The sequence below is a fragment of the Flavobacterium bizetiae genome (genome assembly GCF_024271895.1).
GTDB lineage: Bacteria > Bacteroidota > Bacteroidia > Flavobacteriales > Flavobacteriaceae > Flavobacterium > Flavobacterium bizetiae.
On record NZ_CP091861.1, the window covers coordinates 3,942,130 to 3,999,800 of the forward strand.

49 protein-coding genes and 2 tRNA genes (2 of these 51 only partly in view) are annotated in these 57,671 nt (G+C 32.7%); 27 read left to right on the top strand and 24 right to left on the bottom strand.

Annotation, left to right across the window (positions count from 1 at the left end; genetic code table 11):
* On the top strand, positions 1 to 1,083 hold the 3' portion of the coding sequence (locus L0669_RS16765) for a serine hydrolase (RefSeq protein ID WP_263758926.1). It extends 480 nt beyond the left edge of the window; the window shows 1,083 of its 1,563 coding nt (coding positions 481-1,563); the start codon falls outside the window, past its left edge; the stop codon is at positions 1,081 to 1,083.
* 73 nt (positions 1,084 to 1,156) lie between these two features.
* On the opposite strand, the gene L0669_RS16770 is transcribed toward L0669_RS16765, so the two are convergent.
* Positions 1,157 to 2,032, bottom strand: coding sequence for a cupin-like domain-containing protein (locus L0669_RS16770; protein ID WP_263758928.1), 876 nt, complete (start codon positions 2,030 to 2,032; stop codon positions 1,157 to 1,159).
* A gap of 560 nt (positions 2,033 to 2,592) precedes the next feature.
* On the opposite strand from L0669_RS16770, the gene L0669_RS16775 reads away from it, so the two are divergent.
* Complete coding sequence (locus tag L0669_RS16775) at positions 2,593 to 2,850, top strand: hypothetical protein (RefSeq protein WP_263758929.1); 258 nt, start codon at positions 2,593 to 2,595, stop codon at positions 2,848 to 2,850.
* Between the two features lie 63 nt (positions 2,851 to 2,913).
* On the opposite strand, the gene lepB is transcribed toward L0669_RS16775, so the two are convergent.
* Positions 2,914 to 4,521 carry a signal peptidase I gene (gene lepB / locus L0669_RS16780; RefSeq protein ID WP_263758930.1) on the bottom strand — a complete coding sequence of 536 codons (1,608 nt, stop codon included), beginning with the start codon at positions 4,519 to 4,521 and terminating at the stop codon, positions 2,914 to 2,916.
* A 233-nt stretch (positions 4,522 to 4,754) separates the two neighbouring features.
* Here lepB and L0669_RS16785 point away from each other — a divergent pair, with 233 nt between their 5' ends.
* The 4 genes from L0669_RS16785 to L0669_RS16800 all read left to right on the top strand — a co-directional run bounded on the left by L0669_RS16785 (position 4,755) and on the right by L0669_RS16800 (position 8,374).
* Complete coding sequence (locus L0669_RS16785) at positions 4,755 to 5,786, top strand: helix-turn-helix domain-containing protein (protein ID WP_263758931.1); 1,032 nt, start codon at positions 4,755 to 4,757, stop codon at positions 5,784 to 5,786.
* A 103-nt stretch (positions 5,787 to 5,889) separates the two neighbouring features.
* Positions 5,890 to 6,351 (top strand): nuclear transport factor 2 family protein, encoded by a 462-nt coding sequence (locus L0669_RS16790; protein ID WP_263758933.1) that lies wholly within the window; start codon positions 5,890 to 5,892, stop codon positions 6,349 to 6,351.
* A 43-nt stretch (positions 6,352 to 6,394) separates the two neighbouring features.
* Complete coding sequence (locus L0669_RS16795) at positions 6,395 to 7,531, top strand: nuclear transport factor 2 family protein (protein ID WP_263758934.1); 1,137 nt, start codon at positions 6,395 to 6,397, stop codon at positions 7,529 to 7,531.
* Between the two features lie 156 nt (positions 7,532 to 7,687).
* Positions 7,688 to 8,374, top strand: coding sequence for a hypothetical protein (locus L0669_RS16800; RefSeq protein WP_263758936.1), 687 nt, complete (start codon positions 7,688 to 7,690; stop codon positions 8,372 to 8,374).
* Positions 8,375 to 8,544: 170 nt separating this feature from the next.
* On the opposite strand, the gene L0669_RS16805 is transcribed toward L0669_RS16800, so the two are convergent.
* Both L0669_RS16805 and L0669_RS16810 read right to left on the bottom strand, forming a co-directional pair.
* Positions 8,545 to 10,941 (bottom strand): arylsulfatase, encoded by a 2,397-nt coding sequence (locus L0669_RS16805; RefSeq protein WP_263758938.1) that lies wholly within the window; start codon positions 10,939 to 10,941, stop codon positions 8,545 to 8,547.
* 146 nt (positions 10,942 to 11,087) lie between these two features.
* Positions 11,088 to 12,131, bottom strand: a complete 1,044-nt coding sequence (locus L0669_RS16810) for a ligand-binding sensor domain-containing protein (RefSeq protein ID WP_263758939.1) — start codon at positions 12,129 to 12,131, stop codon at positions 11,088 to 11,090.
* A gap of 285 nt (positions 12,132 to 12,416) precedes the next feature.
* Here L0669_RS16810 and L0669_RS16815 point away from each other — a divergent pair, with 285 nt between their 5' ends.
* Entirely contained in the window at positions 12,417 to 12,911 is a 495-nt protein-coding gene (locus L0669_RS16815; RefSeq protein WP_263758940.1) for a hypothetical protein, read from the top strand.
* Positions 12,912 to 13,115: 204 nt separating this feature from the next.
* On the opposite strand, the gene L0669_RS16820 is transcribed toward L0669_RS16815, so the two are convergent.
* From L0669_RS16820 to L0669_RS16835, 4 genes are all read right to left on the bottom strand, one after another.
* Positions 13,116 to 13,193, bottom strand: a tRNA-Val gene (locus L0669_RS16820).
* Positions 13,194 to 13,423: 230 nt separating this feature from the next.
* Positions 13,424 to 14,539, bottom strand: coding sequence for a nuclear transport factor 2 family protein (locus L0669_RS16825; RefSeq protein ID WP_263758941.1), 1,116 nt, complete (start codon positions 14,537 to 14,539; stop codon positions 13,424 to 13,426).
* Between the two features lie 112 nt (positions 14,540 to 14,651).
* Positions 14,652 to 15,680, bottom strand: coding sequence for a helix-turn-helix domain-containing protein (locus L0669_RS16830; protein ID WP_263758942.1), 1,029 nt, complete (start codon positions 15,678 to 15,680; stop codon positions 14,652 to 14,654).
* Between the two features lie 652 nt (positions 15,681 to 16,332).
* Complete coding sequence (locus L0669_RS16835; protein ID WP_263758943.1) at positions 16,333 to 17,169, bottom strand: carboxypeptidase-like regulatory domain-containing protein; 837 nt, start codon at positions 17,167 to 17,169, stop codon at positions 16,333 to 16,335.
* A gap of 425 nt (positions 17,170 to 17,594) precedes the next feature.
* Here L0669_RS16835 and L0669_RS16840 point away from each other — a divergent pair, with 425 nt between their 5' ends.
* On the top strand, positions 17,595 to 18,209 hold the full coding sequence (locus L0669_RS16840; RefSeq protein WP_263758944.1) for a hypothetical protein: 615 nt from the start codon (positions 17,595 to 17,597) through the stop codon (positions 18,207 to 18,209).
* Positions 18,210 to 18,239: 30 nt separating this feature from the next.
* Here the strand turns inward: L0669_RS16840 and L0669_RS16845 are convergent.
* Positions 18,240 to 18,317, bottom strand: a tRNA-Val gene (locus tag L0669_RS16845).
* Between the two features lie 262 nt (positions 18,318 to 18,579).
* On the opposite strand from L0669_RS16845, the gene L0669_RS16850 reads away from it, so the two are divergent.
* Together L0669_RS16850 and L0669_RS16855 are read left to right on the top strand one after the other, a co-directional pair.
* Positions 18,580 to 20,367 (top strand): ABC transporter ATP-binding protein, encoded by a 1,788-nt coding sequence (locus tag L0669_RS16850; protein ID WP_263758945.1) that lies wholly within the window; start codon positions 18,580 to 18,582, stop codon positions 20,365 to 20,367.
* Positions 20,368 to 20,405: 38 nt separating this feature from the next.
* On the top strand, positions 20,406 to 21,722 hold the full coding sequence (locus tag L0669_RS16855; protein WP_263758946.1) for a porin family protein: 1,317 nt from the start codon (positions 20,406 to 20,408) through the stop codon (positions 21,720 to 21,722).
* A 105-nt stretch (positions 21,723 to 21,827) separates the two neighbouring features.
* On the opposite strand, the gene L0669_RS16860 is transcribed toward L0669_RS16855, so the two are convergent.
* Positions 21,828 to 22,997 (bottom strand): proline dehydrogenase family protein, encoded by a 1,170-nt coding sequence (locus L0669_RS16860; protein ID WP_263758947.1) that lies wholly within the window; start codon positions 22,995 to 22,997, stop codon positions 21,828 to 21,830.
* A 330-nt stretch (positions 22,998 to 23,327) separates the two neighbouring features.
* Between L0669_RS16860 and L0669_RS16865 the strand changes: the two genes are divergently transcribed.
* The 6 genes from L0669_RS16865 (at position 23,328) to recQ (ending at position 32,346) form a co-directional block, all read left to right on the top strand.
* Complete coding sequence (locus L0669_RS16865; RefSeq protein ID WP_263758949.1) at positions 23,328 to 25,634, top strand: O-antigen ligase family protein; 2,307 nt, start codon at positions 23,328 to 23,330, stop codon at positions 25,632 to 25,634.
* Between the two features lie 198 nt (positions 25,635 to 25,832).
* The gene (aroB, locus tag L0669_RS16870; RefSeq protein WP_173972973.1) at positions 25,833 to 26,900 is read left to right on the top strand and encodes a 3-dehydroquinate synthase; all 1,068 of its coding nucleotides are present in this window, start codon (positions 25,833 to 25,835) and stop codon (positions 26,898 to 26,900) included.
* A gap of 299 nt (positions 26,901 to 27,199) precedes the next feature.
* Entirely contained in the window at positions 27,200 to 28,603 is a 1,404-nt protein-coding gene (locus L0669_RS16875) for a type III PLP-dependent enzyme domain-containing protein (protein ID WP_055092150.1), read from the top strand.
* 109 nt (positions 28,604 to 28,712) lie between these two features.
* On the top strand, positions 28,713 to 29,681 hold the full coding sequence (locus tag L0669_RS16880) for a deoxyhypusine synthase family protein (protein WP_007811609.1): 969 nt from the start codon (positions 28,713 to 28,715) through the stop codon (positions 29,679 to 29,681).
* A 7-nt stretch (positions 29,682 to 29,688) separates the two neighbouring features.
* Positions 29,689 to 30,096 carry a DNA primase gene (locus L0669_RS16885; RefSeq protein ID WP_065450201.1) on the top strand — a complete coding sequence of 136 codons (408 nt, stop codon included), beginning with the start codon at positions 29,689 to 29,691 and terminating at the stop codon, positions 30,094 to 30,096.
* Positions 30,097 to 30,237: 141 nt separating this feature from the next.
* A complete protein-coding gene (recQ, locus tag L0669_RS16890; protein ID WP_263758950.1) occupies positions 30,238 to 32,346 on the top strand; it encodes a DNA helicase RecQ in 2,109 nt (702 codons plus the stop codon).
* A gap of 361 nt (positions 32,347 to 32,707) precedes the next feature.
* Here recQ and L0669_RS16895 read toward each other — a convergent pair whose 3' ends face one another.
* From L0669_RS16895 to L0669_RS16910, 4 genes are all read right to left on the bottom strand, one after another.
* Positions 32,708 to 33,223 carry a DinB family protein gene (locus L0669_RS16895; RefSeq protein ID WP_173972971.1) on the bottom strand — a complete coding sequence of 172 codons (516 nt, stop codon included), beginning with the start codon at positions 33,221 to 33,223 and terminating at the stop codon, positions 32,708 to 32,710.
* A gap of 32 nt (positions 33,224 to 33,255) precedes the next feature.
* On the bottom strand, positions 33,256 to 35,841 hold the full coding sequence (locus L0669_RS16900; RefSeq protein ID WP_263758951.1) for a phosphoenolpyruvate carboxylase: 2,586 nt from the start codon (positions 35,839 to 35,841) through the stop codon (positions 33,256 to 33,258).
* Between the two features lie 87 nt (positions 35,842 to 35,928).
* Positions 35,929 to 36,408 (bottom strand): Lrp/AsnC family transcriptional regulator, encoded by a 480-nt coding sequence (locus L0669_RS16905; RefSeq protein WP_008468989.1) that lies wholly within the window; start codon positions 36,406 to 36,408, stop codon positions 35,929 to 35,931.
* Positions 36,409 to 36,485: 77 nt separating this feature from the next.
* A complete protein-coding gene (locus tag L0669_RS16910) occupies positions 36,486 to 37,640 on the bottom strand; it encodes a M14 family metallopeptidase (protein WP_263758952.1) in 1,155 nt (384 codons plus the stop codon).
* A 312-nt stretch (positions 37,641 to 37,952) separates the two neighbouring features.
* Between L0669_RS16910 and L0669_RS16915 the strand changes: the two genes are divergently transcribed.
* Positions 37,953 to 38,405: a helix-turn-helix domain-containing protein gene (locus L0669_RS16915; RefSeq protein ID WP_263758953.1), complete on the top strand. Its 453-nt coding sequence runs from the start codon at positions 37,953 to 37,955 to the stop codon at positions 38,403 to 38,405.
* 81 nt (positions 38,406 to 38,486) lie between these two features.
* Here L0669_RS16915 and L0669_RS16920 read toward each other — a convergent pair whose 3' ends face one another.
* The gene (locus tag L0669_RS16920) at positions 38,487 to 39,038 is read right to left on the bottom strand and encodes a 1-acyl-sn-glycerol-3-phosphate acyltransferase (protein WP_263758955.1); all 552 of its coding nucleotides are present in this window, start codon (positions 39,036 to 39,038) and stop codon (positions 38,487 to 38,489) included.
* A gap of 65 nt (positions 39,039 to 39,103) precedes the next feature.
* Here L0669_RS16920 and L0669_RS16925 point away from each other — a divergent pair, with 65 nt between their 5' ends.
* The 6 genes from L0669_RS16925 (at position 39,104) to L0669_RS16950 (ending at position 43,872) form a co-directional block, all read left to right on the top strand.
* On the top strand, positions 39,104 to 39,769 hold the full coding sequence (locus L0669_RS16925) for a spermidine synthase (protein WP_263758956.1): 666 nt from the start codon (positions 39,104 to 39,106) through the stop codon (positions 39,767 to 39,769).
* Between the two features lie 12 nt (positions 39,770 to 39,781).
* Positions 39,782 to 40,459 (top strand): peptidoglycan DD-metalloendopeptidase family protein, encoded by a 678-nt coding sequence (locus L0669_RS16930; RefSeq protein WP_263758957.1) that lies wholly within the window; start codon positions 39,782 to 39,784, stop codon positions 40,457 to 40,459.
* Positions 40,460 to 40,465: 6 nt separating this feature from the next.
* Positions 40,466 to 40,942, top strand: coding sequence for a hypothetical protein (locus L0669_RS16935; protein WP_173972952.1), 477 nt, complete (start codon positions 40,466 to 40,468; stop codon positions 40,940 to 40,942).
* A 9-nt stretch (positions 40,943 to 40,951) separates the two neighbouring features.
* Complete coding sequence (locus L0669_RS16940) at positions 40,952 to 41,476, top strand: hypothetical protein (RefSeq protein ID WP_263758958.1); 525 nt, start codon at positions 40,952 to 40,954, stop codon at positions 41,474 to 41,476.
* Between the two features lie 52 nt (positions 41,477 to 41,528).
* On the top strand, positions 41,529 to 41,999 hold the full coding sequence (locus L0669_RS16945; RefSeq protein WP_263758959.1) for a nuclear transport factor 2 family protein: 471 nt from the start codon (positions 41,529 to 41,531) through the stop codon (positions 41,997 to 41,999).
* A 130-nt stretch (positions 42,000 to 42,129) separates the two neighbouring features.
* Positions 42,130 to 43,872, top strand: coding sequence for an APC family permease (locus L0669_RS16950; RefSeq protein ID WP_263758960.1), 1,743 nt, complete (start codon positions 42,130 to 42,132; stop codon positions 43,870 to 43,872).
* Between the two features lie 523 nt (positions 43,873 to 44,395).
* On the opposite strand, the gene L0669_RS16955 is transcribed toward L0669_RS16950, so the two are convergent.
* Positions 44,396 to 45,883, bottom strand: coding sequence for an aminotransferase class V-fold PLP-dependent enzyme (locus L0669_RS16955; RefSeq protein ID WP_263758961.1), 1,488 nt, complete (start codon positions 45,881 to 45,883; stop codon positions 44,396 to 44,398).
* A gap of 179 nt (positions 45,884 to 46,062) precedes the next feature.
* Between L0669_RS16955 and msrA the strand changes: the two genes are divergently transcribed.
* Positions 46,063 to 46,596 carry a peptide-methionine (S)-S-oxide reductase MsrA gene (gene msrA, locus L0669_RS16960; protein WP_263758962.1) on the top strand — a complete coding sequence of 178 codons (534 nt, stop codon included), beginning with the start codon at positions 46,063 to 46,065 and terminating at the stop codon, positions 46,594 to 46,596.
* A gap of 122 nt (positions 46,597 to 46,718) precedes the next feature.
* Positions 46,719 to 48,287 (top strand): protein adenylyltransferase SelO, encoded by a 1,569-nt coding sequence (locus tag L0669_RS16965; protein ID WP_263758963.1) that lies wholly within the window; start codon positions 46,719 to 46,721, stop codon positions 48,285 to 48,287.
* A 98-nt stretch (positions 48,288 to 48,385) separates the two neighbouring features.
* Here L0669_RS16965 and L0669_RS16970 read toward each other — a convergent pair whose 3' ends face one another.
* Together L0669_RS16970 and L0669_RS16975 are read right to left on the bottom strand one after the other, a co-directional pair.
* The gene (locus L0669_RS16970; protein WP_263758964.1) at positions 48,386 to 49,354 is read right to left on the bottom strand and encodes a YpdA family putative bacillithiol disulfide reductase; all 969 of its coding nucleotides are present in this window, start codon (positions 49,352 to 49,354) and stop codon (positions 48,386 to 48,388) included.
* A gap of 4 nt (positions 49,355 to 49,358) precedes the next feature.
* Entirely contained in the window at positions 49,359 to 49,835 is a 477-nt protein-coding gene (locus tag L0669_RS16975; RefSeq protein WP_263758966.1) for a CYTH domain-containing protein, read from the bottom strand.
* A gap of 199 nt (positions 49,836 to 50,034) precedes the next feature.
* On the opposite strand from L0669_RS16975, the gene L0669_RS16980 reads away from it, so the two are divergent.
* Together L0669_RS16980 and L0669_RS16985 are read left to right on the top strand one after the other, a co-directional pair.
* Positions 50,035 to 50,949, top strand: coding sequence for an OmpA family protein (locus tag L0669_RS16980; protein WP_263758968.1), 915 nt, complete (start codon positions 50,035 to 50,037; stop codon positions 50,947 to 50,949).
* A gap of 20 nt (positions 50,950 to 50,969) precedes the next feature.
* Positions 50,970 to 51,518, top strand: coding sequence for a hypothetical protein (locus L0669_RS16985; RefSeq protein ID WP_173972962.1), 549 nt, complete (start codon positions 50,970 to 50,972; stop codon positions 51,516 to 51,518).
* Between the two features lie 285 nt (positions 51,519 to 51,803).
* Here L0669_RS16985 and L0669_RS16990 read toward each other — a convergent pair whose 3' ends face one another.
* The 6 genes from L0669_RS16990 to menA all read right to left on the bottom strand — a co-directional run.
* Complete coding sequence (locus L0669_RS16990) at positions 51,804 to 52,838, bottom strand: o-succinylbenzoate synthase (protein ID WP_263758969.1); 1,035 nt, start codon at positions 52,836 to 52,838, stop codon at positions 51,804 to 51,806.
* 94 nt (positions 52,839 to 52,932) lie between these two features.
* A complete protein-coding gene (locus L0669_RS16995; RefSeq protein ID WP_263758971.1) occupies positions 52,933 to 54,135 on the bottom strand; it encodes a tetratricopeptide repeat protein in 1,203 nt (400 codons plus the stop codon).
* Positions 54,136 to 54,159: 24 nt separating this feature from the next.
* Entirely contained in the window at positions 54,160 to 55,611 is a 1,452-nt protein-coding gene (locus L0669_RS17000) for a S41 family peptidase (protein ID WP_263758972.1), read from the bottom strand.
* Positions 55,612 to 55,652: 41 nt separating this feature from the next.
* Positions 55,653 to 56,162, bottom strand: a complete 510-nt coding sequence (locus L0669_RS17005; RefSeq protein ID WP_263758974.1) for a DUF2199 domain-containing protein — start codon at positions 56,160 to 56,162, stop codon at positions 55,653 to 55,655.
* A gap of 215 nt (positions 56,163 to 56,377) precedes the next feature.
* Complete coding sequence (locus tag L0669_RS17010; RefSeq protein WP_173972967.1) at positions 56,378 to 57,055, bottom strand: metal-dependent hydrolase; 678 nt, start codon at positions 57,053 to 57,055, stop codon at positions 56,378 to 56,380.
* 30 nt (positions 57,056 to 57,085) lie between these two features.
* Positions 57,086 to 57,671 carry the 3' portion of a 1,4-dihydroxy-2-naphthoate octaprenyltransferase gene (menA, locus tag L0669_RS17015; protein ID WP_263758975.1) on the bottom strand. It continues 377 nt past the right edge of the window, so the window shows 586 of its 963 coding nt (coding positions 378-963); its start codon lies beyond the right edge, outside the window — the gene reads right to left on this strand; it ends in the stop codon at positions 57,086 to 57,088.

Consider the following 57,671-nt stretch of genomic DNA (forward strand, 5'->3'; position numbering starts at 1 on the left):
ACTAGTTTTCAGTATTTTAAACCTGTTTCGGCTTTTAGAACTCAATTTGATTATGACAATTTACTTTATATCGTTGCCGGAGAGGTAATTGCAAAGGTGAGCGGTATGACTTACGAGCAGTTTGTACAGCAAAGAATTATAACTCCTTTGCAGATGAATCGCACTTTTGTAGGGAGTTTGTTAAAAGACAAAAGCAATCTTGCAATCCCTCACTCTTCAACATCCGGAACGATCAAAAGTATCGATTTTTATAATATAGCAATGGGAAGTGCCGCTGGAGGTATTTATTCGAATGTTGCCGATATGTCGAAATGGATGATTACACGCCTTAACAAAGGTCAATATGGTGAGGATCTAAAATCGTCGTTGTTCTCTTTAAAAAATCACGACGAAATGTGGCGCATACATACTGTTATGGCTGCAGATCCTAATCCGAGATACAATTCTCATTTTAACGGCTATGGTTTAGGCTGGGGAATATCTGATGCAAAAGGAAACCTAAAAGTAGAACATACGGGCGGTTTGCCGGGAATGTTGTCTATAGTCACTTTGTTTCCTGATCAGAACTTAGGGATTGTAATTTTAACCAATACGCAAGATGGTGGTGCCGGTCTTTTTATGGCGATGTCAAATACTATTGCAGACAGTTATTTAGGTTTGGATGATTTTGGCTGGACAGATAAAATGGCTCAATGGATGAATCAGGATAAAAATACAAGTGATGATGTCACCATAGATACATGGAAAAAAGTGGCTTCGGTAAAAAATACCAAAGTAAAAAATGAAGATTTTATTGGTGTTTACGAAGATCGCTGGTTTGGAAAAGCAGAGGTGTTTTTAAAGGGAAAGCAATTGTGGATCAAATGTCTGCGTTCGCCAAAATTAAGCGGACCTCTCGCTTTTTATGATGCTAATACTTTCGCTGTAAAATGGGAATACCAGGCGATGAATTGTGATGCTTTTGCAACGTTTTCTGTTGATGAAAAAGGTAAAGTTCAATCTATCAAGATGAAAGGAATATCTCCAAATATCGATTTTAGTTTTGACTTTCAGGATTTAGATTTTAAAAGAGTAGCAAAATAAAGCCTCTTAAACAAAAAAGCTCCATTAGAAATAATGGAGCTTTTTGTTTATAATAATGTTAAGATTTAAATAATTATTCTGCCGCCTCAAATTCTGCATTTGTTCTTCGAATAGATTCAGCATCTTTATAATCAAGCCATTCCTGGCCTTTTCTTCTTCGCATCCAGTTATCGTAATACCGAATGATTGCTACGTTTGCAAAACCTTTCCATAAGTTCGAAGGTCTTCCCGGAAGCGACCGTAGACTAAGCGAAAAACCGGGCGTAAGGTATTTCATGTAATGCCACCAGCCTTCGGGCATGTAAAGCATCTCGCCGTGACTAAGATTGGTAATATAAGGTTTAACTTTTTTGAGTGCCGGAAAACGCTCAAAATCAGGATTATCAAAATCAATATCTTCATTGCACAACCAGGAATATGGTAATCTGTACATGTATTTTGTTTCTTTAGGATCTACCAAAACACATTGTTTCTGACCTTCAAAATGCACATGAAAAATATTCGGGAAATCAATATCATAATGCATGAAAACTTTAGCATCCTGACCTCCAAAAAAAACAAGCGGCATACTTTTAAGTAATCTTAGCCCTAAACGTGGCCATTTCATATCAGACTTCATAGAAGGAGCGTCTTTCATCAAGTTGTATAAAAAAATACGCAGATCAGTTGGGCCTTTTTCAAGGATGTCAATATATTCAGACATGGTCATTTTAAAGTCCGGCTCGTTGACTTTTTTGGTATGATCCGTTTTGCGGCTATCATATAAGGGCACTATCTTGTCACCTGCTACCTTTCTGATAAAATCAAAATTCCATTTTGTAAAAGCCGGCCAGTCTTCTATTTGATTGGTAATTATAACAGGCTTTTGTGGCTTGTAGTAATTCTCGATAAATTCTTTTTTGGTAAGTCTTTCAACCCTTTCTATCTGTATATAATGATCAAATGCCATGCGTAATAGGTTTTAAAATTATATGTTGATACAATAAATAAGTAATAAATTGATAGTGAGTATTGTAAATTTATTATAGAACTTTCATAGTAAAGATAAACATTCTTAATTAAAACTTAACCTACATTTTCTTGTTCTAAAAGGTCTTTTTTTTTAGTTTATCTTCAATAATAATATCCTGCAGAATTTATAAAAGATTCCTTCTTCATTAAACAAGATTTTTAAAGAAATATTGCTTTTTTCAATCGTAATTATTGTGAAGATTTATAAGTTATGTTTTCTTTAAAAAAAGGTTTACTGGCCTTTAATTAGCGACTTAAAGGAAAAAATAAAATGAAACAGAAATAGTGAAAAATTTCCAAATCAAATTCAAATAAGTTGATAAAATAGTACGAAAAATATTTATTATATTAGCCACAAAGAAAGTGACTTGTTATTTTAAGCCGTCTTAAATGAGTTTTATTAAGATCTGTTTATGAATGATTTAATTTTAATTCAAAACAAAAAAACTGAAAGAATATAACTAAATTTCCAAACCAAATTAACCCAAACCAATTTTTATGAAGAAAAATATTTACGAAGAATTAACCAACGAAAAATTATTAAAGAAGAGAGATTTATTTAAAGGTGTTTCGATAGGCTTTGGCGTTATTTTTTTATTAGCCATTGCTGCAATTATCTATATTTTTAGTGTAAAAGGCATTAAAAATGTTTCTATCGCAACGCTTATTCCGGTTTTTACATTACCTGTCGTTTTTATGCCAATACTTATCAATTTAAGTTTATTGAATAAAGAAATTAAATCAAGAAATCTGTAATTTTTCTGAAGACAGAATCCATAAAAAAACTCCAAAATCAGCTGACTTTGGAGTTTTTTAAATTTATGCTTTACGCTTTTTCTTTATTATTTTACTGCCAATGATATAAAGTGCTATAAGTACTAAAAAATGTATTAAATAAGACTTAGGTTCGCCGTCTCCGTTTGCTACAGAGAAAACGCGATTCCATCGTACTTTATTGATTCCTTTGCCGTCTTTATCCCAACTGAACCAAATAAAAACCGGTTTACCTATCACATGATCAAAAGGAACATATCCCCAAAATCTGGCATCTAAAGAATTTTGACGGTTATCCCCCATCATCCAGTAATAATCTTGTTTAAAAGTATAAGTGTTACTAACTTTTCCGTTTATAATGATCTCGTTACCATGAACTTTCAAGGTGTTTTTTTCGTATTCTTCTATAATTCGCTTGTAAAAAGGAAGTGATTTCAAATCTAATTTTACAGTTTTTCCTTTCTGAGGAATATAAATTGGACCAAAGTTGTCTATATTCCATCCCAATGAAGGAATGTGCGGAAAAACACCTCCATCCTCTCCTTTTGGCGATAAATTTTTAGTAACTCCTTTTACAACCGGATTATTGGCAATGGCGGCAGCTTCTTTATCTGTTAAAGTCAGGAAATATTGTCCTGTGTTGGTAAGCGCAAAATCTCCGTTTTCGTATTTCATCCCTTCTCTGGCGCCATATCTGTGCACAAGAGCATCCTGACTAATAGTTTGTCCTTTTGTGTCTACCAGGAAATTGTATTGTGCTTTTGCACTTTCAGGCAGTTTGTCTAGTTTACCGTTGATGTAAATATTTCCGTCACGAATTTCTAAAGAATCGCCAGGCATTCCCACACATCGTTTTACCAAATTTGTTTTTTTGTCAATTGGCTTGTAGTAATTTCGATCCGGTTTAAAATTGTCCATATCACGCAGCGTGTCTGCAGGCTGATTGAAAACCACAATTTCATTGCGTTTGATTTTTTCTAATGATGGAAACCTAAAATACGGTAATTGAAGCTTATTAATTAATGACGTTTCTTTTTGGGTAAAATCGTCATTGAATAAATATGATTTAAAACCCGTAAGTGGAATTGAGTCATGTACCATAGGCAATGCCACTGTAGTCATAGGAGTTCTTGCACCAAAATTGATCTTGCTAACAAACAAAAAATCTCCGGTGTACAATGTTTTTTCTAATGATGAAGACGGAATCGTAAAGGGCTGTATCACATAGGTATGCACCAATGTAGCGACGATAATAGCGAATAAAAGAGAACCAATAGTATCTTCTGTATTTGATTTTGGCTGTAAATCTCTGTTCTCAATATAAGTTAGTTTCTCAGAAGTGTAATTTAAATAAGTAATATAAAATCCTAATGTTATCAAAACTAAAACAATATCCAATCTTGAACTTTTTCCGAAACTTTTGATAGTTTCAATCCAGACTATCGGAATCATCAATAGATTTATAATAGGCACAAAAAGCAAGAAAACCCACCAGCGCGGTCGATTTATAATTTTCATTAAAATAATTAAGTTATAAATTGGAATAAAGGATTCTAACGGCTTTCTCCCTGCTTTCGCGTAAAGTTTCCAGGTAGATAATCCGTGAATAATCTGCATGATTAAAATAAAAATGAGCCATTCTGATACATTCATACTTTGAGTTTTATTAATTGTTTTTTCTTAACTGATATGATATAAGTAGTCTTTTGCTTAAATTGTTACATAATCTATTTATAAATAATAAATAAAGTTTTAGAGCAAGAGCATTTTAATTACAAAATGCAAAAGATTTATTTCTGACTGAATCAGAAGAAAGTTAATAAAACGTAGTAAAAATATTTCTTATATTCGCCTGAGATCAGGTCAAAAATTAATGAAACAAAATAATGATAGAGTCAAACCAGTTGCTTTTCTTTTTTAGTGCTTTAGGAGCTTTTAATGGTTTTATACTTTCGATTTATTTTGCTATAAATGCAAAAAAGAAAAATTTTACGAATTATTTTTTATCCCTGCTCCTACTGGTTTTAAGTATTAGAATTTTAAAATCAGTATTCTTCTTTTTTAATCCGCATTTGTCGAATATTTTTATTCAAATTGGACTTTCTGCCTGTGTTCTTATTGGTCCTTTTCTTTTTTTATATCTAAAATCATATCAAAAAGAAGAAAAATTAAACTGGAAAAAACATGTTATTCCTTATTTTGTAACTATAACTATTTTGGGATATTTTTATCCATATGTTGAACATCGTGAAATCTGGAGCACTCGAATTGTGTGTGTTATCTATACGCAATGGTTCATTTACATTATTTTGTCTTTAAAATACCTTCGTCCTGTTTTTCGAAAAATCAAAGAAAAAGAATCCTTAAAAAGATTAGAAGTTTGGTTTCTTGGTATTTATTTTGGCGTTGCATTTATATGGCTGGCCTATGTTATGACGCCTTATACCTCTTATATTGTGGGCGCTTTATCATTTACATTTATTTTGTATCTCATTATTGTGCTTTTAATTTTTAAAACCAACAGCGAGTCTACTTTTTTTAATGAAAAAGAAAAATACAAGAACAAGGAAATCGACAAGGAAACTTTAAATAATATCGATCAGAAATTATCTGTAATAATTGAAAAAGAACTCTTCCTTAATCCGAATTTTAGCCTTGAAGAAGCTGCAAAAGAACTCAAAGTAACAAAACATATCTTATCACAATATGTCAACGAAGTATTGGGTAAATCCTTCTCCAGCCTGATTAAGGAATACAGAATCGAGAAAGCTAAAAAGTTATTAGAAAGTCATAATAATTATACTATCGAAAATTTAGGTTACGACAGTGGTTTTAATTCAAAATCGGCCTTCTTTACTGCCTTTAAAAAAACAACCGGCTTAACTCCTGCCGAATACCAAAAAACCTGCCTGAAATAAGTTTATTTTTATAAAATCAGAGTTCTGATTTATAAATTAAAACCTGCAAAGTATTCATATCCTGCATATTTGCACTCATTATTAATTATCTAAAATTTTAAAAATGAGAAAAGTGTTTTTATTTATTTCCGTTATTGTTTTGTGTTTAAATGTCAATGCGCAGATCAACGAGACTTCGAATGATTTGGCTTTGATTGAAAAAACGATCAATTTATACATAGAAGGACAAGCCACAGGAGATTCTACTATGGTGGGTTCGTCATTTCATAATACCTGGCAATTGAAATATTTTGCCGATAACGAAATTAACGTTGTAACCAAATCAAAGTACATCACTGGCTTTAAAAAACACGACAGACCTAAAAACTGGTCGGCACGTACTGTATTTGTGGATATAACGAACAATGTGGCCATTGCAAAAGTAGAAATCAGTACAGCAACACTGTTATTTGTAGATTATTTTCATTTTATGAAAACCAATCAGGGTTGGTTAATTGTCGATAAAATTTCGGCAAGAACACCTCATAAATTGGTTGAACCGGCGGCACCAAAAGCTAAGTCATAGATAACTCTTCTTTCAATTCAAAAAAACTTATAATTTTCAGTAAATGAATAAAATTATCTTTTTATTACTAGTTCTTACATGTTTGCAGCCTCTTGGCGTAAATGCGCAGAATAAAATCTTATTTGTAACATCAAATCAGGATTATTACGGAAATACCAAAATTACTGCGGCCAATCATTTTGAAGAAATTATTGTTCCTTATGATATTTTTATAAAAGCCGGATACACAGTCGATTTTGTAAGTCCAAAAGGTGGCGCGATTCCGGTTGGCTACATTAATACCTCTGATCTTTTGCAAAAAAAATACCTGTACGATGGCTGGTTTATGGACAAGCTGGAACATACCATGAAGCCAACAGAAATTATTGCCAGCGATTATTCGGCAATTTTTTACAGCGGTGGCGGTGCGGTCATGTTTGGCGTTGCAGAAGATATTGCGATTCAGAATATTGCCAGAACTATTTACAATAAAAACGGTGTAGTTTCGGCAATTTGTCACGGTACTGCCGGGCTTGCTTATTTAAAAGATGAAAATCAAAAATCGCTTTATGCAGGAAGAAAAATCACGGGATATCCGGATCTTTTTGAAAATAAGAATGCCGAATATTACAAAACATTTCCGTTTGCGATCGACAAAGCTATTACCAATAATCAAGGAAAATTTGTGTATTCTGATAAAGGCGGAGACGCTTTTTATGCTGTTGATGGCAGGTTTGTAACCGGACAGGATCCAAGTTCAGCTTCTCGTGTAGCAAATGAAGTGATAGCCATTTTAAAACCTGATTCTAAAAAGAATAATAAAATTGTACTCAGCGATTTAGACCAAATTACAGAAATATTACTCGATTATATTGAAGGTACGGCGAATGGTGAACCGGAGAGATTACGCAAGGCTTTTCATCCTGATTTTAATTTGTATACGGTTGCAAAAGACACTTTATGGATACGTTCAGGCAAACAATACATTGCTAATATAAAACCTGGTGAAAAAACGAATCGAATTGGAAGCATTGTTTCTATTGATATTGAGAAAGATACAGCCGTAGCGAAAGCAGTAATTGTAATACCGAATCAGCGCACTTTTACAGATTATTTTTTAATAGTAAAATATCAGGGCGCCTGGAAAATTGTGCACAAAAGCTATTCCTGGAAAGAATTACCCAAAACCGAAAAAGCATAAAAAGAGTAATAACCAAAACCAAACCTTTGAAAAGCTCCTTAATTTTTTTAGGGAGTTTTTTGTTTTTTCTAAAATATTCTTATTTATTTCGATTAGCTTAGAGGGGAATTTTAAGTAATTTTCTAATAATTGTATTTCTTCTTTAAACCTTAAAAAATGAGATTCAAAAAAAGCATTTATCTGTTTGTATTGCTTGTACTTATTGTCAGTTGTAATGAAAATAAGAAGAAAATCATCAGTACTCCTGTTTCTGATACGATAAGTAATCATATTGTATTTCATAAACTAGAAAAACGATCTGTAATTGGGGACTTTGATGGCGACGGAAAACAGGATACTATTTTTGAGCACAATTATTCGAAAGAAAACAAAACTGAAATTTTAGAATCTCCCGATCCTTACGAAAATGATTGGGAAATAGTAGAAAATTGGTTTTACACACAGAAAGCAGATTTGTATCTGACTATAAACAAAAAGAATCAGGATATTTTGCATTTAGGTACCGCACAAGGGCTTTATTGCTTAATAAATATTGGCGACAATAATAATGATGGAAAAGACGAAATTGCTCTGGTAATCGACAAATTAGATCTTAGCAGAATCAATAGTTGTAAAATATATTCGCTATGTAATAAAAAATGGACAACATTGAAAGAGTTTGGAATTCATGAAGATTCATTTGATTTTACTACTGATAAAATGCCCGTTTTTAACGAAATAAAAGGTTACCTGGAAAAGCGAAATGGTAAATGGTTTTACAATGATTATTTGCAAAATAGCTATGATACTCAAGAAGAAGTTGGAAAAATGAAAAGACTAAAAATGGGTAAATGTAATTATTGAATTAAATCTTAATAAGTATTTGAATATTAGATAAAAGAAAAGAATAGTTGTAAGATGATTTTATCTTAATTGAACTTTGCAAAATAGAAAAACTCCTTAAAAATTAAGGAGTTTTTGCTTCCAACAAAACATGTTTTAATAATTGTTTTTATAATAAAAAAGATAAGATTTTATTCTCTGGCCATTTTAACTTTAAATTCATGCTCAACGTTTTGGTAAGCATCATCGCTAACATCATATACTACTTTAGCAATCTTTCCTCCTGTAAAGTCAAATTTGGCTTTGTATTGTTTACTCACAGGATCACCTGAGTCGCGGCCAACGCATAGCCCCTCGCCTGATAACGCATAATGACCTGCCTGAGTGCGGAAAGGTTTTTCCTGTACCACTTTCCCGTCTACATAAAGTCTCATTTTTCCTAACGTTTCATTTTTCTCGGTCATTTTTTCCTTTATAAACTCCACTCCCACTACATGTTGCCCGTTGGCAGGCAAAGTTGTGCTTAAAATCTGTTCCGGAGCAAGGCCTAAAAAATTGTAGACATAATTTAATTTACCATTAGTAACAAACAAACTATATCCTCCAAAACGTGATCCTTGAGAAACGATAACGCCTTTTGTATTTTTCGTAAAATCTACTTCGGCTAAAATTTTAAAAGAACGTCCTAAAGTTGGTGCTGCCGAAGCTTCCGGAATTTCGGTTGTTCCGGGATAATAGGTAAATCTACCGTTGGCAGGGATTTCTTTGTGGTATTCCATAGCGTGAAATTCGTTTACCGAAACATCATTTAAAGGCAAAACATTGTATTTCTTCGCTTCATCCATCCATATTTGTTCCAGTTCTTTAACCTTATCCGGATATTGAGCCGAAAGATCTGTAGATTCTGACCGATCGACATCAACGTGATACAATTCCCATTGATCTTTGTCAAAATCCCCTATGTTTACGGGAAGCGCTCCGTGAATTGCAGTAGCTTTCCAGCCTTCTTTCCAAATACCGCGTGTTCCAACCATTTCGTAATATTGTACCTTTTTAGTGGTTGCTGCTTTTTCATTATCAAAACTATACTTCATAGAAACACCAGCAAGCGGAGTTTGTTTTACGCCATCCACCACATCAGGCATTTTTACGCCGCAAACTTCTAATATTGTCGGAACAATGTCAGTACAATGGTGGTATTGACTTCTAATCTCTCCTTTTGCTTTTATGCCTTTTGGCCAGCAAATAACAAGAGGATCTGCTGTACCACCACTATATCCTGAATATCTCTTGAACATTTTAAACGGAGTCGAAAAAGCAACTGCCCAACCCGTTGGATAATGGTTATAAGTATCTTGTGATCCTAGTTTGTCGATCATACTTAAATTTACCTTCATATCGTCGGGATAAGCGTTAAAGAAGTTGTTTTCGTTTACAGAACCGTTTGGAGATCCTTCGCCAGATGCTCCATTATCAGCACAATACATTATGAGCGTATTATCATATTGCCCGGAATCTTTCAGGTATTTAATAACGCGACCTACTTCAAAATCAGTATATTCAGAATAAGCAGCATAAACCTCGGCCATACGGCTGAACAGTTTTTTTTCGTCAGTCGATAATGTGTTCCATGGTCTTACAGTATCGCCTTCAGAAAACTTTCCCTTTGGCATTGGGTTTATAGGCGTAAGTTTGGTGTCTTTTGGTAAAATACCTTTGTCGATCATACGTTTTAGAACCCAATCTCTATAAGCTTCATAACCATCATCGAATTTGCCTTTGTACTTGGCGATATAATCTGCCGGAGCATGATGAGGCGCATGATTGGCACCCGGATTGTACCACATAAACCAAGGTTTGTCAGGTTTTGATTGTTTAGTATCCTGAATATAAGCAATGGCTTTGTCTGCCAAATCTTTGCTTAAATGATAACCGTCTTCCGGCTGATAAGGCTGATCTATAAAATGATTGTCTTCTATAAGCCCCGGATACCATTGATTGGTTTCTCCGCCAATAAAACCATAAAAGCGATCAAAACCTAGTCCCAAAGGCCAACGATCTTTAGACGATGCCATATCAAGCGCATCAACGGGAACATTATGATTTTTACCAATCCAAAATGTAGACCATCCCGCCTGACGCAAAATAGTAGCCAATGTGGCATTTTCTTTAGGAATATGACCGCTATAACCCGGAAATCCCACAGCAGATTCAGATATTGAGCCAAATCCGTTTTGATGATGATTTCTTCCTGTTAGCAGCGTAGATCGCGTTGGTGAACATACAGATGTGGTGTGCCATTGCGTATATGTTATACCGTCTTTTGCAAGTGCATCCATGGTGGGCATATTAATTCGTCCTCCGTAAGGTGACCAGGCTGCAAAACCAGTATCGTCGTACAATATGATTAGTACATTTGGAGAATCTTTTGGTGCTTTAGTTTCTAAAAATGCGGGCCAATCTCCTTTTGAATCGCGAATATCTAGTTTGATTTCGCCATTAAAAGTTTTTTCTCCTTGTTTTGGAGGATTTTGCGCCATTATTGGTAGGCAGCAAAACAGAATTAAGGTTTTAAGTATCTGTTTCATGATGGAGGAATTTATTTTACAGTCAACTAATTATGAGGCGTAACTTTAGTTGTCTTTCAAAATTAAATCCAATCCTATTATAATTTTTGTTTAAAGAAGTAAATGACGTTGCAATTTATAATTTGAAACAAAGTTGTGTGTTTGATCTAGTATATTCTTTCAAATGAAGTACCGTTGAATCGATATACGCCACTTGGATTGGCTCCACCAAACCACAATTCTCCTTTTTTGTTTTTGTAAATCGTCCAGATATGTTTACTCGCTACTCCATCTTCAATACTAAAATTTTTAACCGATTTACCATCATATTTCCATATACCAGATCCCGCAGTGCCAAACCAAACATTACCCAATTGATCCTCTCCTATAGAAAAAACTTTATTAAGCGAATTACCATTGGTATCTTTCTGCTTCAGTTTTTGCTGTTCTGTGAAATTGATTATTTTTTTTCCATCATATTTTAAAACACCAATCCCATTATTGGCAATCCAAAGATTGCCTTTGCTGTCCTCCATTATACTTCTCGCGTGAAAATGTCCTGTTTTGTCATTTAAACCTAAAAGCGAATCGTTTATTACTTTAAAATCCGATCCATTATAACCAATCACAGCGCCGTAACTTCCAAACCAAACAGTTCCATTTTTGCTTTTAACGAAATTTGTTGAAATTGAATAGTGATTCTCATGACCTGGCTTTGTGTGAACAGGCAATGCGCGATACGAAAGTTTTTTACCATCATATTGATATACACCCGGATTTCCTTCAAGTTTATTGTAAGCCTCTATTTCGTTGCCCTTGAACCAGAGATCTCCATCATTTAACTTCCATTCGTTTTTTGAATTATAATCTCTTTCTGTGTAAACAGTCAATTTTTTTCCGTCGTAAGTGCTTAATCCTTCGCCGCATTCAAACCAAATGATACCATTTTTATCCTCATAAATATTTCTAACCTGATTATGGCTCAATCCATTTTCGGTTGTAAAATACTGGAGCTTTCCATCATGAAGTAATCCTAATCCTTCGTTGTAACTGCCAAACCAAATATTTCCTTTACTATCTTCTAAAACTGAATGAATTCCTGAGGTATATTTTAATCTTAGTTGGCTGGATTGACTTTGATTGCAAGAGATTGTTATTATGGCTAGTAATATGTATAAAAGATTAAATAGGGACTGTTTATTTAATTTCATATTAAAGATATCTTTTACGGTTTAGAATTGGTATGTGTTCTACATTTATAATGCAATGTACTATAAAGTTTTACAAAAGATTATTTGAGATTTACTTATTTTTTTAAGATGAAAAAAGCAACAAATGAACTGAAAGTATTTACTAAATGTAGCAGTAATATTTTCTATCTTCGTTTTTAAAAGAAGTCAAATAACTAAGCGAAGTCAACCTGAAAAAGTTTTTCTTATGTTATTTATGGCTATAAATTGGGTTGGAATAATTAATCTTAAATAAAATCTGAAAGAATGAGTTTTGAATTGGATGATATCTATTTTTTAGAAAACTACGAAACCCTTTTGATTGTAAAAAATCATATCTATTTGTCAAATAAAAAATATTTTTCTCTTGAACATTTTAGAAATGAAAAATATTCAGATAAAAATCTAATTGAAATAAGGATTGAAGAAATATTAGCAATAAATTTTAATGATTTAAGTGAACAAGTTAAAATTGAAACCAGATCAAAATCGTTTCATTTGATTTTTTTCGATAGCAAAATGCTGTTCAGGTTTATTTCCAGGATTGAACCTTCTTTGGTTTTAGAAAAAACAGAGGAAAATCTAACCCGAGCTCAAAAAATAATCCCTTTGTTATTTATTTTTATAATAATTGTTATCATCTGTTTATTTTTTGGAATCGAAAATAGTTTCATATTGTTAATTGGTTTACTGTTTGCTATTCATCAAGTATATAAAATGTATAAAAATAGTAAGAATGTAGTTTATAGTAAGCCCAAATAAATTAATAATAGCTGTTATAAGATGAACATTTAAAAAATTATAAACATAAAAAAACCTCCAAAATCAAATGATTTTGGAGGTTTTTAAATTTTGATGGAAATGATAGCTTGTTCCAAGGAAATAAGAATGCTTTCACCCTGTATCTAAAACTATTAATAAAATATTAAAACATAAAAAAACTCCTTAATTTCTTAAGGAGTTTCTTGGTGGGCGATGAGGGGTTCGAACCCCCGACCCCCTCGGTGTAAACGAGGTGCTCTGAACCAGCTGAGCTAATCGCCCTATTTTACTAGGTTGCTATCATTTCGTGATTGCGAGTGCAAATATACAGCTAGAATTTGTATTTGCAAGTGTTTTTAGAAAAAAAAGTGAAATATTTTTGTATCCTATTATTTGTCAGATATATGGAATTTGTAATTCTAATTAAAAGATCAAATTTTTACAATTAAACCAGATAAAAAACTCCAAGACCATATTGATTTTGGAGTCTTACTTGACCATTTGATTAATTATTAATTCGTTTTCTCAATCAATTCAATAATTTTTAACGCAACACCACTTGACGATTGAAAATTTTGTCCTGTAATAATTCGGCCGTCTTGTTCTACAAACGATTCGTTTCTCTTTGAGAATTTAAACTCTCCTCCCCTTTCTTCTATGGTTTTCTGAATCAAAAACGGAAAGTGTTTGAAATATTCGCCATCCTGTTTTTCAAAAGAGTCCGGATAACCGCTTATTTTTTTTCCATCTACTAAAAATTTACCATTTTTTGTTTTCAGGTTTACAATACCTGCCGTTCCGTGACATACCGATGAAATAATTCCTTTATTGTCTTCGTATACCTGCATTGAAATGCGTTGAATGTCGAGGTTTTCAGGAATTTCAAACATTGCGCTTCCGCCTCCAATATAATGCACTGCTTTATAAATTTTATAATCAATTTCTTTAGGGTTTAGCGTATTTTTTAGGGCGTACATAAAGTCCTGATTGTATAAATATTCTTTTTGTAAATTATCTGAGGTATTGATATAAGCTAAAGGGATGTCTCCTCCCTTTGGACTCACAAAATCAACTGTATAACCGGATTTTACAAACGTGTCGTAAGCGTTTACAATTTCGGCAAAGCTATTTCCTGTCGCAATGGTAGAATTTCCGTAATAATGTGCATTAGAAACAATAAATAATATCTTTTTTCCTGATTTATTACTTGCTTTACTGCTCGCTGCTTTGCTAATTATTTTCCATTCGCCCTGAATTTTTTTCAGCAAAAACATATCCATAAATTCTTGTTTTTTTTCAGGTATAAGAATTTCAGCTTTTGCAATGGCAACATCGTTATAAAATTCAATAGAAATAATTTTACCTATACGACCGTTAAATTCTCCTTTCTTGCCTTTTTGAAACCAGGTGACATATTCTGAAATTGGGACTATCCATAGCGGTTTGTCTTTGTGGCTCAGAAAAAGATTCGCTTCAGGATAAAAGGCCTTGCTGATGCTTTCAGGATTGTTATAAGAGGTACCTTCGATATAGTTTTGAATACAATTTTGAATCAGGGATTGTTCTGATTGTGAAAAAGACAAATTGAATAGTAATGTAAATAAGATTGCGAAAAAGATTTTTTTCATAAACATTGGATTTTAATGGTTTAAAAATGTTTTTCAAAATTATATTGATTCACTTTTAAATCATTCCAAGTTTATGATACAGCAGTCCAGATGTATATTTTAGGAGTAGAAATTAGCTTTTTTGGTAATTTGAAGGTGTCGTTCCCGTGATTTTTTTGAATGAACTGTAAAATGTACTCGTAGAATTAAACCCGGATTCGAAACCAACAGCGTCAATTTTGAACTGAGTACTTTCTTTTAATAAACGTTTTGCTTCATCAATTCGGTATTCATTAATGAATTGCGTGAAGCTTTTGTTCAAATTGTCATTAATAAACTGTGATAACAATTGAGGACGAATATTTAATTCTTTTGCTAAAATGGATAAAGTAAGTTCAGGATTGGTATAAATTTTTCTCGTTTCAAAAAGTGTATTGATTTGTTCCTGAATTTCTGTTACTACTTTTTCTTCTATTTTGTTGATGTATTTTTCTTTATTATTCGACGAAATCAATGTTTTATTTTTTACGTAATAAAGCAAAAGGAATGAAATGTAAAAACTGAACGAAAAAGCCAAAGATCCGGAAATATAAGAGGTGTATTTAGCTAAAGTATACGAAAGCCAAATAGCAAAAACTCCGATAATAACAGATAATATCCAGGTTTCATGATAGCTAATTTGATTTCGATTATTTAGTAGCTTTTTAAAAATTTGCCTGCTTTCATAAATAGACAGAACAATAAAAATAAGCCATTGAATATTTATAAAATAATAAATTATTCCTCTCCATAGAGCAGGGTTTTCTTTGTAAGGAAAGAGAACGCCAAAAACACTTATAATGACAACCAGCAAAACAAGAGTGTATTTTGCAAAAGAATAATTGAGATTTTGCAAAATAGATCTCACATAAAAATACAACAGAGGTCCAATTAAAAAACAAGCTGACAAGCCTATTTGCAAATACGTTTTTGATAATTGCGGATTAAAATTATAAAATACTGATTTCCCAATTCTAATGCTTAAAGACAATAACAAAAGCCCTAGAAACAAATCAGATTTAGCTTTGTTTTGTTTGAAAAATAAAAAATAAAAACTTAAAACAACGCTATTAAAAACACCCAGAGCGCTTAGAAAAAATAATATTTGATTATTAATATTCATTATTGAAGAAAATACTTTTTTGGGAATTGTTTACCATTCACTTAAAATACTCAATGAAAATGGTCTCTTAAGTTTTCTACAATACTACATAAAAATATTAAGACAGTAAGTACGTTTTTCGTAAACGGAATATTATTTTTCCCGTTAAAAGAAAATGAAATAATAATTCTGGTGAAATAAAAAAACTCCAAAATCAAAATGCTTTTGGAGTTTTAAAAATTATTTAAATTGTAAAGGATAGCGGTATTTAAAAAAAAGAGATACCAACTAACCTTGATGCTTTTTATACAATAGGAATCCCTATCCAATAAAATATAAGCATTAGTGCAATAGTTATTCTGATACTGCACAAAGTAAGCAAACGCCAGTAAGTAGATCTTCCGTATCCAAATCGCCAAATTCTTTCACCAGCTTCTTCCCTATTTGATTTTAGAGTTAATTTCGTAAGTATAAACGTTGAAACAATAAAGATCAAAATTGTAATTAACCAAAATTTTATCATAGCTCGTATTTTTAAAGGTTTTTAAATTTAATGATTTTTTTTTGGAAAATATACTGCTTAGATAATTTATTAAGCCATCTGTTGAAAATGGCTCTAAATTGAAAGAATAAGAGTCTAATCTGTTTATTTTTAGAATATTCTGTATTTATTTTATTTTTCGATCATTACATCAACATTTATTGATGGTTCTCCTCCTGAATATTTTTTCCATTTTCCAAAATAGTTTCTGTAATAGGTATCTTTTGAAAATGCGAAGATATTTCCACCAAAAGAAAATTGTCCTTTAAAGTCATCAGTTATTCTTACTAAGACAAAAAAATCTTTATCAGTCCAAAGATTTTTATCAGAGATATCCAGGGATACTTTCTTGTTTTTGATATCATTTTCAGTAACGGTCAATCGTAAAGGATCATTAACTAAAGATTGTGCATCATCGGGAAAGCCATCTTTTTCATTTTGTATATCAAAAATAAATGTCACGTTTTTTTCAATTTTTTGATCAACAATATTGATGTTTATCTTGTTCACTTTTAGATTTTTTTTGTTTTTAATCTTTATAGCATATTCTTTAAAAATGTCATCTGGCTCACCTGAATCAAACCCACCGTATGCTTTTTTTGAATTTGAAGTGCCGAAATTTTTAAGCACATATTTTTTTGGATTAATTACTACAGTTTCAAGATTGATAATTTTTTTCTTTAGTATAATTGTATGATTTTGAAGTTTGGTAAAGTCTGCAATTGTAGCTTTAAATGGTTCATACTCATTAACGATCACTTTGACAATTTTAATTTTATCAACGTTGGTTAAATCAATAGTATAATTTCCGTTACTATCTGTTATATCACCAATTTCCTGATTTTCAATTCCGATTCTTGCTCCAGGGATTGGATTGTCATTTTCATCCAAAATTTTCCCTGATATTTTTTGGGCGTGAAAAGTAACTGTAACTAGCAGAAGTAGTAATGTAAATTCAATTTTTTTCATTTGAATGATTTTTTAGTAATGTCTCGTGAATTGATTTCTGAAGAAAATAATAATCTCAAATATATTTTATAAAACAAACATATTTCGGTGCTATTTACAACATATTTACATTTTTTGTATATGTTTATTTTGTTGTTTAACGAAAATAGTTCGTTTTGTGTGAAAGTCTATTTTCTTAATCAAAGCAAAACCCAATCTATTTTTTTTGTCTTTTACTAAACAAAATATAAACGATAAAATTATTGAACTATGAATCTGTTTACTAACTATTTCATTCAGAAATGAAAAAGTTCAATTAAATAATTTATAGATATAGATTCGTTATTTATTATATTAGTCAAAAATAATTATGGTATTGGAGCAGATCAAATTATTTAGGTTTTAAGATTACTATGAAATTAAATTGTATAAGAAATAAAAAAGGTATGAATGAGCATCACGAAGGATTTTTGAAAATTTTAGCCGAATTAACTGAAATCGAAAATAGATTAAAAGCAACAGAAACTTATGAAATTCTTGATAATATTTCTGACCTGTATTTAGGCAACGGAAAGGTTAATGCCTATATCAAAATGAATGAAGTAAATAAAGAAAAGAAACTGACTACTAATAATTATAAAGATTTAATTGATATTTATTTTTATCAGCAGAAATTATTAATCAAAAATGAAAAGGATGAAGCGATAATTGATCTGATCGAATTATTTAGTGGTGAATTTAGTGATGATGCCTTAGATTATCTTGAAAAATTTGCTTATAATAGTTGTGATGAGCAACCTTATGCGTTAAGTATTTTATTATTATTGGCAAAAATCGAAAAAAGAAAAGAAAAAACACTTCAAAATATAAAAATGAGATTTAATTCCTTTGATGAACAAATTAAGGATTTTGTCATCAATTATTCTTCTGCTTTATTTCTTGATGAAAAAATAAATTTTGAATCCTATAATCAGAATATTGAAGAAAATACTTCTATAGATTTAGAAAACACTTTTAGAAAAGAAAGAAATCAAAATAAATGGTGGGAATTTTGGAAATAAAAAAACTCCTTAATTACTTAAGGAGTTTCTTGGTGGGCGATGAGGGGTTCGAACCCCCGACCCCCTCGGTGTAAACGAGGTGCTCTGAACCAGCTGAGCTAATCGCCCTATTTTACTAGGTTGCTATCGTTCGTGATTGCCATGCAAATGTATAGCTAGATTTTGTATTTTCAACTATAAAATCAAAAAAAAATCATTTTATTTTAACCTTTATTTTTATTAATCTATTATTCAGTTAATTAAAAAAGAAAGAAAAACTGATTTTTTTAGGCTTTTAGTTAAAAAATGAAATCCTGAGGCCTAATTTATAATATTACTTTGTGTTCACTTGCTATAATCCTATATTTGCATACCTTAATTGTATACTCAAATGGCAAGATTTAAAGAAAATGATTTACCAAAATCAAAAATTACCGCTACTTCACTTAACAAAGCAACCATAATATTCAAATACGCCGGAAAACACCAATGGAAATTTTATGTTGGTTTGGTTTTTCTTTTATTAACGGGAGCTACTGCCCTCGCCTTCCCTAAATTAATGGGAATGCTGATTGACTGTGTAAAAAACAAAAACAACGATCAGGCGAATCAAATAGCATTGGGTTTAATCGTGATATTGTTTCTGCAATCTTTCTGTTCTTTCTTCAGATTATCATTGTTTGTTAATTTTACCGAAAACACATTGGCCAATTTACGTTTGTCCTTGTATACTAATTTGGTAAAATTACCAATGACCTTTTTCTCTCAAAAAAGAGTTGGAGAACTAAATAGCCGTATTAGCGCAGATATTACTCAGATTCAGGATACTTTAACCTCTACAATTGCAGAGTTCTTGCGTCAATTTATACTTATTATTGGTGGAGTTATTTTATTGGCTACAGAAAGCTTTAAATTAACTTTATTAATGTTAGCCGTAGTTCCTTTAGTTGCAGTAGCAGCAGTAATCTTTGGTCGTTTTATTAGAAAATATTCTAAACAAGTACAAGATCAGGTAGCAGAAAGCCAGGTAATTGTTGAAGAAACAATGCAGGGAATAAGTATCGTTAAAGCATTTGCCAACGAATGGTACGAAGTTGCACGTTATAAAGGTAAAATTAGCGAAGTAGTAAAACTGGCTATCAAAGGTGGTAAATACCGTGGTTATTTTGCCTCATTTATTATTTTTTGTTTGTTTGGAGCTATCGTTGCTGTAGTTTGGTATGGCGTACGTTTAAGTATTGCCGGCGAAATGAGCGTAGGTCAATTGATCTCGTTTGTATTGTATTCTACATTTGTGGGCGCTTCTTTTGGAGGAATTGCCGAATTATATGCGCAAATTCAAAAAGCGATTGGTGCTACCGAAAGAGTTTTTGAATTATTAGAAGAGACTCCGGAAAAAATAAACGCAACGCAAAACGCAACTTCATTAGAGAAAATCAAAGGAAATGTTTCTTTCAATAATGTTGCTTTTAGTTATCCTTCAAGAAAAGAAGTACAAGTTTTAAAGGATGTAAATTTTACTGCTGAATTCGGGCAAAAAATAGCCATTGTAGGACCAAGCGGTGCCGGAAAATCGACTATTTCTTCTTTATTATTGCGTTTTTACGATATAGAATCAGGAGAAATCACGGTTGACGGAAAAAACATTTACGATTATGATTTAGAAAATCTTCGTGGTAATATGAGTATTGTTCCTCAGGATGTTATTTTATTTGGAGGAACTATTAAAGAAAATATTGCCTACGGAAAACCAGATGCAACAGATGAAGAAATTATGCTGGCTGCAAAACAAGCCAATGCGTTGAATTTTGTTGAAGGTTTCCCTGAAAAATTCGAAACAGTTGTAGGAGAACGTGGTGTGAAATTATCTGGCGGACAACGTCAGCGTATTGCAATTGCCAGAGCATTGCTTAAAAATCCAAGTATTTTAATTTTAGACGAGGCGACATCCTCTTTAGATAGTGAAAGTGAAAAATTAGTTCAGGAAGCGTTAGAAGTTTTGATGGAAGGAAGAACAAGTATTATTATTGCTCACCGACTGTCGACTATTAGAAATGCTGATAAAATTTTAGTTTTAGATAATGGAGAAATAACCGAAGAAGGTACACATCAGGAATTAATTAATCTTGAAAATGGTACTTATAAAAACCTAAGTAATCTTCAGTTTAGCAACTATTAAAAAACTAAATGCCTATAATTAATTTTAAATACAACTAAATGCCACATTTAAGACTCGCTTTAATTTTACTATTTATTATTTTAAACACCATTAGTGTTCTTGCTCAGGAAAAACCTTTTAACGTTGTAAACATTACCCCTGACGGTTCAAAATACATCAAATTCGGAATGAATCTTCAGGTTTGGGGAAGATATTCAGAACTAAATCCAAATAGCAAAATTGGAACTACAGAAGTAAATGACGCTTATGATATTGTGATCAGGCGTTTGCGCTTGCAGGCAATGGGAATGCTTACGGACAATATCTTTTTTCATCTTCAGTTAGGTCAAAACAACATCAATTTTACTCAAAATAACGGACCTTCAAATGCACCGCTTTCGGTTATGGATGCTTTGGGAGAATATCATTTTAACGATAAACTTCATATTGGTGGAGGTTTAACGAGCTGGGGGTCCGGAACAACCCGTTATTCATCAAATAGTTCAGCAACTCAATTAAGTTTAGATACGCCAATGTATCAGCAAATTGCTAATATATCCTCTACTTTTGGCAATCGTAACCTTAGTATTTATGCAAAAGGATATTTAGGGGATTTAAGTTATAGAGTTGCCGTTACGAATCCTTATAGAAATACAAATACCAATATTGGTTTTAATTCTTCTGTAAGTCCGGAAACTCCAAGAGCGCAATTTGCCGGGATTTTGACGTATCATTTTTTAGAAAAAGAACAAAATCTTGAAGCTTATAACAGAGGAACCTATTTAGGAACTAAAAAAGTTTTTAACCTTGGATTGGGTTATATGACGCAAGCCAATGCAATGTGGCGTCTGGATACTGATGGTTCAGGTTTGATACATCATGACGATATGAAAGTTCTTGGATTAGACGTTTTCTACGATAGTCCAATTGGCGATAATGGTTCAGCGATTACAGCTTACGCAGCGTATAATAATGCACAATACGGAAAAAACTATACTCAGTTTATTTCTATTCCAAATCCTGCGATTGCAGATCCTGCTTTGTTAAATGGTTCAGGAACTGGATTTATTGGCGTTGGAACAGGAAATATCTATTACGCACAAGTTGGATATTTATTCAAAAACTCAGAAAACATATCAAGCAAAGGACGTTTTCAGCCTTATTTAGCAGCACAAGTTGCCGATTTAGAAGCTTTAGATACTCCAATGGCGATGTATGAAATTGGAGCCAATTATTATACAACAGGAACTTTTGGACCAAAATTCAGTTTGAATTACCAAAACAGAGCTGTGTATGATAAATCCCTTTTAAATCCTAAATACTTTCAGAGTGATCGTTTAGGAATGGTAGTTTTACAATGCCAGGTTTCTTTCTAAAAAGACTTAAAAATTTCAATAAAAAAAATCCAAATTCCAATTGTTATGATTGGAATTTGGATTTTTTTATAAGTTCAAACTGTAAACTGAGACTGGGACTTAAAACTATTTCCCTTTTCTACGTTTACGCTCTGCCTTGATCATAGACAATTCGCGGCTTGTTTGTCCTGCAACCGAAGTATTCTCTTCAGCACGACGAATCAGGTACGGCATAACATCTTTTACAGGTCCAAATGGCAAATATTTAGCCACATTGTAACCGTTTTCGGCAAGGTTGTAACTAATATTATCGCTCATTCCGTACAATTGTCCAAACCAGATTTTGTTATCATTTTTGGCAATTCCTTTTTCCTGCATCATTTCCATCAATTTATAAGAACTCAATTCGTTGTGAGTTCCTGCAAAAATTGACATTATTTCTAAATGCTCTAACATATAATGTACAGCAGCATCATAATTAATATCTGTAGCTTCTTTAGAAACACAAATTGGCGAAACATAATTTTTCTCTTCCGCTCTTTTGTTTTCTTTTTCCATATAAGCGCCACGAACCAGCTTCATACCTATAAAGAAACCTTCTTTTTTAGCTACTTCATGTAAGTTTTTTAAATAATCCAAACGATCCCAACGGTACATTTGCAATGTATTAAAAACAATTGCTTTTTCTTTGTTGTATTTGCGCATCATTTCGGTAACTAAATCATCAGCAGCATCCTGCATCCAGCTTTCCTCACCATCAATTAATAAAGCCACATCTTTTTTGTGCGCTTCACCGCAAACATGATCAAAACGAGCTACTACTCTATCCCATTCTGCTTGTTCTGCAGGAGTCAACGTTTGTTTTTCTCCTAATTTTTCATACAATTCAAAACGACCAAAACCTGTTGGTTTAAATACAGCAAACGGAATCGCTAAACGTTCTTTAGCAAATTCTATCGTTTTTAAAGTCATTTCTAAAGCAGCATCAAACTGCTCTTCTTCTTCTTTTCCTTCAACAGAATAATCCAGTACAGACGAAACGCCTTTGGTAAACATTTTGTCTACTACTGTAATACAATCATTTTCGTTTACACCACCACAAAAATGGTCAAAAACAGTTGCACGAATTAATCCTTCTACCGGAAGATTTGCTTTTATAGCAAAATTGGTAACAGCAGTTCCTATCCTTACTAAAGGTTGGCTGTCGATCATTTTAAAAAGAAAATAAGCTCTATCAAGTTCTGTATCGCTTTTTAACGAAAATGCAACTTGAGTGTTATCGAATATTTTTTCCATTAAGGTCAGTTTTTTATGCAAATATAGATAGAGTTTTGAATATTATTTACTAAAACATACCATAATTTTTAATATCGTTAACAAAATTATGTCATACCTTAATTTATTAAGTAAGAGTTTACCTTGTTATATTTATTGATGGTCAAAAAATAAAAACATTTTTTCTTTAAGTCATATTAAATAGATTCTAAAATTAGAGCGAAATAGATTCTATCCGACTAAAAAAAATATATCTCGAGTGTATTAAAAAGTAAGAAAAAGATATTTTTATACTGTGTTTTAACAAGATTATACTTTTAAAAATTATATTTGCAAAAATATTTTTTTATCATGCATAATATTCGAACGAACGCAAATAGAGGAATTTCAATTATTCCTGGATATATTGTTTTACTTTTTGTGGGTTTACTTCTGATTATTGATTTTATCCCCAGCAATTCAGGCGTTCTTATTGCGAATACCCAATTTTTGTATTTATCTGTTTTAAATATTCTAATTGGAGTATATTTTTACATGAATTCTAAAATGCTTTCTGATACTATATTTCCATTTCTCAAGAGAAGTTACATTACCATATCGTTTTTACTTTTTTTATCAATCTGTGGATTATCATTTCTGGTTGCCAAAAATGAGTCTCTCGTTATCACGAGGTTTACTGAGTTGTTAATTGTATTTTGTTTATTTATAAACCTTTCCGTTTTATTAAAAGATAAACTGAATTTGATTTACAAAATTATACTCATTATTGCTGTTAGTGCTTTTTTTCAATCGGGTCTGGCTTTATATAAATTTTCGCAACTGTCCGGATATATTTCTGTGGCGGAAGCAGTAAACAATATGAGAGGAAATGCTGAAAATATCAACATACTCGCTGCTAGTTTAACCATTAAAATTCCCTTTTTATTTATAGGAATTACTCATTTTAAGAGCGTAAAAAAGAACTTTTTGCTTTTTACATTGTTTTTTGTAACGACTGCTATTTTTTTAACTGCCGCCAGAACATCTTTACTTAATTTGATTGTTATCACGATTGGTTACATTTTTTATTTCCTGAAAATAAACTCTTTTGAAAAATCAAGTTTCAGAAAAAGTTTCATTTTAATAATACCTATAATCATTTCGTTATTCGTTTCTAATCGTTCTTTTGAGAAATCAAAAGATAACAATCGTTATATATCAGTAACAAATAGAATTTCGCAAATAAATACGACTGATGCTTCTGCAAAAGCCAGGTTAGCATATTGGGAGAATACAATAAAAATAAGTCAGGCAAATCCTTTGCTGGGAATCGGATTAGGTAATTATCGTATTGAATCAATTCCTTATGAAAAATACTCTGAAAATGATTTTTCTGTTTCTTTAGATTCACATAATGATTTTCTGGAAATTTTTGCTGAAACCGGAGTAATAAACGGAATCTTATATTTTTCTCTTTTTATATACATCTTTTTTATTAACATTAAATGGTTGTTAAAATCCAATGATGATAACACAAAGAGAATTGCAATTCTTTGCTTAATGCTTCTAATTGTTTATGGAGGTGATGCTTTCTTCAATTTCCCTATGTACAGGCCAACAATGCAAATATTTTTTAGTCTCCTATTAGCATTAACGTTAGTAAACAGTCCTGGTTTAATTAGTCAGGAACGTTCTGAGCCGGTTAAAATAAAATTTATAGCTATTTTAATTGGTATAGCAATTATGACTAGTTATTCGGCTTTTATAATCTATAAAGCTTCAGATCTGGAAGCTGAAATTCTTAAGGATGATATCAATAACAATTTGAAAGGTATATTAAGCGGTGATGAAGTTGTTAGCCGAATACCTAAATATCCTAATGTTTTTCGTACTTCAGAATCCTTTTATGAATATGCAGCCATTTATTATATTCGTGAAAAAAAATACGATAAAGCTTTGACGTGCTTTGCAAGAGCAAGTAAAATCAACCCCTATTCCGGTCGAATAAATTTTTATAAATACATAATTTCCAAAGAAAAAAATAATCTCGACAGTGCATCTGTTTATATTAAAGAAGCTTTTTATCTGCGTCCAAGAAATTTATTTTATTATAAATATTCAACTAATTTGGCTGCAGTAAGAAAAGATACTATAGAAATTCTTAAAGAATCTGAGCTGTTTTCAAAATACAGAAAAATTACCGAAGCCTGGAGTGTTCCTGCTGCTGAATTGCAAAAGACCAATTTTAATAAGAAAAGTTTAATTCGTTTTGTAGATCAGGGACTAAAACAGATACCAAATGACAGCACTTTAATAAAATTAAAAAATGATATTGTCATTAAGGATTACATTCTCGAAGGACAAATTCTTCTTTCGCAATCAAAATTTGATAAATCACTTGAATCTTTTGAAAAAGCATTAAAAATTAATCCTAATGATATTTACCTGCTGCAAAGTATAGGTTTAAATTATTATTATTCAGAAAAATATAAAGAAGCTATTCCCTATTTTTTAAATGCTTTAAAATATCCCGGATTAAATAACGGAATTACAGAATTTTATGTTGCCACATGTTACTTAAAAAATAATGATTTAGAAAATGCATGCGAATACTTTAATTTATCTAAAGCTAAAAGTTTTCGTGCAGCAGAACAACAGTTGAATAAAGCTTGTAAATAAATAGTGGCGTCATTTGAATTATTTTAATGCAGATTTTGTGAGTTAGTCTTTTTCGAGTTTTGTGTCATATTTTAACAAAAATAGAACTTGGAACTTGTTGAATGTTTTTTTCTATTGTTTTACACAAATTAGAACAAAACTTTGAATATTATTTAGTTAAAAATGCCTTATTTTGCGGTTTCAATTAACTACGGAAATATGCAATCAATTCAAGCGAACAATTATCTGGTACATTTTAACCAAAATGCCTACGAAGCCCTAAATAATCATTTAAAAGAAAACAAATACTCTAATTTGTTTATTATAGTTGATAATGAAACAAATGAGCATTGTTTACCAAAGTTTTTGCCTTTACTTGAAACTGATCTGACTATAGAAATTGTTGAATTTGAATCTGGCGAAATAAATAAAAATATTGATACTTGTATCGAAATCTGGAAAGTGCTTACAGAACTTGGTGCGGATAGAAAATCGCTTGTTATTAATCTTGGTGGCGGTGTTGTTACTGATTTAGGAGGATTTGTAGCTTCTACCTTCAAGCGTGGAGTTGACTTTATTAATATACCTACTACCCTATTATCTATGGTTGATGCTTCTGTTGGAGGGAAAACTGGTGTTGACTTAGGGAATCTTAAAAACCAAATAGGTGTTATTAACGTACCTCAAATGGTATTAATTGATACAGATTATCTTGAAACTTTACCACAAAGCGAAATGCGTTCAGGATTGGCTGAAATGCTTAAGCATGGTTTAATATATGATGCAGCTTACTGGAAACAGTTTTTAGATCTAAATGCGATTGATTTTGCTGATTTTGATGAATTAATTTACCGTTCTGTAGAAATTAAGAATGAAATTGTAATTCAGGATCCAACAGAAAAAAATATTCGTAAAGCATTAAATTTTGGTCATACTTTAGGACATGCTATCGAAGGTTATTTTTTAGAAAGTGAATCAAAGAAAACATTATTACATGGTGAGGCCATTGCGATCGGTATGATTTTAGAAAGTTATATCTCTTTGTATAAAAACTTAATTACAGCGGCAGAATATGCCGAAATTAAAACGGCAATTAAAAGCATTTATGACGATGTAATAATCGAAGAAAATGACATCGATCCGATCTTAGAATTGCTAATTCATGACAAAAAAAATGAATACGGTTTGATACAATTTGCCTTAATTGAAGGAATCGGAAAAATAAAAATTAATCAATCCGTTGAAAATAAATTGATTCTAGACGCGTTTCAAGATTATAAATCTTAAACTTTTTTTAATAAAAAGCTTTGCTTTAGGTATATATTATTTTTTACATTTGCCACGATGAAAACAAACAATAAACAAAGACAATTTAGTTCTTATAGAAACCGGCTCAATAGTTCCTTGCTAAGGATGTTGAACCGTTTTTATACAAGTAAAAGTCCGTTTTATTGCGACGTTTTTTTGTACTCAAAAGCAGAACATGAAAAACTGCAAATTGTATTTGCAAATATTAGGGTTTGAATTTTAGATTTAGCACAGTTTACTAAATAAAAAAAATCACAATTCTTAATATAAAAAACTAAATGAATACAAAATATTCTGATCTAATTAATCAAACTTACTACTTTCCACAAACGGAATTTAAATTAAACAAAGACAACTTACAATTTCACAATATCGATTTGATGAAATTAGTTGAACAATACGGTACGCCATTGAAATTTACCTATTTACCACAGATTTCTGAAAATATTAATAAGGCAAAAGCCTGGTTCAGAAAATCGATGGAAAAAAACAAATACGACGCAAAATATTACTATTGTTATTGCACAAAAAGCTCTCATTTTGAATATATTATGAATGAAGCTTTCAAGAATAACATCCACATCGAAACATCGTCAGCTTTTGATGTTAACATTGTAGAGAATTTGCTTGAAAATGGTAAAATCAACAAAAGTACTTATGTTATTTGTAACGGATTTAAAAGAGACGAATACATCACTAATATTGCACGATTAATCAATAGCGGACATAAAAATACTATTCCGATTATTGATAATTACGAAGAACTTGATTTGCTTCAGGCTGAGATTAAAGGGAAATTCAAAATTGGAATTCGTATTGCAGCCGAAGAAGAGCCTAAATTTGAGTTTTATACATCAAGATTAGGTATCGGATACAAAAACATAGTTTCTTTCTATAAAAAACAAATTCAGGAAAATGACAAGTTAGAGCTTAAAATGCTTCACTTTTTCATTAATACCGGAATAAACGATACATCGTATTACTGGAATGAGTTAGTAAAATGTATTAAAGTATACATTGCGCTTAAAAAGGAATGCCCTACTCTTGATGGCCTGAACATTGGAGGTGGTTTCCCGATTAAAAATTCATTGGCATTCGAATATGATTACCAATACATGATTGATGAAATTATTAATCAGATTAAAATAGCATGCGATGAAGCCGAAGTTGACGTTCCTAATATCTTTACAGAATTTGGATCTTTTACTGTAGGTGAAAGCGGTGGCGCTATCTATCAGATTTTGTATCAAAAACAACAAAATGATAGAGAAAAATGGAATATGATCGATTCGTCTTTCATTACTACTTTGCCGGATACTTGGGCTATAAACAAACGTTTTATCATGCTGGCGGTCAACCGTTGGAACGATACTTACGAGCGGGTTTTATTAGGAGGTTTGACTTGTGATAGTGACGATTATTACAATTCAGAGCAAAATATGAACGCCATTTATTTGCCTAAATACAACAAAGAAAAGCCATTGTATATTGGTTTCTTTAATACTGGTGCGTATCAGGAAACCATTGGAGGATACGGAGGTTTACACCACTGTTTGATTCCGCAGCCTAAACATATTTTGATAGATCGCGACGAAAACGGCATTTTAGCAACTGAAGTTTTCTCAGAACAGCAAACTTCTGACGATGTATTGAAGATTTTAGGATATACTAAAAAAGTATAAAAAAAAACCTGTAAATTAAATGTTAATATCTATAAAATTATTAATTTGCAGTACCATCTAAAAGGTTAAACTTTTAATTCAAAAAAAAAACAAAAAAAACAAAAGCAAAATGAAAGGACCAATCAGTCAGTTTATTGAAAAACATTATCTACACTTTAACTCTGCTTCTTTAGTTGATGCTGCAAAAGCATACGAACAACAATTAGCAAATGGTGCTAAAATGATGGTAAGTATGGCTGGCGCTATGAGTACAGCAGAAATTGGTAAAATTTTTGCCGAAATAATTAGACAAGATAAAGTACAGATTATTTCATGTACTGGAGCCAATCTAGAAGAAGATATCATGAATTTAGTAGCACACTCTCACTACGAAAGAGTGCCTAACTACCGTGATTTAACACCAGAAGATGAATGGGCTTTACTTGAAAGAGGATTAAACCGTGTTACAGATACTTGTATTCCTGAGCACGAAGCATTCCGTCGTTTACAAAAACACATTTACAAAATCTGGAAAGATGCTGATGACAAAGGAGAACGTTATTTTCCGCATGAATTCATGTATAAAATGTTGTTATCTGGAGTTTTAGAAGAATATTACGAAATAGATCTAAAAGATAGCTGGATGTATGCAGCTGCAGAGAAAAACTTACCTATTATTGTACCAGGATGGGAAGATAGTACGATGGGGAACATCTTTGCTTCATACGTAATCAAAGGAGATTTAAAAGCTTCTACTATGAAGTCAGGAATTGAATACATGACATTCCTTGCAGATTGGTATCCAAAAAATAGCACAAACGGAATTGGATTTTTCCAAATTGGTGGTGGTATTGCAGGAGATTTCCCTATTTGTGTGGTGCCAATGTTGTATCAGGATATGGAGATGCATGATATTCCGTTTTGGAGTTATTTCTGTCAGATTTCAGATTCAACAACAAGTTACGGATCATATTCCGGAGCTGTTCCAAACGAGAAAATTACTTGGGGTAAATTAGATATTAAAACTCCAAAATTTATTATTGAGTCGGATGCTACGATCGTTGCTCCGTTAATTTTTGCTTACTTATTAGATTTATAGGATATTTATGAAAAGAGTTATAGTAGACTACGCTAAACTTACCAACGAAATTTTGAACCTTTTGGTAGAGAAATTTCCTGATGGTTATGATGATTCGGATGTAATCCGTTTTAGAAATGCTAAAAACGAATTGATCGAAGCTGTTGAAGTTCGTACTGAAGACACTATTTATTTAGTAAAAATTAGTACTAAACTTGCTGACAGAATCGAGAATTACGATGAAGATGACGACATCGATCTTGATGTTGATACAATCGAACCAGTAAAAGGTCTTGATCTTGACGATGATAGCGATGACGATGACGATGATGATGCGATAGACAAACCAGATACTGATGGCGGAGATGATGATGACGATGAGGATAAAGATCCGGATGATATTGCTGATGAAGATGATGAAGACGACGAAGATTAATTTTTATCTTTCTAAATAAATTAAAGGAACTCTATTCGGGTTCCTTTTTTTATTAATTCTATAAAATCGCATTCTTAAATATAAGAAAAATATTATATTTAAACTTTTTATTATATTGAGAAATTATCAAATATCAGCCTTATGAATTCAGAAATTTTACACGCCAAACTAAAAGAAAATTTCGGTTTCGAAAAATTCAGACCCAATCAGGAAACTATCATTAATACCATACTTTCTGGTCAGGATACCTTAGCAATAATGCCAACTGGTGGCGGAAAATCAATTTGTTTTCAGTTACCGGCTTTGGTTTTACCCGGAATTACCATTGTTATTTCTCCTCTTATTGCCCTGATGAAAGATCAGGTCGATAGCTTGAAAACCAACGGAATAAATGCCTGTTATATCAATAGCAGTCAATCTAGCGAAGAACAGCAATTTTATATTGATAATCTAAAATCAAATAAATTCAAACTCGTTTACATTGCGCCTGAAAGTCTTTCGTATCTTGATGTTGTTTTTAATGAACTGACAATCAGTTTAATTGCAATTGATGAAGCGCATTGTATTTCATCCTGGGGACATGATTTTCGTCCGGCGTATACCAATTTGGGTTATTTAAAAAGCCGCTTCCCTTCTACTCCTGTTCTGGCTTTGACTGCGACAGCAGATAAAGCAACGCGAACAGATATAACAAAACAATTAAATTTAAGAAACCCAAAAACTTTTGTCGCTTCGTTTGATCGAAAAAACTTAAGTCTCGAAGTTCGTCCCGCATTAGATCGTGTAAAACAAATTATTGATTTTGTTGAAAATAAACCCAATGAATCCGGAATTGTTTATTGCTTGAGCAGAAAAACGACCGAAGAACTGGCGCTGAAACTCCAAAAAAATGGAGTAAAAGCAAAAGCATATCATGCCGGTTTAGAAAATAAACTTCGTGCAAAAACACAGGACGAGTTTATTAATGATGACTGTCAGGTAGTTTGTGCGACCATTGCTTTCGGGATGGGGATCGACAAGTCAAACGTACGTTGGGTGATTCATTACAACTTACCAAAAAATATAGAAGGATATTATCAGGAAATTGGTCGTGCCGGTCGTGACGGATTGTCGGCTGAAACTATTTTGTTTGAAAGTTATGCTGATGTAATTCAGCTTCAGAAATTTGCCTCAGAAGGATTGAATTCAGATGTTCAGTTGGCAAAACTGGAAAGAATGAAACAATATGCGGATGCTTTGAGTTGCAGAAGAAAAATTCTGCTTTCGTACTTTGGTGAGCTCGTAAAAGAGAATTGCGGAAACTGCGATATTTGCAAAAATCCTCCAACTTTTTTCGATGGTACGATTCTCGCGCAAAAAGCACTGTCGGCAATTAGCCGATTACAGGAATCTGAGCCTTTGGCTGTAATTGTAGATTTTTTGCGTGGCTCGAGAAACGCGTATATCTACGAAAAAAATTATCAAGAGCTAAAAACGTACGGAATTGGCGCCGACATTTCCTGGTACGATTGGAATCAATATTTAATTCAGCTTATAAATTTAGGGTATTGCGAAATTGCCTTTCATCAACACAATAAAATTTTGCTTACTCCTTTTGCAAAGAAAGTTTTGTTCGAAGGCGAAAAAGTAAAACTAAATACTGTTGTTAAAAAAGTAATTGACAAAAACGAAATTAAGGAAACTAAACCTAAAGCAGCAAAAAGTTCTCTTTTTGAAATTCTTCGAAAATTACGTTATGAAATTGCCAAAGACGAAGAAGTTCCTGCTTATGTCATTTTTAGTGATGCCGCGTTAAGGTATATGGAAACTTTTCGTCCTATGAGTGACGAAGAATTTCTGGCAATTGATGGTGTTGGTAAAGTAAAACTGGAAAAATACGGTCGGGAATTTATAGATGCGATTGTGTATTATGAAAATGCAAAAAAAACAAAAGCCAAAGCAAAAAAAGAAGGTAACACCTATAAGACAACTTTAGAAATGTTTGAAAGTGGCGATACGGTTGAAGAAATTGCAGAAAAAAGAAATCTCGGACAAACCACGATTGTTTCTCATTTAGCAAAATTATATGTTGATGGTCATGATTTAAATCTAACTCAATTTGTTTCTGATCACGAGGTAAAACTACTTCATAAAGCACAAGTAGAATTAGAATACCCAACAGCGCTGAGATCTTATTTTGATTATTTTGAAGAAAAAATGTCTTACGATAAAATTAGATTTGGACTTGCTATTGTCGAAAGGAATAAGTAATGTCATTGCGAGGAACGAAGCAATCTCACTAAAAATTCGACAAAGATTAGTTAATGCAAATTTTCAGGAGCTAATCTCGCTATGCGTTCCAATCTTTTGTGGCGAACACCGCCACCAAAAGGATTTCCACTTCTATCGGGGCTAGGCCAATTATTCTCATGACAATATTTTCGTATAGTTGTCATCCCGAGGAACGAGGGATCTACATAAGTAGCTCGACAAAGATTGATAATTTTACTTGCGGAGTTTCTTGACTAGATCCCTCGTTCCTCGGGATGACAAACTGAAACCTGTGTACTTAAAAAACAAAAAAATCCTGTGAATCAACTTCACAGGATTTTTTTATATTAAGAAAGTAAACTTACAAATACCTTTCTTCAAAGACTTTTTGATGATGCTTTTGATGTCCGATAATTACAAAACCTAAAGCGCCAGCTGAAATTTGATGAGACGAAGCAGTTCCAACTCTTTTAAGTTGTTCTTCAGATAAACTTTTATAAAACAATAAGGTTGAATGTCTTAAAGCAGAAAGTTCTGTTAGTAATTCCTGAATACTTCTTTTGTTAGCGGCTGTATTGTCTACATAATCGTTCTCTTCAAATCCTGGCAAAACGGTTTTGTCATTTCTTGAAAAACGCAAAGCGCGATAAGTAAAAACGCGTTCTGAATCAATCAAATGCTGAATAATATCTTTGATTGTCCATTTTCCTTCAGCGTAACGATAATCAAATTTATCCAAAGGAATATTTTGTACAAATCGTATAAAATCATGAAGGGAAATTTCTAACTCTTCAATTAAATTTACTGCTCCGGCTTCGCGAACATAATTAGCAAAAGGACCTGAATATTCTGTTTCTAATAACTGATCTGAATTCATATTTACTTTTTTTGCAATTCTTTATATCAAAATTATGCAGAGTTTCTACTCGCATTCGTATTTCCGAAAAGTGATCTTGTTACGATTTTCTCGTACACTTTTATCAACTCTTCGTCAACCTCAGTTTCTTTGTTCAATTCATTAATTCTTAACAAAGCATATTGTTGTATTGTCAACAAAGGCAATACAATACGCTCTCTTACCTGAATCGATGCTATACCATCAGGATAATTCTCCATAAGAGTTTTATGTCCTGCAATTTTCAATAAAAGACGTTTTGTTTCCTGGAATTCATCAAAAATAATTTGCCAGAATTCACCAAATTCAGCGTCATTTCTCATGTAAGCTGTTAATGGTAAAAATGATTTAGCCAATGACATCATACTGTTTTCAAGCAACGTTTTAAAGAATAAAGAATTGTGATACAAATCGTGTACTTTATCCCATTGTCCTGATTCTTCAAAATGTTTTAATGCCGATCCTACTCCAAAAAATCCAGGTACATTTTGTTTCAATTGACTCCATGAACCTACGAACGGAATCGCTCTTAAATCAGCAAAATCTAATGATTCAGATTTGCTTCTTTTTGATGGACGGCTTCCGATATTCGTTTTAGAGTAATATTTCAACGTACTCATTTTCTCTAAATACGGAATGAATTTCGGATGATTTTTAAAACTTAAGTATTTCTCATAACCTAAATCTGCTAATTGCGTCAAAATCTGAGTTTCGTCTGCGCTTAACTCATTTTTTTCTTTGCTAAATACCTGATTGGTTACACCGGCAGTCAATAAATTCTCGATATTATAACGACAAGAATCTAAAGTTCCAAAATTAGAGCTAATCGTTTGTCCTTGTACCGTAATCTGAATTTCGTTATTCTCGATCTTTGGCCCTAAAGAAGCGTAAAACTTGTGCGTTTTTCCACCGCCACGAGCCGGAGGTCCGCCACGTCCGTCAAAGAAAATAGCTTTAATACCGTATTTTCTTGACATTTCTGTAAGTGCAATTTTAGCCTGATAAATACTCCAATTGGCCATTAAGTAACCGCCATCTTTAGTTCCGTCAGAGAAACCTAACATGATTGTTTGTTTGTTTCCTCTTATTTGTAAATGCTTAGAATATTCAGGATTAGTATACAACTGCTCCATAATATGATGTGCGTTTTGCAAATCATCAACAGATTCAAAAAGCGGAATAATATCTACAGTTGGGTTTTCCCAGTTATTCAATCGAATCATGGCAAAGGTCTCCATTACATTCAGTGCGCTTTCATTATTACTAATGATGTAACGATTAGCACCAAACTCACCATTTGCATTCTGAATGGTTTTAATTGCCTGAACAGATTCTAAAGTAGATCTTGTAATTTCATTTTCAAAATCAGCAGGATTCAATTCACCTTTAACTTTTGACAAAACAACTAGTTTTTCCTCTTCACTTAAATCAAAATAATTTGAAGGGAATATTTCAGAACCCGAATTCAAATAATGATTTACTACATCTTTGAATACAGCGTCATGAATTTTACTATTCTGACGAATATCTAAAGTAGCAAAATGGAAACCGAAAAGATTAATTTTTACCAAAAAAGCTTCCAAATCATCTAAATAAAGAGACTGGTGCTTTTCGATTATAATATCACGAATAAGGTTTAATTGCGTTAATAATTCATCTAAAGTAATGTAAATTTCACCTTTAGAATAAAAAACAGAACGATAAAGTTTGTGTTCAAGTTCAGCTACCAAAGTATCTACTCCTGAGAAAGTTAACTTACGTTTTAAATTTCTCATTTCGATATAATAACACTTTAATATCGAAGTACGCAAACGTTCCGCAACTTTAAGGGTAATCTCAGTAGTAACGAAAGGATTTCCGTCACGATCTCCTCCTGGCCAGAATCCTAATTTTATTAATTGATTCTGAATTGCATTTCCTCCAAGAATATTTTTTTGTAAATAATGAACAATTTCGCCTGAAGTAGCGTAAAAAACATTCTCTAAATACCAGATTAAACTAACCGCTTCATCGTAAGGATTTGGTTTTTCGTTCTGGATAAAAGGTGTTTTTCCTAATTGCGCTAACAATTCTTTGATTTTTAATAAATCATTCAAACGAATTGCTTCTGTTAAATCATTTATAATTCCTAAAACTGGTCCAGGGTAAAATTGTGTTGGATGTGCTGTTAAAACCGTTCTAACATTAAAATTTTCTAAGAATTCGATCAATTCCTCATCTTTCTCCTTAGCATCTGATTTCTCTTTGATATCGCGCAAAGATCCACGCCCTTCCATATTATTAACTTCCGGAAAAGCAGCGTCTTCTATGGCGTCAAACAATACAATCTGACGTTCTGTGTACTGAATAAATCGAAACATTAAATCGATTTTATCTTTTTCGGTAGCGTTGTTTAAATATCGATTAGAGAAAAAATCGAAAATTTCTTTTGGTGTTTCTTGTTTTTTAAATCCCGTTTCGCATGTCTCTGTAAATAAAGGAAGTAAAGCTCCTGTGTTATCTATAGAATCAAAAGGCAATGTTATAAATACACTATTATAAATGTGGTATTTTGAAAGAACATCTTGATTAAAGCGTTCAATTTTAGGTAACGTGTACATAATCTATTGTAGTTGTGGTTAATTAGTCATAAAAAAACCCCAAGAATAAACTTGAGGTTATATTTTAATATAGCATTCAAGAAAAAATTACATATTTTTAAAAATAGTATGCATCAAACGCTTCTTATCGTTGATACTTTCTTCTAATGAAATCATAGTTTCTGTTCTGTAAACACCATCGATATCATCGATCATGAAGATAACTTCTTTTGCGTGCTTAGTGTCTTTTGCTCTAATTTTGCAAAAGATGTTGAATTTTCCTGTCGTTACAGAAGCTACTGTTACGAACGGAATTTGATTGATTCGCTCTAATACAAATTTAGTTTGAGACGTATTATTAAGGAACACACCTACGTATGCAATAAATGAATACCCTAATTTATCGTAATCCAAAGCCAATGAAGAACCCATTATTATTCCTGCGTCTTCCATTTTCTTAACCCTAACGTGCACTGTACCAGCAGATATCAATAGTTTTTTTGCAATGTCAGTAAACGGAACTCTCGTATTGTCTATTAACATATCTAAAATCTGGTGATCTACTTCATCTAAACGAAATTTACTCATAATTCTTTAATTAATATTACTAATTGCTATTACAAAGTATAAAAATATATATAAAAAACAACAAATTCACATAAAAATTAACTTTTTATCAATCCGTTAACAAATTTAACATTTTTATTTAAATAAAAATCTGCTTTTTGATTCGATTTCGGAAAACCACTAAAGTCATCAGAATAAATTGCCCCTTTCGCATCGTATTCATAATGTCCAAAATAATTTTCCAATTCGCCCGCTTCAACTATGTAAGCGTTAAAATGAATCTTATTTTCAATCAATTCTTCTTTGTATTGTGCGACAAAATTCGTAATAATTTCGATACCATCATAATTTATTTTGATATTTTTATACATAAAATCATAAAAAACGACTTTATTTTGTGAAATATTCAAATAATCATTAATTCTGTTATCAACTAAATCGTTTTCGCCAATGAGTTCGAAACTTGAAAAAAGTGAGAAAAATAGGAACTTTCGAGTGATTTCGCGTTCGTAATCATGAGGAAAATGCCCTGCTTCGAATAAAATTGTTGGTACACCTAAAAATTGAAACGTATCCCCTATGCAATTGATATTAAATGAGTCATCAAAGCGCCCTACCTGCCCCGGAATATACTTTTGTAATACATCATTAATGCCTGCAATTACATTAATTGCTTTTAAACGGTTGTCATTTACCTCTCTTTCTTCATTATAAGAAGGAGCTAAAAACGAAACTGTAGCAGGTTTTCCGGTATCTCCTGCGCCAAATATAGTACGCTGATCGTGCAGGTTGAAACAATAATGAGGTTTGAAATTTTCAAAAACTTCTCTTAATACCTTACTTTCAGGTTGAGTCAGGTTTTGAGAATCTCTGTTTAAGTCAATTTTATTGGCATTTTCACGAGTATAAAGTCTTGCGCCATCCGGATTTAAAATAGGAATACAATAAAACGTAAACGTTTTAAGCATTTTCTCCGCAATTTCAGATCCGCTGTTTAATACATTAATAAAGTCAAACAATGCTTTTGTGGTAGTGCTTTCGTTTCCGTGCATTTGCGACCAAAGATATATACGTGTTTCCCCGTTTCCAATTTGATAACTATAAATAGGTTCGTCTAAAACCGATCTGCCAATTATTTGTACCTGGTTATTGTTATTTAGTTTATCTAATAAAGGTTGAATATGATCTAAAGTCAGGTAGCGACCTTCTATTGTTTTTTCTTTGTATTGGCTGAATAATTCTTCTAAATTCATTGTCTTTTGATTAGTTTACAAAAGTAAACATCTTTATATTTACAATTGTAAACAGTGAAAAAGAATAATAATTTATAATTGTAAACAGGTTTTTAACGTTTATCGTTACTTAACAAAGGATTGGAGTTAACAAATGTTATTACTTTATATAAATAAAACTAAATGTCATTATTTCAGTTCTTTATACGTTATAATCTAAAGCTTAAATTAATAACAAATAGCTCATTATATACAATTTACAACTGTAAAATTGCTTTATTAGTTTCTTTTAGTTACATTTGTAAACAACGGTTTTAAAAACAATAATTTACAATGGTAAACATCGATGATTTTGTAAAACGTCTTGAAATTATACTGGATTATTATGCCTTAAATGCTTCTTCTTTTGCAGATAAAATTGGCGTACAGCGTTCTAGTATGTCTCACCTACTTTCTGGCAGAAACAAACCAAGCTTGGATTTTGTCATGAAAATTATGGAGGTTTTTCCGGATGTTGACTTATATTGGATTTTAAACGGAAAAGGAAGTTTTCCTAAAAATAATGAAGAAGTTTTAGAAACTGCAAAAACTCCTGCTCCTATTATTTCACATGAAAATTTAAATGGCGGAGATTTGTTTTCTGCGATTCATTATAAAGAAGCTGAAAAAACAGAAACAAGAATTTCTCCAGAAATTAAAAATCAAAATTTAATCTCTGAAGAAGGTGAAATTGAGAAAATAGTTATCTTTTATAAAAACGGAACTTTCAAGGCCTATAATCCGTAATTTGAAAAATCGCATATTTCAAAAAGATTAAAAATAATTTTCATTTAAGCGATTCTCACGTAACTAAAAAATGTCGAAAATTTACAACTGAAAACCATTTTGAGGAATTTTTCCGATAACTCCTTCATAATGCTTTTTTAAAATTGATAAATCGGCTTCGTAATCTCCGGTTGGAAAAAATGCTTTACCAAATTTCACTTCCTTTTTACCCCAGTCAAAAGCAACGGGAACAATTGGCACATTTGCTTTAAGCGCGATATAATAAAATCCGCTTTTAATTTCTGTAACTCCTGCACGTGTACCTTCTGGAGCGACAGCCAGACGAAAAACTTCTTTTCTGTCGAATATAGCTGCGATCGATTCTACTTTGTTTAATCCGCCTGTACGATCTATAGGCTCACCTCCTACGTTTCTGAAATAATATCCAAACGGAAATTTAAATAATTCCTTCTTTCCTACCCAGTTCATTTCCAGTCCGGAAATTCCGCGGGTAAAAATTCCTAAATAAAAATCATGATTACTTGTATGAGGCATAACCATCATCACACATTTTTTTACTTCCGCATTTTCAATCCCTACTATTTTCCAGCCCATTAGCTTAAAAAAGATGAATTTATATAACTGTCGTTTCATTAAAGTTTATTTTTCTTGCAAAATAAAAGATTTAAAGTGGTAAATTTGAGTAAAAGCATTTAAAAATGATTCAAAAATTATTCAGTTATATCATTCCAATAAAAATATTCAAGAAAAAATCAGAAAGAAGCAAAATTATCGAAGTTACCTGGGCAAACGGCGAATTGGTTCTGGATTCTGAAAACACCAATTATTCATACGGAAGCTTACAACGCATATTACGATACGGTCTTAGAAATATAGGTTACGATAAAGTTCTTAAAATGGATCACATTCTTTTATTAGGAGTTGCCGGCGGGAGTGTTATTAAAACCTTAGTTGATGAGATAGAATATAAAGGTAAGATTACGGGTGTTGAAATCGATTCGGAAATAATACAGATCGCAAATCAGTATTTTGATCTTGATAAGATAAAACAACTCGAAATTGTAATTGATGATGCCTTTGAGTTTGTTTTAAAAACAAAAAACAAGTATGATCTCATTATTATTGATATTTTTGAAGATATCAAAATGCCCAACTTTTTATTTGAAAGCTTTTTTAGCGAACGCATTTGTTTTCTTTTAAAAAATAATGGTTTTGTTCTTTTCAATACCATGATACTGGATGAAGCCCATAATGTTCGCAATAGAAAATATATCTCAGAAATAGATTCCAACTTATATACTTCAAAAATGCTGCCCCGCATAGAAGTGCATAATGAATTAATAATCATCGAAAAAGTCGTTTAAATTTTAAACTTTATGAAACCTCTTACCTCTATCCTAAAAGCCTTACCACCTACTAAAGTAATTGATGCTACTATTCATGTTTCAAAATATATTCCGTTAGATTTATCCGTAACGAATCTTGAATTAATGGAGAAAAAACCCGAAAATGCTACTGAATTTGAAGCGTTTATTTTTAATTATCTGAAAAAAAACAATGCTGAAGTCGCATACGGAGGTTATATAGAAGGTCGTACCTTATACCAACGAAGTACGATTTTTAAAAATGATTCTATTCCAGAGCGCAATATTCATATTGGTCTCGATTTATGGACAAAAGAAGATACCGCAGTTCTCGCGCCGCTGCAAGGAAAAGTACACAGCTTTAAAAACAATATTGGTTTGGGCGATTACGGCCCAACAATTATTTTAGAGCACATCATCGAAAATGAAAAATTTTATACTTTATACGGACATTTATCGTTAGAAAGTATAGAAAACCTTAGTGTTGGGACAATTTTTAATAAAGGTCAAAAAATTGCAACTCTTGGAAACGCCAGTGTTAATGGCGATTACGCACCACATTTACATTTTCAGATCATCAATAATATCGAAGAGTATAACGGAGATTATCCCGGAGTTTGCAATACAAATGATTTGAATTTTTATATAGAAAATTGTCCTGACCCCAACTTATTATTAAAAATTACTTAAATAGTTATGAAGAAAGCAGGATTGATTATATGTTTGTTGTTGTTAATTGGATGTAAATCAAAAACGATTAGTAGAGACACTGAAGATTTAAAGATTAAGAAAATTTCTGGTTCAGAAATCAATACCAATCAGCAACAAAAAGCTTACGAATTAGGAAAACGAGTTTTAGAAACTTGTAATACATCAAAGTTTAAACCTTTTAATGACACAGAAGTTACGGCTTCGGTTAGAGAAAATACAACCGAAGAACGCTTAACCAAAACATGTCAGCGATTTAGACAATATTACGGAAGCTTTATAGATTTAAAATTAGATGGTGTTTACAAAACCAAACAAGAAGTGGTTTACCGCTATCACGCCTTATACACAAAAAAAGTGGCCAATAAAGAATTACGCGTTTTTGTAAATCAGGACAATTTGATTTCTGCCATAAAGTCAATGGATTGGGATGAAAAATTTGACGCAAAACTAACCGAACAATAAAGTAAAATTATGAATTTAAAACTGCCTTTCTTTTTATTACTGTTAATTTCGACATTTGCAAACGCTCAGGAAACAATGAGTATAAAAGGATCTAAACCTTATCCTGCAACAGAAAATTACACCTTTATTGTCGAAAAATATGTTTATACAGGTGAAGCTAATGTTCAGATTGCAAAAACAGAAAAAGGAGGCGTTTTAAAATTGACTATAAAAACCACCAACGATAAAACCAGAATTTCTGGAGGTTTATACGTTGACCTGGACAATGCAGATGTTATACCGTGCGTAGATAAAAATGTGAATGAAAGTGCCGATGGCACAACATCAACCTACTATTATTTTACTCCGGCCGAAATGGCAAAACTAAAAAAGAATGATATCAAAGGTATTCGATTTATCATAAAAGGAGGTTCTGATGCTTTTGGCGACCAGACAGGCTATTTTACAGCCTCAAACAAAAAAGAGTATTTTTCTACCGCTTTCGATAAATCTAAAAAAACATTTGATACTGCTGCTGCAATTAGTGCTTTATAAATAAATTATTTAATCTAATAAATCTTATATTTATACTCTAATATATTACCCTATGAATGCTAACGAGGCCTTAATTACCAAATTTTATACTGCTTTTGCAAACGCTGATGCTAAAACAATGAGTGAATGTTACCATCCTAAAATTCATTTTATTGATCCTGCTTTTGGCTTACTAAAAGAAGATCAGGTCTCTAAAATGTGGGAAATGCTTATTTTAAAAAGCAAAGGCAATATCAAAATTGAATTTTCGGATATAAAATCAGATGATTCTTCAGGTTCTGCAAAATGGGTTGCGACTTATAATTTTAGCAAAACCAACAGAAAAGTAATCAATACCATTACTGCCGAATTTGCCTTTCAGGACGGGTTAATCATCAAACATACCGATAATTTTGATGTTTGGAAATGGTCAAAACAAGCTTTTGGTCCAATGGGTTATTTATTAGGATGGACAGGTTTTTTTCAGAAGAAAATTCAGGATCAGGCCTTATTATCACTTAAAAAGTTTCAGGAATCTAAATAGTTTTACTGTTTAGAAATTCAAATTATGCAAAACTAAAACTTGCTTTTATTTTAAATTATCTGCCTTCAATTAATACTGCTTGTCTGTTTTCCTTTTTGTTGAGTTAATCGTGTTTTAATCCGGAATAACTATGAAAGAACTTGTACACAAAAAATTAAATCAATTACAGGCAACAGCAATTTGCGGAAACGACATTAGTTCATCTTGTTTATATGTTTCCGCCTTAACCATCTTATATGCTGGTCAGTATGCCTGGATTTCTTTATTAATTGTTGCTGTTGTTTTATTTCTGTTCAGAAAAATTTACGGAGAAGTTGTTGGGGCAATTCCTTTAAACGGAGGCGCTTACAATGTTTTATTAAATACATCAACCAAACGATTAGCCTCACTTGCGGCGACATTAACCGTTTTGTCGTATATGGCAACAGCGGTAATTTCTGCATCAGAAGGCATGCATTATTTACACGGAATCTTCGAAAGTTTAAACGTTACCATCGCCACAGTTGTAGTTTTGGTTTTATTTACTGGCTTGGCAATTTTAGGAATCGGCGAATCAGCATTCGTGGCCGTCATTATTTTTATAACCCATCTCGCAACTTTAACTTTGTTGGTTTTGGCCTCGCTCTGGTTTGTTTTAAACAATGGTCTCGAAACTTTTCACATCAATTGGGAAACCCCAATTGCGTACGGAAATATAAAAACGGCGCTTTTTCTCGGATTTTCCGCTGCCATGCTTGGAATTTCAGGTTTCGAAAGTTCGGCCAATTTTGTAGAAGAACAAGAACCCGGAGTTTTTCCAAAAACACTCCGTAATATGTGGGCCATCGTCAGTTTCTTCAATCCTGTAATTGCCATTTTGTTGATCAGTATTATTCCATTAACCGAAGTTGGCGCCAATAAAGAATCCCTTCTCGCCCATTTAGGACAAACCACTGGAGGTTCCTGGTTGGCGTGGTTAATTTCTATTGATGCTGTTTTAGTATTATGCGGAGCCGTATTAACTTCATTTGTAGGAGTTTCAGGATTGTTAAATCGAATGACGTTAGACCGAATTCTGCCTAATTATTTTCTCAAACAAAACTCAAGAGGTTCTCATTACCGTATTGTAATCAGCTTTTTATTGCTTTGTATTTCGGTACTTTTTGCTACAAGCGGACATTTAGAATCCCTCGCGGGAGTTTATACTTTTTCCTTTCTGGCTGTAATGGCGTTATTCGGAATCGGGAATTTATTACTCAAATTCAAACGCAAAAAATTACCAAGACCTGAGCGCGCACGTGGTATTGCAGTAGTTCTGGCGGTTTCCTTCATCATTGCCGCCTTCATCGGAAACATGAAGCTCAATATCAATTCATTCTATACCTTTTTAAAATACATGGTTCCGTCGCTTATTTTCATTGGAATCATGCTGAACCGTGTCATCTTAATCCGTTTGCTCATCGAAGCTTTAGAATATTTTTACCAGCCCTTGCGCAAAATGGTCATTCTCAGTAATCGTTATCTGCAAAAAATGAGTGTTGAAATCAATTCTCAGGAATTTGTATTTTTTACCAAAGGCGATGACATTGCCATTCTCAACAAAGTTTTGCAATACGTTCAGGGCAACGAAACCACGAATAAACTCAAGATTGTATACGTAACAAATAATACTTCAAAAAACGAAGCCTTAATAAAAGATCTTGAAGTTCTCGATCGCGCTTACGACGAAATAGATCTTGAATACCTTGAAATACAAGGCGTTTTTGGCCCTGAAATCATCGATGAACTCTCTAAAAAATGGAAAATCCCAAAAAACTTCATGTTCATTGGTTCCCCTGGAAATAAATTCTCTTATAGAGTTTCAGACCTTGGCGGAGTTCGTTTAATTATGTAATAGATTTTTCAGGAGCAGAAAATTCAGGCTTTTTTAGAAGCATAGTCCCGCTTTCACCTTTATCTTTGTTCGTTCCTCTCAAAGGATACCGGCTCTATCGGGGCTAGATTAGAAATATATCATTCATAATCTTCTGATAATTTGTAAAAATTATGGTTGAATAATTTAACCGCAAAGCACGCAAAGTTTTTTATTATCCTTTTTATAAACCGCAAAGTTCGCAAAGCTTTACCTTAATTAAAAATTCGTGATAATTTGTGAAATTCGTGGCTAAAAAATTAACCGCAAAGCACGTAAAGTTTTTATTATTCTTTCTATAAACCGCAAAGTTTACAAAGTTTTCCCCCAATTAAAATTCGTGATAATTTGTGAAATTCGTGACTAAAAAAAACAAAAAGTTCGCAAAGCTTTGTATTAAAACAGCTTTGCGAACTTCCTATTCTTTAAACAAATTAAAGCAAATAATCTTAGCATCCTTTGCGTAAACCTTAGAGAACTTTGCGGTTAAACATTATAAAAAAAATTAAGTTTTAAACCACCCAGCAACCAATTCATCCTCAAATGAATTCGCGTCTTTATGAACAAACTCATTGGTGTTTTTATTATAAGAATAATCCAAAGCCCAGTTTTTATGATGCTCCGCTAAATCTTTAATACTCTCACAAACAAAAGCAATTTCTTCGTCAGTAGTTGTCGGGTGAATCGACATTCTAATCCATCCCGGTTTTTTGATCAAATCACCAATCGTGATTTCGTTGACCAATTTATTCGAAGTTTCCTGATCTACATGAAGTAAAAAATGACCGTACGTTCCCGCACAGCTGCAACCTCCCCTAGTTTGGATTCCGAATTTATCGTTTAATAATTTTACCCCTAAATTGAAATGAAGATCTTCAATAAAAAATGAAATAACCCCCAAACGATTTTGGTGTTGACCAGCCAGAATTTTAATATTCGAAACTGGATTTAGAGCTTCAAAAACGTAATCAACAATTTCGTGTTCACGTTGCAGAATATTCTCAATTCCCATTTCCTCTTTAAGCTCAATCGCTAAAGCGGTTTTAATAACCTGAAGAAAACCCGGAGTTCCGCCATCTTCACGATCTTCTATATTATCGATATATTTATGTTCTCCCCAAGGATTTGTCCAGCTTACAGTTCCTCCGCCCGGACAATCAGGGATCATATTATTGTATAGTTTTTTATTAAAAATCAAAACACCCGAAGTTCCCGGTCCACCTAAAAATTTATGTGGCGAAAAGAAAATGGCATCAAGATACGCTTCTGGATCTTCAGGATGCATATCAATAGCGACGTAAGGACCTGAACAAGCGAAATCTACAAAACAAACACCGTTGTGCTGGTGCATTAATTTGGCTGCTTCATGAAAAGGAGTTTTTAAACCCGTAACATTCGAGCATGAAGTGATCGAAGCAATTTTTATCGTTCTGTCGGAATATTTTTCTAATAATAAAGCCAGATTATCCAGGCAAAAAAGCCCTTTTTCACAAGATGGGATAATCTCTACATCAGCAATTGTCTCTAACCATGAAGTTTGATTAGAATGATGTTCCATATGCGAAATAAAAACAATTGGTCTTTTTTCTGCCGGAACAGTAATGTAATCTTTTAGATTCTCAGGGACTTTAAGTCCTAAAATACGCTGAAATTTATTGACAACACCCGTCATTCCCGTTCCATCCGTAATCAAAACATCATCTTTACTTGCGTTGGTATGACGCTTGATAATATTTCTGGCATGATGATACGCTTTTGTCATGGCAGTACCTGACACAGTAGTTTCTGTATGTGTATTCGCTACAAAAGGCCCGAAATCATTAAGAAGTTTCTCTTCAATTGGGCGATACAACCTTCCACTGGCAGTCCAATCAGTATAAATAATCTTTTTTTTTCCGTAAGGAGACGTAAAATCCTGATCAATTCCAACAATATGCTTTCTAAAATCCTGAAAATAGGTTTCTAAAGTGATGGTATTATTTTTGCTATTCATTAGTGTGCCTGAGTTTGATTGCAAATATATCGCTTTTTTATAAAATTGCGAATTTATCAATTGTAAACTTCAAACATTCAATAACCGTTTAGTATATTTAATTAAAACATTGTTTTATTAGTAATTTATCATAATATTCTATCGGATTAATAGGGCAAGTAAAACTAAACAACACTTTTATGAACAATTTGTCGTTAGCTACTTTTGGTGGCGGATGTTTTTGGTGTATTGAAGCTGTAATTCAGCGTTTAAACGGAGTAGAATCATTAAAATCAGGATTTGCGGGAGGTTTTATAAAGAATCCGCCCTATCGGGAAGTTTGTACCGGCAGAACAGGTCATGCCGAAGTAATACAAGTAGCTTTTAATCCTGACATAATTTCATATCATGACTTACTCTTTATATTTATGACCAGTCATGATCCTACGACCTTAAACCGTCAGGGCGCAGATACCGGAACACAATACCGTTCTATTGTTTTATATCATGACCAGGAACAAAAAGCAATTGCAGAAGACGTTTTTAAAGAAGTAAAAACATTCTACGAAAATCCAATTGTAACGGAACTAGCAGAATATAAAGCCTTTTATGAAGCCGAGGAAGAGCATCAAAATTATTACAATAACAATCAGGATGCACGTTATTGCCAAATTGTAATTGATCCGAAAGTAGAAAAATTAAAAAAAATGTACTCAGATAAACTGGTACTCTAAATAAGCTATGCTGCAGATTAAAAGGATGAGAATGGTTTTCCTTACTTACTTATAAATCTCCCTGAGATTTAAAAAGAATCATTTTAATCTCAATAATCTGTGGCAAAATATAAATTTCAAAAATGAAAAATTTAAAAATAAATAATCGATTTACTGCTGAATTACCTGCAGATCTTAACGAAACAAATGAAATTCGTCAGGTCTCTAATGCTGTTTTCTCTTATGTAAATCCAACAAAACCATCAAATCCTAAACTAATTCATGCTTCTAAAGAAGTAGCGGAACTGGTTGGTATTTCGCCTGAAGAAATTCAATCTGAATCGTTTTTGAATGCCTTTTCGGGAAAAGAAATTCTCCCTGAAACCCGTCCGTTTGCCATGTGTTATGCAGGGCATCAGTTTGGAAATTGGGCTGGGCAATTAGGCGACGGCCGCGCTATTAATTTAACGGAAGTTGAAAATAACAACGAATTTTTTACGCTTCAGTTAAAAGGCGCCGGAAAAACCCCCTACTCAAGAACTGCAGATGGTTTGGCTGTTTTGCGCTCTTCAGTAAGAGAATATTTATGTGCTGAAGCAATGTATCATCTGGGCGTTCCTACTACCCGATCGCTTTCGCTGATGTTGTCTGGTGATCAGGTTTTAAGGGATATTTTATACAACGGAAATCCAGCTTACGAAAAAGGCGCGATTGTTTGCCGTGTTGCGCCATCGTTTATTCGTTTTGGAAGTTTTGAAATGCTGACAGCTCGAAATGAACTCAAAAATCTAAAACAATTTGTAGAGTACAACATCAAACATTATTTTCCTGAAATAAAAGGCGAATCTAAAGAACAGTATTTGCAATTCTTTCAGACAGTTGCAGATAAAACACGCGAAATGATTTTACATTGGCAACGTGTAGGTTTTGTGCACGGTGTAATGAACACAGATAATATGTCTATTCATGGTATTACGATCGATTACGGCCCGTATGGCTGGTTAGAAAATTACGATCCGGACTGGACACCTAATACTACCGATAGTCAAAACAGAAGATATCGTTTTGGCAATCAGCCGCAAATTGCACAATGGAATTTATACCAATTAGCAAATGCGCTTTATCCGTTAATTAACGAAGCTGAGCCTTTAGAAAAAATATTAGAAACGTTTATAAACGATTACGAATCTGATTACAAAACAATGTTTTTGAGTAAATTAGGGTTATTTACTTCAACTGAAAGTAACAGTGAATTAATAACCGATTTAGAGAATGTTTTACAATTATCTGAAACCGATATGACGATCTTTTTTAGAAATTTAAGTCAAATTCTAAAATCAGACTCTGCTGAAAATGCTATTGAGAAAATAAAAGATTCGTTCTATAAACCGGAAGAAATTTCAGGAACAATTTCAGAATCCTGGACAAAATGGTTTACTGTTTATATCGAAAGATTAAATACTGAAGCATTATCAGATGAAGTTCGTTCAGAAAAAATGAATCGTATAAATCCTAAATATGTTTTAAGAAATTATATGTCTCAATTAGCCATTGATGCTGCCGACAGGGAAGATTATTCGCTAATTGACGAATTGTATACACTACTGCGAAAACCTTACGACGAACAGCCGGAATATCAAAAATGGTTCACAAAAAGACCAGATTGGGCAAGATCTAAAGTAGGTTGCTCTATGCTTTCTTGTAGTTCTTAATTTTTTTGGCCACTAATTTCACATCATGACAATCATTTTTAATCTTCACGTTAGAGATTAATTCGTGAAGATTTGTGAAATTAGTGGCTAACTTTTTTTTATTTAGAAGTAATATAATCCACAATCATATTAGCGTGAATACGCGAATTTTCGATAAACCATTTGTGCGTTTGCATTCCCCCGCAAACTACGCCTGCCAAAAACAAACCTTCAACATTGGTTTCCATTGTTTCAGGATTATAATTTGGCGTTTTTAGTTCATCATCAGACAATTGAATTCCCATTTTCTCCAGAAAAGTCAAATCTGGTTTGTAACCCGTTAATGCCAATACAAAGTCATTTTCTATAACAACTTTTCCGTTTGGAGTTTCAATTGTTACTTCATTTGCTTCAATTTCAGTAATATTAGATTCAAAATAAGCTTTGATACTTCCTTCGGCGATTCGGTTTTCGATATCAGGTTTTACCCAATATTTTACACGATTATTAATTTCGTTTTTACGAATAACCATCGTAACATTTGCTCCTTTTCTCCAACATTCTAAAGCAGCATCAACAGATGAATTATTGGCACCAACCACTAATACATTTCTAAAAGCATATTCGTGAGCTTCTTTATAATAATGTTGAACTTTAGGCAATTCTTCTCCTTTTACGTTCATTTCAATCGGAATATCATAAAAACCGGTTGCAATAATCACATTCTTAGCTTCATACGAAGATTTATCAGTCGTAATTTTAAAAGATTTGTTGTCTAATTTTAAAACCTGATTTACTTTTTCAAATAAATGAATCGAGAATTTAAAATAACGGTGGATATTTCTATAGTATTCTAAAGCTTCCTGACGACCAGGCTTTGGAGCCAGACAATTAAACGGAATATCGCCAATTTCAAGTCTTTCTGCTGTTGAGAAAAAAGTCATATACAACGGATAATTGAAAATGCTGTTTACAATGGCTCCTTTCTCAATAATTAAGTAACGTAAATTTTTCTTTTGAGCTTCAATGGCGCAGGCAAGTCCTATTGGCCCTCCTCCAACGATGATCAAATCATATTGTTCTGTCATAACTTTATTGCTTTTCCCAGCTTTTAAAAGGATTTTTACTCAAATAAGCATTGTAGTATCTTTTATCATTAGTTACTTCTTCGCCCAGCCAATCTGGCTTTTCAAATGCTTCTGTTTCAGATTCAAGCTCGATTTCTGCCATCACCAATCCTTCATTTTCTCCATAAAATTCATCAATTTCAAAAACGTGTTTTCCTGATTGTACTTCAAAACGAGTTTTCTCTATTTTTCCTTTTTCGCATAATCTAAGTAATTCCTGCGCTTCATCAACCGGAATTTCATTTTCCCATTCAAAACGAGACATACCTCCATGCTGACCAATTCCTTTTATGGTAATAAAGCCTTTATTTCCTTTTATTCTAACGCGAACGGTTCTTTCAGGAATCGAACTCAAGTATCCCTGGGCAATTTTATTTTGGGTAAAAGCCTGTTCTTTATAATCATCTGATTTTACAAGAAACTTTCTTTCTATTTCGACCATTTTTATTGTCTAAATTTAATTTTTATGCAAGTTACTCAATTTAATTCAGTCTTAAAATTGAGATTCAGGAATCTGTGATAGTTTATCAAAGTTTTATAATCCTCTCAAAATTAAGCATATAACTTTAAAATAACTGATTATTAATACATTATGTATCTATTTTTTTGTTAAATTTGATTGAATCTTAATTTCATCACTTATGTCTAAAAAAGCATTTTATCTATTAGGCATTGCAATAACAATCATTTTAGGTACCTATTTGTATGTAGAATTCTGTTGCAATTGCGCTATTAAAACACCAGCGGCAGATACTGAAAAAGTATCCGTAGTTGTGGCTGAGGAGACTATTTTCGTCCCTTTTATTCTAAATGGTTCAGGAATTGATTATCATACCAATGATAATATCAAGTTCCTTAAAAACAGTTTTGCAGTAGTCCTGCCTGTTAGTGATTCTGTAGCAGTTGGAATCGAAAATCTTAAAACATTTTTGATTGCAAATCCTAAACAAAAAATAACAATTACGGGTTATGCTACTTCTGATGAGACAAATTCTTCAACTTTTGAAAATCTGGGGCTTGCAAGGGCAAATGATATTAAAAAGTATTTTGTTTCGAAAGGATTATCCGGTTCTCAGTTTGATACAAAAGGAGAAATAGTAGATAAGTGGAAAACAAGTAAGGATACGCTATTAGGACCTGCTGAATATAAATTTGAAACTACGGAAACTGCTCCTGCTGTAACTACTGATGAATGGGTTATTCTTAAGGATAAAATTAATGGTGATCCGTTAATTTTACATTTCAGTACCAATAAATCAAGTAACCAATTATCCGAAGCTGAGAAACAAAAAGTGGCTGATCTGGTTAAATATATGGACCATGAAAAAGACGCGGTGATTTTGGCCGTTGGACATAGTGATAATGTTGGAAATCGTGATTCTAATGTTGTACTTGGGCAAAAACGTGCTGAATTTTCTAAAAACTATCTGTCTAAGAAAGGAATCGATGGCAGCCGTATTACAACCGACTCAAAAGGACCTGATGAGCCTATTGGAGAAAATGCAACGGCAGAAGGAAAAGCAAACAACAGAAGAACTGTAATTACAATCAAATAATTAATCAAAAATATACTATTATGAATATACCATGTATCTTAATACCGGCGCTAGTGGGATTAATCTGTGGAATTTTGGGTTACTTACTAGGAAAAATGAATTCAAAAGGAGATGATTCACTTGCATTGTCATTACAAGCTGATCTCGATGCCTGTAAAGCAAATACCCGAAATTTAAATGCTAAAATCTCTTCTTTAGAAGCCGATTTAGCATCAAAAGCAACTATTTCTTCTCAACAATCGTTTACTGCTCCTGCAGCTCCTGCATTATTATTTGATGCGGCATTGGCTACAACAGTTTACGGTAAAAAAATAAAAGAAAATGATTTGAAAATTGTAGAGGGAATCGGGCCAAAAATTGAAGCCTTGTTTAATGCTGCAGGAATTACAACCTGGCGTGAACTCTCAGAAACTTCAACAGAGAAATTACAATCTATTCTTGATGCTGGCGGAGAAAATTACGCCATTCACAATCCAAGTACCTGGGCAAGACAAGCTCTACTGGCTTACCAGGGAAAATGGCAGGAACTAAAAGACTGGCAAGAAGGTTTACTTGGAGGAAAAGAGTAAAGGAAAGGCTCAAAGACTCAAAGGTACAGCGTTGCAAAGATTTAAACTTTGTAACGCTGTACCTTTTTTTATTTCTTATTATCAAACCTCTGAACCTTTGTTGCTATGCACCTTTGAACCTCCTAAAAAAAAAGACTGGCAAGAAGGTTTACTTGGAGGAAAAGAATAAAGGAAAGTTTCAAAGACTTAAAGGTACAAAGTTGCAAAGGTTTAAAACTTTGTAATTCTTTACCTTTTTTATTATCAAACCTCTGAACCTTTGTTGCTCTGCACCTTTGAACCTCCTTAAAAAAATGATTCCCATTTTTTAGCTGTATTGTACCATAATTGTCCTTGCGAAACTTCAAGCGGGCAATCGATATTATTGGTATAAAGCGCTCCGGTTCCTAAACCTTGCGGCATTTTTGAATCCTGAATAAATGTCCATTGCGAAATAGCATTGAGACCGATATTACTTTCTAATGCTGATGTAATCCACCAGCCAATATCGTATTTGTTGGCCAAATCAATCCATTCTTTTGTTCCTCTGAAACCTCCTATAAAACTTGGTTTAAGGATAATGTATTGTGGTTTGATTTTCTGCAATAATTTTTCTTTTTCTTCGAATGAAAAAATACCAATTAATTCTTCGTCTAATGCAATAGGAAACGGAGTTGTTTTGCACAAATCTGCCATTTCCGTAGTGTTTCCTTTCTTAATAGGCTGCTCAATACTATGAAGCTGAAATTGATTCAATTGATTGAGTTTATCTAAAGCTTCGTCTAAAGCGAAAGCACCGTTAGCATCAACCCGAATTTCGATTTGATCTGCCGAAAAATGATTGCGAATAAAGCCTAATAATTCTAATTCTTTTTGAAAATCAATTGCGCCAATTTTGAGTTTGATACAATCAAATCCGTCGGCTAATTTTTCTTCTATTTGTTGTTTCATATATGAAGCTTCACCCATCCAAACCAATCCGTTTATTACAATAGATTTAGTATTTCGGGTAAAATCAGAAGGAAATAAAACATACGGATTTTGGCTTTTAAGTGATAAAAAAGCCATCTCAATCCCAAATTGTATCGAAGGGAATTCTAACAAAGCTTCCCATAATGCTTTTTCGCCTAAATGAATATTCTCACAAGCCCAATTGAGTTTATCTTCATAATCATCACGATCATCTGCACTCAAACCACGTAATATTCCGCACTCTCCTATTCCTTTTTTACCATTTTCTTCAAGAATGATAAACCAGGTTTCTTTCTCGGTCATAACGCCTCTGGATGTCCCGGAAGGTCGTTTGAACTCTAACATGTATTTTTGGTAAGTTGCTTTCATTTTTTTTAGGTACTAAGGCGCTAAGGTGCTGAGATATTGAAAAACTTAGAAACTAAAAAACTCAGTACCTTAGTATCTCAGCACCTTAGCACCTCTAATTATATAATTTTAAAACTCTTTCAAAGTCTTTTGATGGTAATCCTGCTTTTTCGAAAATGACAAAATCTTGTTTGGTCTTTTCTTTCCAGCTTAAACTATCGGTAACGTTTTGAGTTTGGTATTTTTTATAAATCGCCTTTGCTTCGCTGTAATCATCGCTGACCAAATAAACATGCGCGAGATTTAATTTTACCAGTAATTCGGTATCATCTAATTTTTCTCCTTCTTTCAGGAACTTAATCGCTTTTGCATATTGTTTGGTCAAAATGTAGCAATAACCAATAGAACCATAATCGATTGCGGTTGCTTTTCCGTCGTTGATGATGGTATTTAGTTTTTGAATTGCTTCGTTATATTTTTGCAATTTTATTAAAGTCGAGGCCTGGGTTCTCAAATCGTTATAAACGTTTTTAGAAATGTCGGCATCTTTATAACAGCTGTTTCCAAAATCTTTATAGACTTTGTTTTTCTCGATTGGCAATAATTTCTGAAACTCTGTGTAACGGTATTGTTTCATTATTTTCTCGAGAATACAAACGCAAAAATCATCAGAATTGGCCATTTTTTGTGCCATTGTAGATGTTTTACAAAGACTGATAATTTCGTTTTTGTTGTCCTGATTCCATCCGCGATTTAATTTTGAATCAACCCACGGCACCACTTCCAGTACAATTTTCTGGTTTAAAAGCCAGTTTTTACTATGAAAACCAAACCATAAGGTATTAATGTTTTGTCCTAAACAAGAAGATTTATCAAGCGATAATCGTTTAGCATCTTTACTTAAAGGTTCTTCCTGAGCGTAACAGGCTTTATCTGTTTTACCGTCAGAGATGTATTTTTTTGCGTTTTCGTTTGATGTAAAAAGCGCATAAGAACACGTATCATCTCCTGAAATTTTAGACATTAAAAAAACTGCTCCGGCTGAACCCTGAGAAATTCCTGTTGGATCCGGGATAGATTTTAATACCGAAACCAAACTGTTTGTCATTTCCTGATTTTCGTCTAAAAGCGTAATTCTATAAACGATTTCTGTGGTTCCAACTGGCAGATCTTCTGTTTTAAGCACGATTCGGTCTCGTGCCGCCACTATAATTTCTTTTGTTGTAGCACGTTCCTTGTCCCAATAGCCATCTTTTTGAGCAAAAGTGTGGCAAGAAACTGTAATTAAAATAAATAAAATTATTTTTCTAAAATTCATGTTACGATTTTTTAAATCATTTATTTAGTTCGCATTCAATATTTTTTCTGTAAATCTAACCCAATCATATTCAGGAATGCTTTTATCAAGATAATAATCCGGCTGAATTCCTTTACCATCAATTTGCATGCCCGGAATTCTAAAACTTTTTGATAATGAATAACCTAACTTTAAATCTTTGCAAGGCGAATCAACAAAATGCATGTTCGAAATATCTAAAACGCCTTCGGTTGTTGTTCCAAAAAATTTCACTTTTTTGCTTTGTTTTGCCAGCAGCAAAAACTCTTCGGTCGTACTTGCATTATTTTCGTTTATAATGATTCCGATATTTTTTGGATTGCTATAAACGATATCTAACTTACTTTCCTGAACTATCGCATCGTCAAGGCTAACAAATTTCCCTATATTCAAATTTAATTTTTCTAATCCTTTTCGTGCCCATTCTTTATCTTCAGCTGACCAATCCGGATTTGCCATGAATTCTTCCATTCTTTTATTGTTCTGAACTGTAGATAAATATTCTGTACCAATGGTTCTGATTGGGTTTGTGTATAAATAAGGAATTATTTCCTGAAAACTGGCATCAGCTCCTCCTCCATTATTTCTTAAGTCGATGATTAGATTTTCTTTTGACATAATTAATGCTTTATTTGCCGCTAGTACACTATCAATGGCTTTTTTGTTTGAATAATCGAATGAAGGGATTCGTAATAAAATGGTTTTACCTGATATTTCTTTAATAAATGGATTCTCAGCTGTTAATGATTCGATATAACTATCAATTTCAGGGGTATTTCCCGGATTTACAGGAAACTTTCTTTGTAAGGAAACAAATCCAATCTTTAAAAAGTTATTTCCGACAAGTTTGACTTCTTTGAAATTTCTGCTAGAATAGTCACCGAAAAAGAATACCGCGCTATAAGTTTTATCAGAGCTTTCTTTTATTTTGAATTTTACCTGATATTGTTTCCATTTCGTGTTTTTAGCCTCTAGAATGTAGCCAATGTATTCATCCTTTCTTTTTGTAACTCCAATAGTATACGGGCCTGTTGTCCAGATCCCTTCAAGACTTGGCTGCGCGATATTTGCCAGACTGTTTTTTAATTGTTCTTCACTTATTTCGAGTTTCTCCCACTCTTTTTCTGGTGCAGTATTGTTTTGAGCGGTTGATTTGTTTGCAACATCCTGATTTATAGATAAGGATAAATGTTCCGGTCGAAAGAATAACATCCAGTCAAAAAGGACGTCTCTGCAAGTGTTTAAATCTTTTATTTTTTTGACTTTTTTGCTAAAAAGATTGTTATGATCTTCATATGCGGTGGTTCCTTTTTTGTCTATAACGAATTGAAATCCTGCATCATTTTCTTGGAAATTTTTCTTTAACCAGTTAAAATTGTCCTGACAAGAACATTTTTGGGCAAATGTGTTGCATGAAACAACAAGGAAAAGCAAAATAAGCCGTTTTTTTAGATTCATTTTTTTAAGTTTGATTGTTCGATTTGATTTGATGATGATTGTTATAGTATTGCGCGAATCCTCTTTTCGGCTTCTTCTTTTGTAATTCCGTTATAGAAATCTTTTACAAAAGGATGATCGAAATCTTTATGAGGAAAAATTGCCGGGCGATTATTTCCGGTTTGAGTTACTACTGTTGTGGGAATGCTTTTTGAAAATTCGTATTGCGGAATATAGTTGCAAAGCCATCCAAAATATTCGGTTTCGTGATTTTCGTTGTCGAAGTTTTCCAGATAGTCATTAAAACTTGTTTCGCTTAATGAAACCCAGAAACCGTATTCAAGATCTTCGCAATGATCATTTACTTTTTGAATTAAAATAACTCTTGCAAATCGATCTATATGATCATCTGAATGTTTGATGACACAGAAATCTTCATCGATAACTGCGATTTCTTCTTTTTCCTGAGGTGAAAGATTGTGGTAACTACTTGGTGCATTGTAGGTTATTGCGGGCCAGCTTTCGTGCTCTTTGCCGCAACAATCGCAAATAAATGTAATGGTGTCGTTCATATAAATTTCTTATGAATACTAAAATCCTAGCCCCGATAGAGGCGGTATCCTTTTTTGAGAAGATTTTTCATCTTCTCAAAAAAGATATAGCCGAAAGCGGGAAATAGCTCCTTAAAGTTTATAAAACTCTAAAATTTAAATTCCAAATTCCAAATCTGATTTTGAAAATTTGAGATTGGATATATTATAAAAGCTTTGATCCAGTTTTCTGTACATTATAATTCTATTGATTCTCCGATTTCGAGAAGCATTAAGTCTTTTCCTTTATCGAAAAATTTACGAATAGCTTCTTCATGATTGATTTCGATATAACCAAAAGTATCAAAATGATAGCCCAGAATCTTATCGCACTCGATGAAATCTGAAGCGATAATAGCATCTTCAACATCCATCGTGAAATTGTTTCCGATTGGAAGAATGGCTAAATCCAGTTCTGTACGCAACGGAATCAGTTTCATATCGTATGTAAGGGCTGTATCGCCGGCAATGTAGATGTTTTTGTGCTCGCTTTCGATCACAAAACCTCCTGGATTTCCTCCGTAACTTCCGTCAGGAAAAGAACTTGAGTGAATTGCGTTTACATATCTTACTTTTCCGAAATCGAACTGCCAGCTTCCGCCGTGATTCATTGGGTGGGCTTTGATTTCTCTTTGTGCGTAGTAACTTGCGATTTCAGCATTCGAAACTATAGTAGCATCAGTGCGTTTTGCAATGGCTTCTGCATCAAGAATATGATCGCCATGTGCGTGTGTAAGCAGGATATAATCTGCTTTTAGGGTGTTTATGTCAATTGCCGAAGCTTTTGGATTTCCTGTAATAAAAGGATCAACAAGAATGTGTTTTCCCCCAACTTCAATGCCTAAAGAGGCGTGTCCGAAATACGTGATTTTCATTTTGTTTGAATTTTAAAGTTGAACGTTATTTTATCTTCCGCCTAAGAAAAGGTTCACAATAATGTCTGAAATCAAAGAAATCATACAAACTGTTAGTAATATTGAAAGCAGGAATGTGCTTAATGCCAGTTTTTTTAATTCAGGATCTAACAACTTAGGGTTTTGGTTTTTATAAACCGTAATTAAATGTTTGGTTAAAGGTATGTAAGCAAGTAAAAACAAATATTGATCGAAGTTGTAATCGCTTAAAATGGCAAAAATAACCACACAAAGCATTGCAGTAATAATCAATGAAAAGTGATAGATTTTGGCTTTCGCTCCTCCTATTTGAACGACGATGGTGTTTTTTCCTGATTTTCGGTCAGATTCTTCATCACGCATATTATTCAGGTTTAAAACTCCAACACTTAGTAAACCAATAGCAATTGCCGGAAGAATTAAAAGCGGGTCTATTTCTTTAGAATATAAAAAGTTAACGCCTAAAGTACTTACCAAACCGAAGAATATAAACACAAATAGGTCTCCAAATCCTTTATATCCGTAAGCTGAATTACCAACTGTATAACGAATTGCCGAAACAATTGCAGCGATTCCTAACAGTAAAAAGAAGATTGAA

Excerpts from the sequence above, each read along its gene's own strand:
- L0669_RS16770 (WP_263758928.1), bottom strand. The coding sequence starts at position 2,032 with ATGGCATTTGATCATTATATACAGATAGAAAGGGTTGAAAGACTTACC.
- L0669_RS16775 (WP_263758929.1), top strand. The coding sequence starts at position 2,593 with ATGAAGAAAAATATTTACGAAGAATTAACCAACGAAAAATTATTAAAG.
- lepB (WP_263758930.1), bottom strand. The coding sequence starts at position 4,521 with ATGAATGTATCAGAATGGCTCATTTTTATTTTAATCATGCAGATTATT.
- L0669_RS16785 (WP_263758931.1), top strand. The coding sequence starts at position 4,755 with ATGATAGAGTCAAACCAGTTGCTTTTCTTTTTTAGTGCTTTAGGAGCT.
- L0669_RS16790 (WP_263758933.1), top strand. The coding sequence starts at position 5,890 with ATGAGAAAAGTGTTTTTATTTATTTCCGTTATTGTTTTGTGTTTAAAT.
- L0669_RS16795 (WP_263758934.1), top strand. The coding sequence starts at position 6,395 with ATGAATAAAATTATCTTTTTATTACTAGTTCTTACATGTTTGCAGCCT.
- L0669_RS16800 (WP_263758936.1), top strand. The coding sequence starts at position 7,688 with ATGAGATTCAAAAAAAGCATTTATCTGTTTGTATTGCTTGTACTTATT.
- L0669_RS16805 (WP_263758938.1), bottom strand. The coding sequence starts at position 10,941 with ATGAAACAGATACTTAAAACCTTAATTCTGTTTTGCTGCCTACCAATA.
- L0669_RS16810 (WP_263758939.1), bottom strand. The coding sequence starts at position 12,131 with ATGAAATTAAATAAACAGTCCCTATTTAATCTTTTATACATATTACTA.
- L0669_RS16815 (WP_263758940.1), top strand. The coding sequence starts at position 12,417 with ATGAGTTTTGAATTGGATGATATCTATTTTTTAGAAAACTACGAAACC.
- L0669_RS16825 (WP_263758941.1), bottom strand. The coding sequence starts at position 14,539 with ATGAAAAAAATCTTTTTCGCAATCTTATTTACATTACTATTCAATTTG.
- L0669_RS16830 (WP_263758942.1), bottom strand. The coding sequence starts at position 15,680 with ATGAATATTAATAATCAAATATTATTTTTTCTAAGCGCTCTGGGTGTT.
- L0669_RS16835 (WP_263758943.1), bottom strand. The coding sequence starts at position 17,169 with ATGAAAAAAATTGAATTTACATTACTACTTCTGCTAGTTACAGTTACT.
- L0669_RS16840 (WP_263758944.1), top strand. The coding sequence starts at position 17,595 with ATGAATGAGCATCACGAAGGATTTTTGAAAATTTTAGCCGAATTAACT.
- L0669_RS16850 (WP_263758945.1), top strand. The coding sequence starts at position 18,580 with ATGGCAAGATTTAAAGAAAATGATTTACCAAAATCAAAAATTACCGCT.
- L0669_RS16855 (WP_263758946.1), top strand. The coding sequence starts at position 20,406 with ATGCCACATTTAAGACTCGCTTTAATTTTACTATTTATTATTTTAAAC.
- L0669_RS16860 (WP_263758947.1), bottom strand. The coding sequence starts at position 22,997 with ATGGAAAAAATATTCGATAACACTCAAGTTGCATTTTCGTTAAAAAGC.
- L0669_RS16865 (WP_263758949.1), top strand. The coding sequence starts at position 23,328 with ATGCATAATATTCGAACGAACGCAAATAGAGGAATTTCAATTATTCCT.
- aroB (WP_173972973.1), top strand. The coding sequence starts at position 25,833 with ATGCAATCAATTCAAGCGAACAATTATCTGGTACATTTTAACCAAAAT.
- L0669_RS16875 (WP_055092150.1), top strand. The coding sequence starts at position 27,200 with ATGAATACAAAATATTCTGATCTAATTAATCAAACTTACTACTTTCCA.
- L0669_RS16880 (WP_007811609.1), top strand. The coding sequence starts at position 28,713 with ATGAAAGGACCAATCAGTCAGTTTATTGAAAAACATTATCTACACTTT.
- L0669_RS16885 (WP_065450201.1), top strand. The coding sequence starts at position 29,689 with ATGAAAAGAGTTATAGTAGACTACGCTAAACTTACCAACGAAATTTTG.
- recQ (WP_263758950.1), top strand. The coding sequence starts at position 30,238 with ATGAATTCAGAAATTTTACACGCCAAACTAAAAGAAAATTTCGGTTTC.
- L0669_RS16895 (WP_173972971.1), bottom strand. The coding sequence starts at position 33,223 with ATGAATTCAGATCAGTTATTAGAAACAGAATATTCAGGTCCTTTTGCT.
- L0669_RS16900 (WP_263758951.1), bottom strand. The coding sequence starts at position 35,841 with ATGTACACGTTACCTAAAATTGAACGCTTTAATCAAGATGTTCTTTCA.
- L0669_RS16905 (WP_008468989.1), bottom strand. The coding sequence starts at position 36,408 with ATGAGTAAATTTCGTTTAGATGAAGTAGATCACCAGATTTTAGATATG.
- L0669_RS16910 (WP_263758952.1), bottom strand. The coding sequence starts at position 37,640 with ATGAATTTAGAAGAATTATTCAGCCAATACAAAGAAAAAACAATAGAA.
- L0669_RS16915 (WP_263758953.1), top strand. The coding sequence starts at position 37,953 with ATGGTAAACATCGATGATTTTGTAAAACGTCTTGAAATTATACTGGAT.
- L0669_RS16920 (WP_263758955.1), bottom strand. The coding sequence starts at position 39,038 with ATGAAACGACAGTTATATAAATTCATCTTTTTTAAGCTAATGGGCTGG.
- L0669_RS16925 (WP_263758956.1), top strand. The coding sequence starts at position 39,104 with ATGATTCAAAAATTATTCAGTTATATCATTCCAATAAAAATATTCAAG.
- L0669_RS16930 (WP_263758957.1), top strand. The coding sequence starts at position 39,782 with ATGAAACCTCTTACCTCTATCCTAAAAGCCTTACCACCTACTAAAGTA.
- L0669_RS16935 (WP_173972952.1), top strand. The coding sequence starts at position 40,466 with ATGAAGAAAGCAGGATTGATTATATGTTTGTTGTTGTTAATTGGATGT.
- L0669_RS16940 (WP_263758958.1), top strand. The coding sequence starts at position 40,952 with ATGAATTTAAAACTGCCTTTCTTTTTATTACTGTTAATTTCGACATTT.
- L0669_RS16945 (WP_263758959.1), top strand. The coding sequence starts at position 41,529 with ATGAATGCTAACGAGGCCTTAATTACCAAATTTTATACTGCTTTTGCA.
- L0669_RS16950 (WP_263758960.1), top strand. The coding sequence starts at position 42,130 with ATGAAAGAACTTGTACACAAAAAATTAAATCAATTACAGGCAACAGCA.
- L0669_RS16955 (WP_263758961.1), bottom strand. The coding sequence starts at position 45,883 with ATGAATAGCAAAAATAATACCATCACTTTAGAAACCTATTTTCAGGAT.
- msrA (WP_263758962.1), top strand. The coding sequence starts at position 46,063 with ATGAACAATTTGTCGTTAGCTACTTTTGGTGGCGGATGTTTTTGGTGT.
- L0669_RS16965 (WP_263758963.1), top strand. The coding sequence starts at position 46,719 with ATGAAAAATTTAAAAATAAATAATCGATTTACTGCTGAATTACCTGCA.
- L0669_RS16970 (WP_263758964.1), bottom strand. The coding sequence starts at position 49,354 with ATGACAGAACAATATGATTTGATCATCGTTGGAGGAGGGCCAATAGGA.
- L0669_RS16975 (WP_263758966.1), bottom strand. The coding sequence starts at position 49,835 with ATGGTCGAAATAGAAAGAAAGTTTCTTGTAAAATCAGATGATTATAAA.
- L0669_RS16980 (WP_263758968.1), top strand. The coding sequence starts at position 50,035 with ATGTCTAAAAAAGCATTTTATCTATTAGGCATTGCAATAACAATCATT.
- L0669_RS16985 (WP_173972962.1), top strand. The coding sequence starts at position 50,970 with ATGAATATACCATGTATCTTAATACCGGCGCTAGTGGGATTAATCTGT.
- L0669_RS16990 (WP_263758969.1), bottom strand. The coding sequence starts at position 52,838 with ATGAAAGCAACTTACCAAAAATACATGTTAGAGTTCAAACGACCTTCC.
- L0669_RS16995 (WP_263758971.1), bottom strand. The coding sequence starts at position 54,135 with ATGAATTTTAGAAAAATAATTTTATTTATTTTAATTACAGTTTCTTGC.
- L0669_RS17000 (WP_263758972.1), bottom strand. The coding sequence starts at position 55,611 with ATGAATCTAAAAAAACGGCTTATTTTGCTTTTCCTTGTTGTTTCATGC.
- L0669_RS17005 (WP_263758974.1), bottom strand. The coding sequence starts at position 56,162 with ATGAACGACACCATTACATTTATTTGCGATTGTTGCGGCAAAGAGCAC.
- L0669_RS17010 (WP_173972967.1), bottom strand. The coding sequence starts at position 57,055 with ATGAAAATCACGTATTTCGGACACGCCTCTTTAGGCATTGAAGTTGGG.